Source organism: Paraburkholderia sp. Ac-20342, from assembly GCF_017104985.1.
Lineage (GTDB): Bacteria > Pseudomonadota > Gammaproteobacteria > Burkholderiales > Burkholderiaceae > Paraburkholderia.
On record NZ_JAAGPQ010000004.1, the window covers coordinates 1 to 55,777 of the forward strand.

53 protein-coding genes (1 of these 53 cut by a window edge) are annotated in these 55,777 nt (G+C 64.7%); 20 read left to right on the plus strand and 33 right to left on the minus strand.

Annotation, left to right across the window (positions count from 1 at the left end):
• A partial coding sequence (locus G3N58_RS02325) for an HAD-IC family P-type ATPase (protein WP_205998381.1) occupies positions 1-677 on the plus strand: 677 nt, incomplete at its 5' end.
• 157 nt (positions 678-834) lie between these two features.
• Here G3N58_RS02325 and G3N58_RS02330 read toward each other — a convergent pair.
• From G3N58_RS02330 to G3N58_RS02355, 6 genes are all read right to left on the minus strand, one after another.
• On the minus strand, positions 835-1,446 hold the full coding sequence (locus G3N58_RS02330; RefSeq protein ID WP_167039031.1) for a flavin reductase family protein: 612 nt from the start codon (positions 1,444-1,446) through the stop codon (positions 835-837).
• A 65-nt stretch (positions 1,447-1,511) separates the two neighbouring features.
• A complete protein-coding gene (locus tag G3N58_RS02335; protein WP_240162832.1) occupies positions 1,512-2,387 on the minus strand; it encodes a 3-hydroxyacyl-CoA dehydrogenase family protein in 876 nt (291 codons plus the stop codon).
• Between the two features lie 200 nt (positions 2,388-2,587).
• Complete coding sequence (locus G3N58_RS02340) at positions 2,588-2,893, minus strand: hypothetical protein (protein ID WP_167039027.1); 306 nt, start codon at positions 2,891-2,893, stop codon at positions 2,588-2,590.
• A 449-nt stretch (positions 2,894-3,342) separates the two neighbouring features.
• On the minus strand, positions 3,343-3,501 hold the full coding sequence (locus G3N58_RS02345) for a hypothetical protein (RefSeq protein ID WP_167284087.1): 159 nt from the start codon (positions 3,499-3,501) through the stop codon (positions 3,343-3,345).
• A gap of 383 nt (positions 3,502-3,884) precedes the next feature.
• Positions 3,885-5,312, minus strand: coding sequence for a hypothetical protein (locus tag G3N58_RS02350; RefSeq protein WP_205998382.1), 1,428 nt, complete (start codon positions 5,310-5,312; stop codon positions 3,885-3,887).
• 206 nt (positions 5,313-5,518) lie between these two features.
• Positions 5,519-6,205, minus strand: coding sequence for an MgtC/SapB family protein (locus G3N58_RS02355; RefSeq protein WP_205989010.1), 687 nt, complete (start codon positions 6,203-6,205; stop codon positions 5,519-5,521).
• 290 nt (positions 6,206-6,495) lie between these two features.
• On the opposite strand from G3N58_RS02355, the gene G3N58_RS02360 reads away from it, so the two are divergent.
• Together G3N58_RS02360 and G3N58_RS02365 are read left to right on the plus strand one after the other, a co-directional pair.
• Complete coding sequence (locus G3N58_RS02360; protein WP_205998383.1) at positions 6,496-7,635, plus strand: AGE family epimerase/isomerase; 1,140 nt, start codon at positions 6,496-6,498, stop codon at positions 7,633-7,635.
• Between the two features lie 314 nt (positions 7,636-7,949).
• Complete coding sequence (locus G3N58_RS02365; RefSeq protein ID WP_167039016.1) at positions 7,950-8,153, plus strand: cold-shock protein; 204 nt, start codon at positions 7,950-7,952, stop codon at positions 8,151-8,153.
• Between the two features lie 158 nt (positions 8,154-8,311).
• Here the strand turns inward: G3N58_RS02365 and G3N58_RS02370 are convergent, their stop codons facing one another.
• Positions 8,312-9,934 carry a methyl-accepting chemotaxis protein gene (locus G3N58_RS02370; RefSeq protein ID WP_205998384.1) on the minus strand — a complete coding sequence of 541 codons (1,623 nt, stop codon included), beginning with the start codon at positions 9,932-9,934 and terminating at the stop codon, positions 8,312-8,314.
• Between the two features lie 268 nt (positions 9,935-10,202).
• Between G3N58_RS02370 and G3N58_RS02375 the strand changes: the two genes are divergently transcribed.
• Entirely contained in the window at positions 10,203-10,637 is a 435-nt protein-coding gene (locus G3N58_RS02375) for a PaaI family thioesterase (RefSeq protein WP_167039012.1), read from the plus strand.
• Between the two features lie 151 nt (positions 10,638-10,788).
• Here the strand turns inward: G3N58_RS02375 and G3N58_RS02380 are convergent, their stop codons facing one another.
• From G3N58_RS02380 to G3N58_RS02410, 7 genes are all read right to left on the minus strand, one after another.
• Entirely contained in the window at positions 10,789-11,637 is an 849-nt protein-coding gene (locus G3N58_RS02380) for an ureidoglycolate lyase (protein ID WP_205998385.1), read from the minus strand.
• A gap of 48 nt (positions 11,638-11,685) precedes the next feature.
• Positions 11,686-12,429, minus strand: a complete 744-nt coding sequence (locus G3N58_RS02385) for an SDR family oxidoreductase (protein ID WP_167039008.1) — start codon at positions 12,427-12,429, stop codon at positions 11,686-11,688.
• 76 nt (positions 12,430-12,505) lie between these two features.
• A complete protein-coding gene (locus G3N58_RS02390) occupies positions 12,506-13,336 on the minus strand; it encodes an amidohydrolase family protein (RefSeq protein WP_205998386.1) in 831 nt (276 codons plus the stop codon).
• Between the two features lie 7 nt (positions 13,337-13,343).
• The gene (locus tag G3N58_RS02395; protein WP_167039004.1) at positions 13,344-14,384 is read right to left on the minus strand and encodes an aldo/keto reductase; all 1,041 of its coding nucleotides are present in this window, start codon (positions 14,382-14,384) and stop codon (positions 13,344-13,346) included.
• Positions 14,385-14,662: 278 nt separating this feature from the next.
• Positions 14,663-15,064, minus strand: coding sequence for a DUF1493 family protein (locus G3N58_RS34455; protein ID WP_167039002.1), 402 nt, complete (start codon positions 15,062-15,064; stop codon positions 14,663-14,665).
• Entirely contained in the window at positions 15,036-15,437 is a 402-nt protein-coding gene (locus G3N58_RS02405; RefSeq protein ID WP_205998387.1) for an STM2901 family protein, read from the minus strand. The genes G3N58_RS34455 and G3N58_RS02405 overlap by 29 nt, the downstream gene beginning before the upstream one ends.
• A gap of 104 nt (positions 15,438-15,541) precedes the next feature.
• Entirely contained in the window at positions 15,542-16,015 is a 474-nt protein-coding gene (locus G3N58_RS02410) for a type VI secretion system tube protein Hcp (protein WP_205998388.1), read from the minus strand.
• A gap of 335 nt (positions 16,016-16,350) precedes the next feature.
• On the opposite strand from G3N58_RS02410, the gene G3N58_RS02415 reads away from it, so the two are divergent.
• Positions 16,351-16,896 (plus strand): hypothetical protein, encoded by a 546-nt coding sequence (locus G3N58_RS02415; protein WP_167038999.1) that lies wholly within the window; start codon positions 16,351-16,353, stop codon positions 16,894-16,896.
• A 19-nt stretch (positions 16,897-16,915) separates the two neighbouring features.
• Here the strand turns inward: G3N58_RS02415 and G3N58_RS02420 are convergent, their stop codons facing one another.
• The 3 genes from G3N58_RS02420 to G3N58_RS02430 form a co-directional block, all read right to left on the minus strand.
• Complete coding sequence (locus G3N58_RS02420) at positions 16,916-19,495, minus strand: GNAT family N-acetyltransferase (RefSeq protein ID WP_205998389.1); 2,580 nt, start codon at positions 19,493-19,495, stop codon at positions 16,916-16,918.
• Positions 19,492-19,764, minus strand: a complete 273-nt coding sequence (locus G3N58_RS02425) for a hypothetical protein (RefSeq protein WP_205998390.1) — start codon at positions 19,762-19,764, stop codon at positions 19,492-19,494. Before G3N58_RS02425 ends, G3N58_RS02420 begins: the two co-directional genes overlap by 4 nt.
• Before the next feature lie 62 nt (positions 19,765-19,826).
• The gene (locus G3N58_RS02430; RefSeq protein WP_205998391.1) at positions 19,827-21,428 is read right to left on the minus strand and encodes a peptide chain release factor 3; all 1,602 of its coding nucleotides are present in this window, start codon (positions 21,426-21,428) and stop codon (positions 19,827-19,829) included.
• A gap of 288 nt (positions 21,429-21,716) precedes the next feature.
• On the opposite strand from G3N58_RS02430, the gene G3N58_RS02435 reads away from it, so the two are divergent.
• Positions 21,717-22,256, plus strand: a complete 540-nt coding sequence (locus G3N58_RS02435; RefSeq protein WP_205998392.1) for a hypothetical protein — start codon at positions 21,717-21,719, stop codon at positions 22,254-22,256.
• Between the two features lie 26 nt (positions 22,257-22,282).
• Here the strand turns inward: G3N58_RS02435 and G3N58_RS02440 are convergent, their stop codons facing one another.
• The 4 genes from G3N58_RS02440 to G3N58_RS02455 form a co-directional block, all read right to left on the minus strand.
• A complete protein-coding gene (locus G3N58_RS02440; RefSeq protein WP_167038991.1) occupies positions 22,283-22,579 on the minus strand; it encodes an H-NS histone family protein in 297 nt (98 codons plus the stop codon).
• 338 nt (positions 22,580-22,917) lie between these two features.
• Complete coding sequence (locus tag G3N58_RS02445) at positions 22,918-23,121, minus strand: hypothetical protein (RefSeq protein WP_167038989.1); 204 nt, start codon at positions 23,119-23,121, stop codon at positions 22,918-22,920.
• A gap of 589 nt (positions 23,122-23,710) precedes the next feature.
• On the minus strand, positions 23,711-23,971 hold the full coding sequence (locus G3N58_RS02450) for a hypothetical protein (RefSeq protein WP_167038987.1): 261 nt from the start codon (positions 23,969-23,971) through the stop codon (positions 23,711-23,713).
• Between the two features lie 97 nt (positions 23,972-24,068).
• Positions 24,069-25,550: a sigma 54-interacting transcriptional regulator gene (locus tag G3N58_RS02455; protein ID WP_205998393.1), complete on the minus strand. Its 1,482-nt coding sequence runs from the start codon at positions 25,548-25,550 to the stop codon at positions 24,069-24,071.
• 302 nt (positions 25,551-25,852) lie between these two features.
• Between G3N58_RS02455 and G3N58_RS02460 the strand changes: the two genes are divergently transcribed.
• The 4 genes from G3N58_RS02460 to G3N58_RS02475 all read left to right on the plus strand — a co-directional run bounded on the left by G3N58_RS02460 (position 25,853) and on the right by G3N58_RS02475 (position 31,309).
• Positions 25,853-27,253 (plus strand): GntP family permease, encoded by a 1,401-nt coding sequence (locus G3N58_RS02460; protein WP_205998394.1) that lies wholly within the window; start codon positions 25,853-25,855, stop codon positions 27,251-27,253.
• Between the two features lie 643 nt (positions 27,254-27,896).
• On the plus strand, positions 27,897-28,148 hold the full coding sequence (locus G3N58_RS02465) for a hypothetical protein (protein WP_008921056.1): 252 nt from the start codon (positions 27,897-27,899) through the stop codon (positions 28,146-28,148).
• 353 nt (positions 28,149-28,501) lie between these two features.
• A complete protein-coding gene (locus tag G3N58_RS02470) occupies positions 28,502-29,494 on the plus strand; it encodes a DedA family protein/thiosulfate sulfurtransferase GlpE (protein ID WP_205988999.1) in 993 nt (330 codons plus the stop codon).
• Positions 29,495-29,578: 84 nt separating this feature from the next.
• The gene (locus tag G3N58_RS02475) at positions 29,579-31,309 is read left to right on the plus strand and encodes a cyclic nucleotide-binding domain-containing thioredoxin-disulfide reductase (RefSeq protein ID WP_205998395.1); all 1,731 of its coding nucleotides are present in this window, start codon (positions 29,579-29,581) and stop codon (positions 31,307-31,309) included.
• A gap of 226 nt (positions 31,310-31,535) precedes the next feature.
• Here the strand turns inward: G3N58_RS02475 and G3N58_RS02480 are convergent, their stop codons facing one another.
• A complete protein-coding gene (locus G3N58_RS02480) occupies positions 31,536-32,687 on the minus strand; it encodes a branched-chain amino acid ABC transporter substrate-binding protein (protein ID WP_205998396.1) in 1,152 nt (383 codons plus the stop codon).
• Positions 32,688-33,037: 350 nt separating this feature from the next.
• Here G3N58_RS02480 and G3N58_RS02485 point away from each other — a divergent pair, with 350 nt between their 5' ends.
• The gene (locus G3N58_RS02485; RefSeq protein WP_205998397.1) at positions 33,038-33,697 is read left to right on the plus strand and encodes a GntR family transcriptional regulator; all 660 of its coding nucleotides are present in this window, start codon (positions 33,038-33,040) and stop codon (positions 33,695-33,697) included.
• 183 nt (positions 33,698-33,880) lie between these two features.
• Here the strand turns inward: G3N58_RS02485 and G3N58_RS02490 are convergent, their stop codons facing one another.
• Positions 33,881-34,138 (minus strand): hypothetical protein, encoded by a 258-nt coding sequence (locus tag G3N58_RS02490; protein ID WP_167038975.1) that lies wholly within the window; start codon positions 34,136-34,138, stop codon positions 33,881-33,883.
• Between the two features lie 211 nt (positions 34,139-34,349).
• Entirely contained in the window at positions 34,350-35,252 is a 903-nt protein-coding gene (locus tag G3N58_RS02495) for an EamA family transporter (protein WP_205998398.1), read from the minus strand.
• Positions 35,253-35,464: 212 nt separating this feature from the next.
• Here G3N58_RS02495 and G3N58_RS02500 point away from each other — a divergent pair, with 212 nt between their 5' ends.
• The gene (locus G3N58_RS02500; protein WP_205998441.1) at positions 35,465-36,382 is read left to right on the plus strand and encodes an AraC family transcriptional regulator; all 918 of its coding nucleotides are present in this window, start codon (positions 35,465-35,467) and stop codon (positions 36,380-36,382) included.
• A gap of 439 nt (positions 36,383-36,821) precedes the next feature.
• Here G3N58_RS02500 and G3N58_RS02505 read toward each other — a convergent pair whose 3' ends face one another.
• The 4 genes from G3N58_RS02505 to G3N58_RS02520 form a co-directional block, all read right to left on the minus strand.
• The gene (locus G3N58_RS02505; protein WP_205998399.1) at positions 36,822-38,159 is read right to left on the minus strand and encodes an MFS transporter; all 1,338 of its coding nucleotides are present in this window, start codon (positions 38,157-38,159) and stop codon (positions 36,822-36,824) included.
• An 80-nt stretch (positions 38,160-38,239) separates the two neighbouring features.
• Complete coding sequence (locus G3N58_RS02510) at positions 38,240-39,205, minus strand: hydroxymethylglutaryl-CoA lyase (protein WP_205998400.1); 966 nt, start codon at positions 39,203-39,205, stop codon at positions 38,240-38,242.
• Positions 39,202-40,395 (minus strand): CaiB/BaiF CoA-transferase family protein, encoded by a 1,194-nt coding sequence (locus G3N58_RS02515; protein ID WP_167038965.1) that lies wholly within the window; start codon positions 40,393-40,395, stop codon positions 39,202-39,204. Before G3N58_RS02515 ends, G3N58_RS02510 begins: the two co-directional genes overlap by 4 nt.
• Before the next feature lie 104 nt (positions 40,396-40,499).
• Positions 40,500-41,507: a LysR family transcriptional regulator gene (locus G3N58_RS02520; RefSeq protein WP_240158773.1), complete on the minus strand. Its 1,008-nt coding sequence runs from the start codon at positions 41,505-41,507 to the stop codon at positions 40,500-40,502.
• 269 nt (positions 41,508-41,776) lie between these two features.
• On the opposite strand from G3N58_RS02520, the gene G3N58_RS02525 reads away from it, so the two are divergent.
• The 5 genes from G3N58_RS02525 to G3N58_RS02545 all read left to right on the plus strand — a co-directional run bounded on the left by G3N58_RS02525 (position 41,777) and on the right by G3N58_RS02545 (position 47,458).
• Positions 41,777-42,739, plus strand: coding sequence for a GlxA family transcriptional regulator (locus G3N58_RS02525; RefSeq protein WP_167284112.1), 963 nt, complete (start codon positions 41,777-41,779; stop codon positions 42,737-42,739).
• A gap of 56 nt (positions 42,740-42,795) precedes the next feature.
• Positions 42,796-43,554 carry an SDR family oxidoreductase gene (locus tag G3N58_RS02530; protein ID WP_205998401.1) on the plus strand — a complete coding sequence of 253 codons (759 nt, stop codon included), beginning with the start codon at positions 42,796-42,798 and terminating at the stop codon, positions 43,552-43,554.
• 781 nt (positions 43,555-44,335) lie between these two features.
• Positions 44,336-44,740, plus strand: a complete 405-nt coding sequence (locus G3N58_RS02535) for a BON domain-containing protein (RefSeq protein WP_205988994.1) — start codon at positions 44,336-44,338, stop codon at positions 44,738-44,740.
• An 802-nt stretch (positions 44,741-45,542) separates the two neighbouring features.
• Positions 45,543-45,692 (plus strand): hypothetical protein, encoded by a 150-nt coding sequence (locus tag G3N58_RS02540; protein WP_167038955.1) that lies wholly within the window; start codon positions 45,543-45,545, stop codon positions 45,690-45,692.
• Between the two features lie 125 nt (positions 45,693-45,817).
• Positions 45,818-47,458: an NRAMP family divalent metal transporter gene (locus G3N58_RS02545; RefSeq protein ID WP_167284113.1), complete on the plus strand. Its 1,641-nt coding sequence runs from the start codon at positions 45,818-45,820 to the stop codon at positions 47,456-47,458.
• 95 nt (positions 47,459-47,553) lie between these two features.
• Here the strand turns inward: G3N58_RS02545 and G3N58_RS02550 are convergent, their stop codons facing one another.
• Complete coding sequence (locus tag G3N58_RS02550; protein ID WP_205988993.1) at positions 47,554-49,200, minus strand: acyl-CoA dehydrogenase family protein; 1,647 nt, start codon at positions 49,198-49,200, stop codon at positions 47,554-47,556.
• A gap of 138 nt (positions 49,201-49,338) precedes the next feature.
• Between G3N58_RS02550 and G3N58_RS02555 the strand changes: the two genes are divergently transcribed.
• On the plus strand, positions 49,339-49,998 hold the full coding sequence (locus tag G3N58_RS02555) for a TetR/AcrR family transcriptional regulator (RefSeq protein WP_167038949.1): 660 nt from the start codon (positions 49,339-49,341) through the stop codon (positions 49,996-49,998).
• A gap of 702 nt (positions 49,999-50,700) precedes the next feature.
• Positions 50,701-51,900, plus strand: coding sequence for a succinylglutamate desuccinylase/aspartoacylase family protein (locus tag G3N58_RS02560; protein WP_205998402.1), 1,200 nt, complete (start codon positions 50,701-50,703; stop codon positions 51,898-51,900).
• Positions 51,901-52,210: 310 nt separating this feature from the next.
• Here the strand turns inward: G3N58_RS02560 and G3N58_RS02565 are convergent, their stop codons facing one another.
• The 3 genes from G3N58_RS02565 to G3N58_RS02575 form a co-directional block, all read right to left on the minus strand.
• Positions 52,211-52,729, minus strand: a complete 519-nt coding sequence (locus tag G3N58_RS02565; protein WP_167038945.1) for a hypothetical protein — start codon at positions 52,727-52,729, stop codon at positions 52,211-52,213.
• A gap of 244 nt (positions 52,730-52,973) precedes the next feature.
• Positions 52,974-53,453, minus strand: a complete 480-nt coding sequence (locus tag G3N58_RS02570; protein WP_167038943.1) for a nuclear transport factor 2 family protein — start codon at positions 53,451-53,453, stop codon at positions 52,974-52,976.
• Positions 53,454-53,466: 13 nt separating this feature from the next.
• Positions 53,467-54,201: a TetR/AcrR family transcriptional regulator gene (locus G3N58_RS02575; protein ID WP_167038941.1), complete on the minus strand. Its 735-nt coding sequence runs from the start codon at positions 54,199-54,201 to the stop codon at positions 53,467-53,469.
• A gap of 129 nt (positions 54,202-54,330) precedes the next feature.
• Between G3N58_RS02575 and G3N58_RS02580 the strand changes: the two genes are divergently transcribed.
• On the plus strand, positions 54,331-54,981 hold the full coding sequence (locus G3N58_RS02580; RefSeq protein ID WP_205998403.1) for a YceI family protein: 651 nt from the start codon (positions 54,331-54,333) through the stop codon (positions 54,979-54,981).
• Positions 54,982-55,021: 40 nt separating this feature from the next.
• Here the strand turns inward: G3N58_RS02580 and tdh are convergent, their stop codons facing one another.
• Positions 55,022-55,777, minus strand: partial view of an L-threonine 3-dehydrogenase gene (gene tdh, locus G3N58_RS02585; protein ID WP_167038937.1) — the 3' portion only. Its footprint extends 276 nt past the window's final position; 756 of the gene's 1,032 nt are visible here — the last part of the coding sequence; its start codon lies off the right edge, out of view; the stop codon is at positions 55,022-55,024.

Consider the following 55,777-nt stretch of genomic DNA (forward strand, 5'->3'; position numbering starts at 1 on the left):
CCGCGCTTGGCGCGCGCGCCCGCCAGCTCGAAGCCGCCGGCAACACGGTCTCGTGGCTGATGGCACGCGCGCCGCAAGCGCCGCGAGCGCTCGCGCTGATCGCATTCGGCGACACCGTCAAACCGTCGGCGCGCGCGGCCGTCGAGCGGCTCGAACGCATGGGCATCCGCAGCGTGCTCGTCACCGGCGACAATCGCGGCAGCGCGGCGAGCGTCGCGCAGGCGCTCGGCATCGGCGAATTCCACGCCGAAGTCCTGCCCGACGACAAGGCCCGTGTGATCCGCGACCTGAAGATGCGCGACGCCGGCATCGTGGCGATGGCGGGCGACGGCATCAACGACGCGCCCGCGCTCGCCGCCGCCGACATCGGCATGGCGATGGCGACCGGCACCGACGTCGCGATGCACGCGGCCGGCGTCACGCTGATGCGCGGCGACCCGGCGCTCGTCGCCGATGCGATCGACATCTCGCGCAAGACCTGGCGCAAGATCCAGCAGAACCTGTTCTGGGCGTTCGTCTACAACCTGATCGGCATTCCGCTCGCCGCGCTCGGTCTGCTGAACCCGATGCTCGCGGGCGCGGCGATGGCGTTTTCGAGTGTGAGCGTCGTCACCAATGCGCTGTTGCTGCGCACGTGGCGCGGAGCGGCGAACCATCGGAGCGGGCGGGTGCGCTGAGCATCGCACCCGCCCGGGCATGCCGTTCGCCGGATGTGTGCCGCTCGGCCCGCGCTCAGCCCAATATGCCGGCGGCGAACAGGGCAACAACGTTTCAGGCGTCAACGCCGTCACGAAAGCGCGGTTGCCGCCGCACGCATGGCACAAAGCGAACCGCCTACGCGGTCGGCCGGAACATCTGGAACATCGCGCCGATCTCGGCGTAGTCCGCGCGATAACCGGCACGCATGATCGGCTGCGCGGCATGCGTGTCGAACAGGCCGTCCTTCAGATACTGCTCGTCGATATGCACGCCGACCACCTGGCCGAGCGCCAGGTAGTTCCCCACCGGTTTGCCGTCGAGGTCGTGCAGCTCCATGATCTGCAGCAGCTTGCATTCGAGCGCGGCCGGCGACTCGCCGACGTGCGGCACCGCGACGTTGCGGCCCGGCGCGGGCGTGAGCCCGGCCAGCTGAAACTCGTCGACGTGCGACGCAACCGGCGCCGACGAACGGTTCATCTGCTCGGCGAGCGGCCGCGTGGCGAGATTCCACACGAATTCGCCGGTGGCTTCGATATTGGCCATGCTGTCCTTGCGGCCTTCGCTGCAAAAACCGATGATCGCCGGCGGTGCGGCGAACAGGCCGAAGAAGCTGTATGGCGCGAGGTTGAGCGTGCCTTCGCTATCGCGCGACGAAATCCAGCCGATCAGCCGTGGCGCGACGATGGCCTTGATCGGATCGTGAGGCAAACCGTGGCCGGCGGCGGGATCGTAAAAGTAATGAGACATGACGTAGCGTTGGGTTGGTGTGTGACAAGTTGCCTGAAAAAAACTTACTTAGCGTGAATATTGCACTAGCCGCGGCCGATCACGCGCTTACGCCCTTCCCTGACGCGCGCAAGCCGCGCTTCGTCCCACTCGTGAAAGCCCGCGCCGCTGCGCACGCCGACCCGCCCAGCGTCGACCTGCGCGCGCAGCAGATCGATCACGTCCTCGTCCTTCGCGAGCTGCGGCATCAGATGCGAGGCAATGTCGACGAAAGTGTCGAGCCCGCCCATGTCCGCGCTCTCGAACGGACCGACGATCCCCCAGCGGCGTCCGAGCGAGGCCTTCATCACGCGGTCGACCACCTCGGGCGTCGCCGCCCCCGACCGGACGATGTTCAGCGCCTCGCGCAGCACCGCGAACTGCAGCCGGTTGCCGACGAAACCCGGAATCGCCTTCGCGAGCACGACCGGCTCCATGCCGATCGCGCTCATCAGTTCGGCGGTCCGCTGCGTGACTTCGGGCGCGGTCGCGCTGCCGGGCACGACCTCGACGAGCGGAATCATGTGCGGCGGGTTCCAGAAATGCGCGATCACGAAGCGTTCCTTCGCGCGCAGCGGCGTGGCGAGCCGATCGGGCGGGAAGCCGCTCGTGTTGCTCGCGAGAATCGCGTCCGCGGCAAGCAGATCGGTCAGCGTCGCATAAAGGCGATGCTTCAGTTCGAGCACCTCGGGAATCGCCTCGATCACGAATTGCGCCGACGCCATCGCATCGAGTTGCGCGTGCGTTTCGATGCGCGCGAGCGCCGCCTGTTTGTCCGCATGGACGATGCGGCCCGCATCGATCAATTCGTCGAGCACCGCTTCCGCTTTCGGCGCGACGCTCGCGAGACGCGCCGGGTCGACGTCGTGCACGATTGTCCGGTATCCATGCAATGCGCTCTGCGTCGCGATGCCGACACCCATCAGGCCCGTGCCCACCACGCCTATCGTTGCGTTCTGCGTTGCGTTGTCCACATGCGCTCCTGCTGCCGTCGATGAAAGCTCCGAAGCATAGCGCAGCATGCGCAAAACGCACGCCCAGATGCGCCGAAGCCGGCCTTCCCGCGAGGGAAAGGCCGGCTTCGTGGACTCACGCCGCGAGAGGCGGCGCCGTCATGCCTGCATTAATAGTGGCGCGGGGGCGGCGGACGATGATCGTCGCGGTGATGCGGATCGTAGTCGTGCGGATGATGGCGCATCCAGTCGTCGTGCGCCCAGTAGCGATGGCCGTCCCAATAGCGGTCGCCATGCCAGCCGATGTTGATCGACACGCCCACCGGCACCATGTGCGGCTGGCCGTAGACGACCGGCGCCGGGCCGTTCTGGATGTACATGTGATCCTGGGCGAATGCGCTGCCGGCTGCGAGCAGTGCGCCACCGGCGAGCAGCGTTGCGATAACCGAGCGCGATGCCTTGCTGAAAGTTTTCATGATGACCTCCCGTCAAAGTTTTATTCAAGCCAGCGTCCGTGCTGTTCGGCTTGCCCGTTCGGGATCGATTGGGCTCGAACCAGACGCCGTACGCTTGAGAGGCACTTTAGCGGCCCGCGGCGCATGAAGACGTGAGCACTTGTAAGCGCGCATTTCTTAGATAGGGACGGATGACTCAGGGCGATTTTCGCTTTCGAGCCCCGTTCACCAAGGCTTACAGCCCGATTCCTCAACGCGGCCCGGCGAATCGGTGTGAGCGGCCGTTACATTCATTTCGCCGGAGAAATATTTCGTAAGGACGAGAGCGCCCGCAACGTCGCCCGCACGGCATGGCGGCTCAAAAACAAAAAGCCACGATTCGCTGATGCGAACAGTGGCTTCATTGAGATGCGCACCCGAAGTGCGCGCCCCGGCACGTTATGTTTGCGCCTGAGACGGTGAGGCAGCTTTTAGTCGGTCAGCTTGATGCCGAACAGCGTAGCTTGCGTGCGGCGCACACGGTCCGCTTCGCGGCTGCGCGCTTCGTACGAGTAGTCCGCATCCAGCGGCAGATGGGGCGACGCAAAGAGGTCGCTGACCTTTTGGAACAGTGCAAAGATGAAGCTCATGGCGACTCCCGGTTAGTGACTGCGTTTCTAGGGTTTTCCCTTATGCGTAACTATAGGGTTTTCCCCAATAAAAAGCTAGTGCAACGCAGCATTTTTTCGGTGTGGCGCGATGTCACGGCCTGTTTCGGTCATGATGCGTTGCATCAGGACAACGCCCCCGATTTAACGTTTGGGCGGTTTGGGGCGTGTTTGCGGTTAAACAGGTGACCGCTGGAAGGTTGCGGGCGCGCGGCGGGCAAGGGAACGAGTCGCCGCCTGGACAAGCGGCGCCGCGGTGTGAGTTTCGGGTGGGCACTTCGCCTCGGAGCCGCCTCGGGCACGGGCGATGGGGCCATCATGAAGCGCCGGCGCGCCCGCCTTGCACGGCGCGGCGGCGAGAATCATCAGTGCGTCGGGGCGGGTGCCTTCGCCCGGTGGCCGTGCGGCGGGCGGACGCTGTGCCGGCCATGAGCCGTCTGCGTCGCGGCGACCTGCTGGGGTGCAACCGGTGCCGTGGCCGCTGGCGCTGACGGGGCGGTGGCCGCAGCCACCGCCGTATGCGCGTCGAGCAGGCTGACCATCGCCGCCTGCTGGTTCTGCATCATCTGCTCGATGCGCTGCTGCTGCGCCGTGGTTTCGCGCGTCAGGCGCATCAGCAGCAGCGTTTGCGCAACGCCGATCGCAACCGTCACGAGCAGCGCGCCGACCACGATCGACAGCATCCATTTCATACGGCGCGAATGATCGGTCGCGGCGCGGCGCTGATCGGCGATCACGCCGTAAAGCGCATCGACGGTATCGGCAAAGGCGGTCGCCCGCGCGCGATCGAGTTCCGGCTCGGCGCGATGTGCGTCGCGCCACGGTGTGGCGAAGGCGGCGGGAGTGTCGAGCGACGCGGGTGCGGGTGCGGGTGCGGGTGCGGGTGCGGGTGCGGGTGCGACAGTAGACGCGGCAGCCGAAGGCTTGTTCGGCTGCACATCGCGCTGATCCGTGAAAACGGTGGAATCGACCGCAGCAACGAATGCGTCACGCGCTTGAGCCGAAACGTCCACAGCGGATTGACTTGTGGTGTTCGCGCCCGCGTGACTGTCAGGTGCCTCGCGCGAAGCCACCGCGGCCTTCGTGGACGTCGCGGCAAAACGCTGCGACGGCTTGCCGCCGCCCACGGCCGGCGCGGTGCCCGAACCCGCCGCGGCTCCTGCTTCCGTCGCCTGACGCAGCGCGGTCACGCTGCGCGCGACGGTAGCCGCCATCGTCGAGGCAAGCGGCGCGGACTGTTCGCGCGCGGCTGCGGCGGCTGAGTCGCCGGCAGTCGCATCGGCTTCCGGCGCCGCTTCGCCTGAAGCACCCGAGGCCTTCGACTCCTCCGCAGCCCCCGCCGCATCCACCCCACCGCCCGCTACCTCACCCGCCGGCACAACCGCCACTCCCGGCTGCGGCTCGATATCGAACCCGCTCAACTGCGCATTGACCGGCTCCGCCACATCGGCCTTCGCCGCACGCGGCGCGCGGCGCGCCGCCTTGTCGGGCGATGCGTTGTCGTCGAGCGCACCGACGGCCTGCAACACCACGTCGGGCAGCTCGAAGCCATGCAGCGTGCCCTGGCGAATGTCGATATTCATCGCTTCGAGCCGCGCGCGAGTCGGATCGTCGGGGAACAGGTCGAGCGTGCTGTCGTCTCGCGCGGCGCCGCTCAGTTGCGCGAGGCGTTGTGCCGAGCGCGCCGCGCGCGCCAGCTTGTTTTCGGTTTCGGTGGAGACGGCGCCCTGCCGCTGCTTCTTCGAAGCAGCGCGCCTGGGCTTGGACTGCGGGGATACTACTGAATCTGCCATAGAGAAAAAAGCGGTCGTCGCCGGGAACGGGGCGCCGGATACCGCTCGTCATTGCCATTGGAATTTTTAGACCCCGCATTGTCGCACGGCGCTCCGCCCGTGCCGAAGCCATTCGCCGACGATTTGCGCCGCTTCCGCCCATCCCCCATCTCACGACGCCTCACGGAAAATCACGCCGAATCACAACGCCGTATTACAACACCGCGTCACGACGTCGCGTCATCCTGGCGAAACTGCCTCACACCGTGCAGTTGCCGCAAGCGTGCGCAGATCGAGTCGTATTCCACATTCGACACGCGGTGCAGCGTAATCATCACCTCGTCGCACTCGGGCGCGTCATCGCTCTGCTGCATCACGAACTGCTTGACGCGCGGGCTGGCGGCGCCGAGTTCGTCGTGCAGCGAGTGAAACGTGAGCGCGCCGCGCTCGACGATCATCGTCAGTTGGCGGCGCTGCTTGACCGTGATGAAGCGCCGCTCGAGCGGCTTGATACCGGCGAGGATGATCAGAATGATGATCGTCGCGGCAATCGACGCCGTGTACAGCCCGCCGCCGACCGCAAGCCCGATCGCCGCGACCGACCACAGGCTCGCCGCGGTGGTCAGCCCGCGCACGATCTCGCCGCGCAGCAGAATCGAGCCCGCGCCGAGAAAACCGATGCCCGACACGACCTGGGCGGCCATCCGCGACGGATCGAGCACGACGTGTTCACCCTGCAGCACTTCGGCGAAGCCATACGCGGACACGATCATGATGAGCGCCGAGCCGACGCAGACCAGCATATGCGTGCGCAGTCCCGCTGCCCACGAAAGCCGCTCGCGCTCGAAGCCGATCACGCTGCCGAGCGCCGCGGCCAACACGAGACGGGAGACCAGTTCGAGATTGCCGAGCATGGTTGTTCCTCCTTATCTGAAATGAGCGCGGGGCCGCTCGCTTCGCTCATGCTTCATCGCGCGGCTTCATGCCCCTTTCGCGGTCCACCTCGCACGCGAACTCCGCATCGCGCATGCGTCGTGCATGTCACAGACTCATGCCGACGTCCGTGCCAGCGCGAGACGTTTGCTTTATGCTAAGCCGCACATTGGCGCGCCCGAGCCGCTGCCTTGAATCGCTGTCCTGAATCACTGCCTTGCATCGCCGCCCTCAACGCCACGCCGAAACGCCGCACCCGCCCCATCCGCCTATGCCGAGCCCGACCCCGCCCTTCGCCACGACCACCACCGCCACGACAGCGACCGCGCTGCGCGGGCACTTCGCGAACGTGGTGCTGCCGATGTGGCGCGGCTCCGGCTTCAACACCACCCTGAAGCTGCCGTACGAAGCGCTCGACGCCGGCGATCATCGGCCGCTGCCCGCGCAGCGCTATCGGGCGATGGCCTGCGCGCGACAGTTGTTCACGTTTGCGCAGGCGGGCGACATGGAGCATGCGCGCGTGCTGTTCGATTCGCTGAAGCACACCTTTCAGGACACCGGCCACGGCGGATGGTTCTACAGCGTCGATGCGCTCGGTGTGCCGCTCGACACCACCAAGGACCTCTACACGCACGCGTTCGTCATCTTCGCGTGCGCCGAATACGGCCGGCGCTCCGGCAATCGCGACGCGCTCGCGCTCGTACACGGCACGACCGCGCTGATCCAGTCGAACTTCGCGGCCGACGACGGTCTGTTCAACGCCGCGCTCAGTGTCGACTTCTCGAAAGTCACCGGCACGCCGCTGCAAAATCCGCTGATGCACCTGACCGAAGCGTGGCTCGCCGCCTGCGAGGCTACCCACGACAACGCCTTCGGCGCCGCGTTGCGCCGCCTGGCCGACGCGGTCGCGCGGCATTTCGTGCATGCGCCGAGCGGCTGCATCGCCGAATTGCCGATCGGCGCAAGCGACAACCGCCTCGAGCCGGGGCATCAGTTCGAATGGTTCTGGCTGGTCAGGCAGGCGGGCAGCCTCGTCGACGGGACGGGCCTCGCCGAAGCGCTCGCGCGCGCCTTTACCTTTGCGCGGCAGCACGGCGTGGACCCGCACAGCGGCGGCGTATGCGCCGCGCTCGACGAAGCCGGCCATATCAAGGACGCGACCGAGCGGATCTGGGCGCAAACGGAATATCTGCGCGCGCTCGCCTGTCACGACGACCCGGCCGTGCGCGCCGCGTTACCGCAACAGATTGCGCTCTTCGCGCAACGGTTTTTGCATTCGCGCGGCTGGTTCGAATGCAAAACATCGGCGGGCGAAGTGGCGCGCGCGGACATGCCGTCGACCACGCCGTATCACCTCGCCACGGCGTACGCGGCACTGCCCGCCGCCGCGGAATCAGAAACGAGTCCTTAAGCGAAATTAGAAGAAAATAAACGAAGATAGCTGGCCAAACGAATCATCCGAAGACAAACGTCTTTGGCTGAAAAAACGCGCTGCCGCTCTTCACAGGAAGTGGCCGCAAGCCGGTCTCGCTGGTTTACCCTGACGACAAAACAATGCCTTTCGAAGGCTTTTCGGGCGTCAAAAAATATCAGAACCGGGGAATACCCGGATACGGGTTGATTGGCGTCCGTCATAAAGACGTGATACAACTCTCCCCTCGCGCTTTGCCTCACGTCGAGGGATAACGAACGCGAATGCAACACACAACATTTATTGGATCAAAAATGGCAACAGGTACTGTTAAGTGGTTTAACGATGCAAAGGGCTTTGGCTTCATCACCCCGGACGACGGCGGCGAAGACCTGTTTGCACACTTCTCGGAAATCCAGTCATCGGGCTTCAAGTCCCTGCAGGAAAACCAGAAAGTGACGTTCGAAGTCAAGCAAGGCCCGAAGGGCAAGCAAGCTGCGAACATCCAGTCGGCCTAAGTACTTCCGTACTGTCAGGACGACCTGGATAGCGCGCATAGGTGCCTTTTCCGGCACCTGCCGCATCTAACGCAAAATGGCTCGCTTGCGCGGGCCATTTTCTTTTTGATGCTTTTTCGATGCGCTTTTCAATACCTGCTTTTCAAAGCGCTACCGCATTAAATCGCATGCATTGCGCTTAATCCGAATTCCGCATTCGCGGCCGGCATCGCGCCCGGCTGTTGCGTGCGCAACACAGTTTCCGAAATTTCGAACACCGAGACGGCCTGCTTCAACTGCTGCGTCTGCTGATGCAGCGAAGCCGCCGCCGCCGCGGCCTCTTCGACGAGCGCCGCGTTCTGCTGGGTCATTTCGTCCATCTGCACGACCGCCTGGTTCACCTGCTCGATGCCGGTGCTCTGTTCGAGCGACGACGCGCTGATCTCCGCCATCATCTGCGTGACGCGCGAGATCGACGCCGACACGTGGCTCATCGCCTCGCCGGCGCGCTCGACGAGCGCCGAGCCGCCCTGAATCTCGGCAACCGACTCGCTGATCAGCGTCTTGATTTCCTTCGCCGACTGCGCGCTGCGCTGCGCGAGTCCGCGCACCTCGCCGGCCACGACCGCGAAGCCGCGGCCCTGCTCGCCCGCGCGCGCCGCCTCGACGGCCGCGTTCAGCGCGAGGATGTTGGTCTGGAAGGCGATGCCGTCGATCACCGAGATGATTTCGGCGATCCGGTCCGAGCTTTGCGCGATGCCGCGCATCTTGTCGACCACCTGGTTGACCACCTCGCTGCCGCGCGAGGTCGCGTCGAGCGCGGTCTCGGCAAGCGCGTTCGCTTCGCGCGCGTGATCCGCGTTCTGGCGCACGGTCGCGGTCAGTTCTTCCATGCTCGACGCGGTTTCCTCGAGCGAAGCGGCCTGGTTTTCGGTGCGCGCCGACAGATCGGCGTTGCCGGTGGCGATTTCATCGGCGCCGATATGGATCGAGTCGGCCGATTCGCGCACGCTCTGCACGGTGCGCGCGACGCTCGCCTGCATCGCCGCGAGGCCCGAGAACAGGCGGCCGATCTCGTTGGTGCCGCGCGCGGCGATCGGCTGATCGAGACGCCCTTGCGCGATGCGCTCGAAGTGGCGGCCCGCCTCTTCGAGCGGCGCGACGACACCGCGGCGCAGCGCCGCGTAGACCGCCAGCGTGCCGCTCACGAGCACGAGCAGGATCACGACGCTGACGATGCGAAACGCCGCCATGCGCGCATCGATCGAATCGAGCGACGCGCGGCTCGCGGCGTCGCCGAATTGCACGAAGTTGTGCACTTCCGTCAGGTAGGCGTCCTGGAACGACTGCGTCGGCTGATCGAGGAAGGCCTGCAGGTTGTTCGAATCGAGGTCCTGCGCCAATTCGGCGAGCGCGTCGTGCAGCTTCTTGTAGCGTTCGGCGAGTGCGGCGGCGCGCGCGGTGTTTTCGCCGCTGGTTTTCTGCGCGCCCGTGAACGCCGCGAACGACTGCTCGGCGGCGGTAAGCTGCTCGCGCGCATGCTGCACGATATCGGTCGGCTCGGTGCCGCCGCGCGCCATGCGCGTGCCGGCGCGCGACAGGTTGATGCGCACGTCCATCAGACGCTGCGTCGTCTGGTTGACCGCATTCACCTGTTTCAGCGCGATGTTCGAAAGCTCGCCGACGTCGTCGTGCGAACGCGTCAACGACCAGAAGCCGAGACCCACCGTGACGAGCTGGAATACGCAGAACGCGACCAGAACACTTAAGAGGCCGGATGCGACCTTGATCTTGCTGAACATCGTGGACACCTGAAGGGCAAAGGGTGACGAGGAATACACCAGGGTTTACGGCAGGCTGACGCGCAACTTGAGGCCAAGTTCAGCAAACAGCGCGCTATGTCCACGGTTCATCGGCGATCGTCGAAATTAGAGTCGTTTTGCGCAACAATGCAGCATGTATTTTGCGAAATCGCCTTGACGCGATGCAGCCACGCTTCCTAGAGTGGGTAGGGACCGCGCGGAGTACGCCGCCGCGGATGCCCGCACGGGCCTTCCCCAAGGAACGACGATGACCGACCTTCTCGACCGGGCGCGCGGCGCACTGCACGCCCAGCCGTTCAGCATGCTGCTCGGCGCGGAATTGATGCACGCCGACGGCAACGAACTCACGCTGAGTCTGCCGATTCGCGATGAGCTGAGGCAGCAGCATGGCTTCGTGCACGGCGGCGTCATCAGCTATCTCGCCGATAACGCGCTGACCTTCGCTGGCGCGCTGTCGCTCGGCCCGAAAGTCGTGACCGGCGAATACAAGATCAACTATCTGCGCCCGGCGGTGAACGGCATACTGATCGCGCGCGCGAGCGTGATTTATGCGGGCCGGCATCAGGCGACCTGCCAGTGCAGCGTGTTCGTGATGGACGGGAATCGCGAAAAGCTCGTCGCGGTCGCACAGGGAACGGTGAATCGGATCGGCCAGAATGGGGACGACGTGCCGGCGGGGTAGCCAGCCGTACCGCGCGTGGCGCAAAGCGCCGGCTGAAGTGGAGATGCATACGAAAAAAAGCCGTTCCCGTAAAAGGGAACGGCTTTTTTTACTGGCCGCGGCATCCGCGCGCCGAAACCGACGCGCGCGCGGCCTTCGAGCGTCGTGCGGCTTATTCCGCCGCGTAAGTCTTCTGCGTCTGCTCGCCGAGACCCTCGATACCGAGGCGCACCGTCTGCCCCGGCTTCAGGAACACCGGGTTCGGCTTCACGCCCATGCCGACGCCCGGCGGCGTGCCGGTCGAGATCACATCGCCCGGTTGCAGGCTCATGCACTGCGACACGTACGACACCAGTTGCGCGACGCCGAACACCATCGTCTTCGTGCTGCCGTTCTGGTAGCGATGGCCGTCCACTTCGAGCCACATGCTCAGGTTCTGCGGATCGGCGACTTCATCGCGCGTGACGATCCACGGGCCGATCGGGCCGAACGTGTCGAAGCCCTTGCCCTTGTCCCACGTGCCGCCGCGCTCGATCTGCCATTCGCGCTCCGACACGTCGTTGATCACGCAATAGCCGGCCACGTAGTCGAGCGCGTTCGCTTCGTCGACATACTTCGCCGCCTTGCCGATCACGACGCCGAGTTCGACTTCCCAGTCGGTCTTCTTCGAGCCGCGCGGAATTTCGATGTCGTCGTTCGGGCCGCTGATCGCGCTCGTCCACTTGTTGAAGATGACCGGCTCGGTCGGCACCGGCAGATTCGATTCCGCCGCGTGATCCGCGTAATTGAGCCCGATGCAGATGAACTTGCCGATCTTGCCGACGCACGGACCCATGCGCGGATTGCCTTCGACGACCGGCAACGTGGCCGGATCGAGCGCGCGCAGTGTCGCGAGGCTTGCGTCGCTGAGCGCTGTGCCGTCGATATCGGCGACCACCTTCGACAGGTCGCGAATCTTGCCTTGCGCGTCGAGCAGGCCCGGCTTTTCCTGGCCTTTCGGCCCATAACGAAGCAGTTTCATCGTTGCACTTCCCTTTACGTTCAGTAGTGTTGCGTCAATCAGGCAGAATCAGTTCGACCAGCCGCCGTCGATCACATGGGCCTGGCCCGTCGTGAAGGACGACTCGTCGGACGCGAGATACAGCGCCAGCGCGGCGATTTCTTCCGGCTTGCCGATGCGGCCCATCGGCTGGCGCGCGACGAAAGCGGCCTGCACCGCGTCGAGCGTCGCGCCCTGCGCCTGAGCCTGCGCGGCGATTCGCTGTTCGAGCGACGGCGAGGACACCGTGCCCGGGCAAATCGCGTTACAGCGTACACCACGCGTGACGAAGTCCGCGGCGACGGCCTTCGTGAGCCCGATCACCGCGGCCTTCGACGCGCCGTACGCGAAGCGGTTCGGCACGCCCTTCACGCTCGACGCCGCCGACGACATGTTGATGATCGAGCCGGCGCCCTTCTCCAGCATGCCCGGCAGGAACGCGCGGATCATCCGGTACATCGCCTTCGCGTTGAGGTCGAACGCGAAGTCCCAGTCTTCCTCGCTGCATTCGAGGATGTTGCCCGCATGCACGAAGCCCGCGCAGTTGAACAGCACGTCGACCGTGCCGACCTCGGCGGCGAGCGCCTTGATCGCCGCGCCGTCGAGCACGTCGAGCTTGCGCGCCTCGACCGGTTTGCCCGCGAGTCCGTCGATGCGGATGTCGGTGGCGATCACGCGCGCGCCTTCGCGCGCGAACAGTTCGGCGGTGGCGAGACCGATGCCTTGTCCCGCCGCGGTGATCAGGGCCGTTTTGCCGGCCAGTCTTTGTGTCATCTACGACTCCAGTTGGGTGGGCTGCTAACGTTGCTGAGTTTCCTGAATGGCCTGAATGGTCTGGGATGGCCAGCGCTCAGAGCCGGTAAAACGCGGCGGCGTTCCCGCCGAACACGGCGTTGCGCTCGGCGTCGCTCAACGACGCGAGCAGCGTAGCCGCCACCGAATGCCAGAGCAGATAGTCGCCGTTCAGTTCGAGCACCGGCCAGTCGCTGCCCCACATCAGACGCGCGGGGCCGAACGCCTCCAGCAGATGCTCGACGTAGGGCCGCAGCGTGTCCTCGGTCCAGCCCGGCGACGCCTCGGTCGCGAGCCCCGAGAGCTTGCAGTGCACCTGAGGCAGCGCGGCGAGACGCGTGATCGCATCGCGCCACGCCTGATAGCCCGCCTGGCCGTAACGGATCGGCGGCTTCGCGCCATGATCGACGACGATGCGCAGCGCCGGAAAACGCTGCGCGAAGGTTTCGACGTACTGGACATGGCGCGTGTAGATCAGCGCATCGAAGGCGAGATCGTGCGCGATCAGCGCGTCGACGGCAGGCGCGAGATCGGGGTTCGCGATCCAGCTGTCGTCGGGATGGTCCTGCAACATCGGCCGCACGCCCTTGAACTTCGGCTCACGCGCGAGCGCCCCGATCAGGTCGGGCGCGTTCGGCAGCAGCAGCGGCACCCAGCCGACCACGCCGGCAATCGACGGCTCGTGCCGCGCGAGGTCGAGCAGATAGCGCGTTTCGTCGAGCGTGGGCGCCGCCTGCACGACCACGGTCCGCTCGACGCCCGCCTGCTCGCGCAGCGGCCGTAGATCCGCGGGGCCGAACGGCCGGTAGAGAATTTTCAGCTCCGGCGTGAGCCACTCGTAGTCGCCACGCGCAGGGTCCCAGTAATGCTGGTGAGCGTCGATCGGCATGATCCAGTCAATCCTTGGGGGCGGGGGCGCGCGCGTCGAGCAGACCCTCATCGCGCAACGCGGACCACAAGGCCGCGGGGATCGGCTGCTCGAACGACGCGACGTTCTCGCGCAATTCGTCGGCACTGCGCGCGCCGGTCAGCACGGTGGCGACCGCCGGATGCGCATACGGAAACTGCAACGCGGCGGCGGCGAGCGGCACCTGATGCGCGCGGCAGACCGCCTCCAGACGCGCGACGCGCTCGATCACGTCGGGCGGCGCGTTGCCGTAATTGAACTTCAGATCGCCCGCGACGCCGCGCGCCAGAATGCCCGAATTGAACGCGCCGCCTAGCAGGATGCCGACGCCGCGCGCTTCGCACGCGGGCAGCAGATCGTCGAGGGTGGTCTGTTCGAGCAGCGTATAACGGCCGGCCAGCAACGCGCAATCGATATCGAACTCGGCCAGCGTGTCGAGTATGACGGCGCCTTCGTTGACGCCGAGGCCGACCGCCTTGATCGCGCCCGTCGAGCGCAGCCGGTCGAGCGCGCGAAAGCCGCCGCCTTCGGTCAATTGCCGCCAGTAGTGCGGGTGCTGAGCGCCGTGCGTGAGCCGGCCGATGTCGTGCACGAGCAGGATGTCGATGTCGACGATGCCGAGGCGCTGCTGGCTATCCTCGAACGACCGCAGAATGCCGTCGTGCGTGTAGTCGTAGATCGCTTCGAACGGCAATGGATTCTGCCAGCCCTCGCGGTCGTCGAACGGCGTGGTGCGCGGCACGAAGCGGCGCCCCACCTTGGTGGAAAGCACGTACTCGCCACGCGGATAACGGCGCAACGCGGTGCCGAGCCGATGCTCGGCCTTCGTGTTGCCGTAGTGCGGCGCGGTGTCGAAGTAACGCACGCCGGCGTCCCATGCGGCGGCGATGGTCGCATGAGCCTCCTCGTCGGACAGATCGTGGTACAGGCCGCCGAGCGGCGCCGTGCCGAGACCCAATCCGCTCACTTGCAGCGAGCCGCGGCCGATACGGCGCCGCTGCCCGATCTTCGAACCGATCGCTGCAGTCATTGAGCGCGTCTCCTTGTTGACCGGAGTGAGGGCTTTCTTGGGCTAGCGATCCGAAGTGGGTGCTTGAGCGCCTACTCGGGTCCCGTGCGAAGCTCTTTCTCCGGTTCCATGCCTGGGTGTCTGGTGTTTTACCATGCGCGAACGGGATTTGCCCACTGCGTTACCGGATTGATGCAGGGCGGGTTTTGATTGGAAGGGGAACGGGTAGACGCGTGCACTTCGCGATGGACTCAACGCCGTTGCAAAAAAAGCCCGTATGTCAGCGGGCCGTTCGGTTATTACTTTTCCGGCTCCATCAGGCGTTGGCTATCCCACATACCGAGTTCGATAGCACGTTGGAGCATCCCGGCCGTTAGTTTTGTCGATTCGTTTTTTTCGCGTATCTCTTTGCGAAATTTTTTGAAGAACAGCGCGAATAAAAGCGTGCATACGGTAGAAAAAATATTGACGCTCTCTCCATCAAAATACTTATCGTATGTAAAGTCGCCGCTCCTGATCTGGAATACCTCGAAGAAGTCGGGAAAAAAATGTACGGCATCGTGTCCATCCATTCCCAAATCCCATCGAATATCCATATCAGGCCGCAATACCTCACGCAGAGACAGATATTTCCGCTCTCTCAGGAATTTCTCGAGCTGTTGCCATGCCTCTTTAGCCGAGTGTTCCGACCGTTCGATCACTGATTCTGTCCTCTGGTTTTGCGAGCTTGTTGAAGTGCAAAGTAGTCGTGAGATCAATCATAACAACGTCATAAACCAGGATCATCGCGCCAATTTGAGGCGTCCATCGACCTACAACGGCCCCAAGATTGCACGTCATTGAAAAGCGCAAGGCCGCCATAGACTGATTGGTCAGCGTTGGAACTCTAACTGGAAGATTGAAATCAAGAAGCTCCCTGGCGATCTGCGATGCGATGGAAATTCCGGGCGTAGTGCCCGCAAATTTCTGTCTGGTTGTGAGAAACGGCTGACCGATCAAGAATGCAATAATCGCAGCAACATCCGCCGCGCCCAGTCGCTTACATATTTCCTCCGTCAGCACCGCAATGTACAACTCACAGGCCGTAAGATCATTGCGTCCCCATACGAATAGTGATTTACTGGAGACGTTGACTCGTCGTTTAGTAGCCGCTCGTATTCATTCATTGCTGCGTAATCTCAACTGACATTATTCTGCTTCACATCAATCAACGCAGTCACTGTCCCCCGACTGCCGCCAGTCGCGCTTTGCACTACATATTCCTTCTCGATGCGTGCAAACGACAGCGCGACAGGCTCCAAATCCAGGCCGTCATTGGCCGCCGGCTCAACGTGCGAAACAATCACGTCGTACAGCGTGATTTTCAGATACTCCAGAGGAGCACCGCCGGCCTTACGCATGGTGAGCACGGCCTTAGGAACATGTGTTCCCCGAAAACAGTAACTCGCCAGATTAGGACTTGCACGATCGATCCTGTGTACGAAATGCAAATCCGAAACTGTTGCCCTAGCTGCACCACGACCCGAACCGGAATGCATGCTGGACTGCTGTGTGATTTTCCAATTCCAACCAAGAACCTCGATTTCATCAGGATACGTTGTGTCCTGCGATGCACCGGTGATACCGTCGATCTTGATAAAGATATCGGCCATTTCAATTTCCGTTTATTTTCGAATTTCCTTGACGACTCCTCGCTACCGATTCTAATTGCGGATTCATCTTAAATTTCAATATTTAATTTCGGGATAGTCATTTTTAACAATCTAATTGTGTCGCCCCTGTTAGCCAAGGTAATCAGGGCATTTCCTGTCGGGCCGCACGCTATTCGTTGCTCTGCGCTCAACGCCACGAACCGCTACACCCCAACATTCATGGCGCGGCCCCAGTTTCACTCCCGGCATCGTGACCACTCCCCCACATGGTTTAGAATGGCGGCCCTTCCAAAATTACGCCGCATGAGCAGACTCGTGCGCGCATCGATTGAGCAATGGCCAAACTTCTGACCGATTCCGAATTTCAGCGCTTTTCCGAACTCCAGCAGAAGCAGTCGAGCTTCACGATCACCCCTGAAGAAGCCGACGAACTGCGCGACATCGTCGCTCACGCGCAAAAGCGCCGCGACGATCGCGCCGCCGCGATGCAAAGCATCGAGACCTTCATCCAGCAATTCGACATCACGCCCGACGAGCTGTTTTCTTCCGAACAGATCGGCGAAGCGGCGCGCACCTTCGGCCTGATTCCGGCCGCGCGCAAGGAGCGCGTGCTGCCGCCGTCGCTGACGTTCAACGGCAAGCCGTATCAATGGACGACGCGTGCGCTGCCCGACGAAATCCGCGTGCCGCTGTTCGATGCGTTCAAGGGCGGCGAGTCGGTGAAGTCGTTCATCTCGACGCTGAAGGATGCGAACCGTTGTGCGGCGACGATCGCGCGGCTCGAGCGCGAAACCGGCGCGGTGTACGCGCAGGCCTGGCTCGACGAACTCGCCGTGACGCGCGCGCAGGTCGACGAGGCCGCGGGGAAGCTGGCGGCGTAAGCCGGGCTGGCTCAACCGCTCAACGCGCGGGCTGCGGCTCCCCGAACTTCGGCCCGCTCTTCGCATCCGCCTCGATGCTTTCGTCGAGCGCCATCCGGAAGCCGACCACGCCGGGATCGTCAGTCCGCGTAATCGTGAAGCCGCTCGACCTCGCGAGCGCGATCATCGCGCCGTTCTCGCGCAACGCCTCGCCCACCAGCCAGTGAGTGCCGCGCGCCCGCGCGTACGCGATGATCCGCTGCATCAGCAACTGGCCGAGGCGCCGGCCTTTCTGGTCCGAGCGCACGGCCACCGCGAATTCGGCCGTCTCGTTGTCGGGATCGGCCACCGCGCGCACCACGCCGAGCGTCTGCGCGACGCCCGCTTCGTTGTCGATCGTCGCGATCAGCGCCATTTCGCGGTCGTAGTCGATCTGCGTCATGCGCGCGAGCTGCGAATGATCGAACGCCCCGACCGCGCCGAAGAAGCGCAAGCGCAAATCCTCGGGCGTCATCGCCTGCACGAAGTCGCGATGCGCGATTTCGTCTTCGGGACGAATCGGCCGCACGGTCACGCGCATGCCGTGCCAGTCGAGCGTCTCCTCGAAGCGGCGCGGATACGGCACGATCGCGAGGCGGCTGCGCTGCGCGCCGAGACTCAGCACGGGATCGACCACCATCACACGATCCGCGTAGACCCTGAGCCGCAACGCAATCCCGACGATCTCGCGCACCTCGCAGACCGCCTGCGAGAGCGACGTCAGCGCCGCGAGCGGCGGCTCCGGCGCGACGAGCCGCGCGTAGTGCGAACGCGTGACGATATCGCGCGCGAGCATCGGGTTGAGCGGCGGCAGGCCGTAGACGCGTATCGCCTCGAACACGCCATCGACGGGCGGCGTGGTGAAGCGGAATACGGGGCCGAAGTTGTCGTCATCGTGGAGTTCGACGGTGATGTCGACGATGGGATTTGGGGGCTGTGCCGTAGCGTTTACCGTAGCGCTTGGCGTCGTACTGGCGGTGTTGCCTGGCGCGCTGCCCGTTGCCTCATCTGTTGCTTCGTTCGTTGCGCCGCCTGTTGCGCCGCCTGTTGCGCCATCGACCACGCCGCCCGCCGCATGACTTGCCGCGCGCCGCGCCGCGTCCGCGCCCTCATGCCCCTCCACCTGCAAGCCGAAGCGCCCCAGAAACCGCGCCGCCGCGGCCCCCGCGAGCCGGCTCTCGCCCGCCGCCAGCGTCTCCCGGACCTGCGCCTGCGCCGCGTCGATCGCCTCGGGAATCCGCGCGGGCAAACCCTCCGGCGTTTGCATCAGCAGTTCGCGGCCGAGCCGGTAATCGACGAGACGCGCGAACGCGCGCGCGAGCCGCTGCGGCGTCGTATGAACCGGAATGCCCTGCGCGTGCAACGCGTCGCGCATCGTCGCATCGACGCCGCCGAAGAAGCACGCGAGCAGCCCTCGATACGCGAAACGCTGATGCTCGATCAGCGCCTGCGCGACTTCGCCAACCGGCGCGCCATGCGTCGGCGCGTGGACCACGAACGCGGTGCCCGTGTCGCGATGCTCGGCGAGCAGCTTCAGCGCGGTGCCGAAATGCTCGGGACGCGCGTTGTCGCCGAGTTGCAGCGGATTGCCGCCGACCGCGTGCGGCAGCGCTTCCCGCAGCGCCTCCGACACCTCGGCGGGCCACGGCGCGAGCATGCCGCCGGCGGCCGCGAACGCATCGCAGGCGAGCGTCGCGAGCCCCCGGTCGCTCGTAATCAGCGTCGCGGTGCCGCCCGCCGCCACGCGCCCCACGCCGAGCGTTTCGATTTCGTCGAGCAGATCGTCGAGCGCATCGACGCGCACGAGGCCCGCGCGCCGGAACGCGGCGGTGTAGAGGCCATCGGCGGGATCGGCGCGGCCCGAGCGCAGCGCCAGCACCGGCTTGTTGCGCGCCGCCGCGCGCGCGGCCGACATGAACTTGCGCGCGGCCCGCACGCTATCGAGTTCGAGCAGGATCGCGCGCGTGCCGGGATCGCTCGCGAGATAGTCGAGCACGTCGCCAGCGTCGACGTCGGCTTCCTCGCCGAGCGCCACCGCATGCGAAAAGCCGAGCCCGCGCGCTTGCGCCCAGCCGAGCACGGCGTTGGTCAGCGCATTCGACTGCGACACCCACGCGACGCCGCCCGCCTTGACCGTGCACGACGGCGCGCCGAGATGCGCGCCGAGCGCCGGCGACACCACGCCGAGGCTGCCCGGCCCGACGATGCGCAGCAAATGCGGCCGCGCCGCCGACAGCGCCTGCCGCAGCGCGAGCCGGCTTTCCTCGCCGCGCGCCTCGCCGACGATGATCGCGGCGCGCGTGCCCATGCCGCCGAGCCGATGAATCAGCGCGGGCCACGTCGCGGGCGGCGTGCAGATCACCGCGACGGTAGGCGCTTGCGGCAGATCGCCGGCATCGCGAATCACCGCGTGGCCGCCGAGCGTTTCGTACTTCGGATTGACCGGCCACAGCGGGCCCGTGAAGCCGCCTTCGAGCACGCGCGCCCAGACCATCGCGCCGGTACTGCCCGGCCGCTCGGACGCGCCGATCACGGCGACGGATTTGGGTCGGAACAGGGCGTCGAGATTGCGAACGGTCACGGGCGCTCCATGCGGTTGGAGTGGAAAAGAGCCGGCTTCGCGACGAGGCGGGCGCTTCCGTCAGCATAGGCGAAGTCGGACGCGCATTCCGGATTGCCGGTGATGGAGCGGTATGTGCAGGCGCTGGGGGCTTGGCTGCGGGATGAGGTGCCGAAAATGCGGCGATGCGTGTGGTTGACGCACTGCGCCGCAGTATCGCGGTGTCGCGATGTTCCGCGCTGCAAAGAAAAAAACCGCGTCGATATGAACCGACGCGGTTTTTTCTCCATGCAGCACTGAAAAGCTCGGAGGCGAAGCGGCGAAAAGCGGACTGATCGCCCGCCTCACGCCCTTACATCGTCTTCCTGAACGGTGCCCCCGAGTGCTCGCGCAACTCGTTGAACACGATCTTCGGCCACGCCTTCTGCGCGACTTCGATCTCCGACACGTGCGAGGCCAGATAGGTCGGCGCGTCGGACGCATCGAGCGCGATCCGCGCCGAGTACGAATCGGTGAAGCGGCGCAGCTCGGCCGCGTCGTCGCAGGTCACCCAGCGCGACAGGCGGTAACGCGCCGGCGCCATGCGCACGTCGACCTTGTACTCCGTCGACAGCCGGTGCGACACCACCTCGAACTGCAGCTGGCCGACCGCGCCGAGAATCATCAGGCCGCCCGCTTCGGGACGGAACACCTGAATCGCGCCTTCCTCGCCAAGCTGCTTCAGCGCTTCGCCAAGCTGCTTCGCGCGCATCGGATCGACCACTTCGACGGTCTGGAAAATTTCCGGCGCGAAGAACGGCAAACCGACGAATTGCAGTTGCTCGCCTTCGGTCAGCGTATCGCCGAGACTCAGCGTGCCGTGATTCGGAATCCCGATGATGTCGCCCGGATACGCCTCGCTCACGGTCTCGCGGCGCTGCGACAGGAACGTCACGACGTTGTTCGCGCGGAACGTCTTGTTCGAGCGCGTGACCTTCACCGCCATGCCGCGCTCGAAACGCCCCGAACACACGCGGATGAACGCGACGCGGTCGCGGTGCGCGAGGTCCATGTTCGCCTGCACCTTGAACACGACGCCGGTGAACTTCGGCTCTTCGGGCAGCACGGGGCGCTGCACCGTCATGCGCATCGACGGCGGCGGCGCGAGATCGACGAGCGCGTCGAGAATTTCCTTCACGCCGAAGTTGTTGATCGCCGAGCCGAACAGCACCGGCGATTGCTGGCCCGCGAGGAACTGCTCGCGATCGAACGCGGGCGTCGCGCCGCTGATCAGATCGATCTCTTCCTTCGCGCGCACCCATGCGTGGCCGAAACGGCGCTCGCCTTCCTCGTCGGAGAGCGCCTGCAGCGTTTCGACTTCGCCGCCGGCCGTGTCCTGACCCGCGCGGAACACGCGCACCTGGTCGCGCTGGACGTCATAGACGCCCTGAAAATCCTTGCCCATGCCGATCGGCCACGTGAACGGCACCGCCAACACGCCAAGGTGCTGCTCGATTTCGTCGAGCAGTTCGAGCGGCTCGCGCACTTCGCGGTCGAGCTTGTTGATGAAGGTAACGATCGGCGTCTTGCGGCTGCGGCAGACTTCGAGCAACTTCAGCGTCTGCGCTTCGACGCCGTTCGCGCCGTCGATCACCATCACGGCGGCGTCGACCGCGGTCAGCACGCGGTAGGTGTCTTCGGAGAAGTCCTCGTGGCCCGGCGTGTCGAGCAGGTTGATGACGCAATCGCCGTACTCGAACTGCATCACCGAACTCGCGACCGAAATGCCGCGCTGCTTTTCGATCTCCATCCAGTCGGACGTCGCGTAGCGGTTGCTCTTGCGGCCCTTCACGGTGCCGGCAATCTGGATCGCGCCCGAGAACAACAGCAGCTTTTCGGTCAGCGTGGTTTTACCCGCGTCCGGGTGGGAAATGACCGCGAACGTGCGGCGGCGTTTGAGTTCGGAGACTGACATCGGATCGGGCGGTCACGGAAAGGGGTTCGGGCGATTGCCGCGGCCTCGGGCGGCCGGTATGCCGCGCGTGGCGCGGCGGCGTCGAGTTGCGGGAGTCGGACGAGAGCCGGGATCGACCGGCTCGTGCCGCGTCGAAAACGACGGGCGAACGGGCCATGGCTCAGCGTTCGACAATGCGGGAATCGCCGCGCAAGGTGCGAATGATACACGTCCGGCGCGGCGGCCGGGGGAAAGGGGGTCGGTGGAAACGGCGCGATGGGCGGGGCATGGGCCGCCCGATGCTCGGGCATGGACGCCGGCGTGCGCATTCGCGCGGGAAAGGTGAGCGTTTTCGGGACTCTCGCCAATGGCAATCGAAACGCGACGAAAGGTGAGGATCGCGAAGATCATCCCTGCACCTGCTACGGCGCGCGGAACGTAAAAGCAAGCCGTGGAGAAACGGCGGCAACGCTCTGCATCGCTATCGATACGCCGCGCCGAACCGCTCGAAAACGCCTGGAAACGCCTGCCAGCAAAGGCGGGTACGGGTTTTCGGCAAGCGCTGTATGCCACCGGAACGCGGCGGCGGCGTATGCGCCCGGCGGTGCGTCGCGCAATAAAACCTGGCTCACCGAAGCGAGCACGCGAGTCTCGAACTCATCGACAAAGCTCGCGACTCGCATTCGAACCCGGCTCAAAGGTGAGCGTTTTCAGGACCTGGACAACGGCGCGGATGAAAGCGGATCACATCCGGAAAAGAAGGCGGCAGCGAATCACGGCGAGCATCGCGCGACGATGGCAATACGCTACACGCCAACGGGCATCGACGCCTTCGATAAGCGTCGGTGAGCATGGACCAACGGCGCCGGAGCGCCTCAAACGTCGATCAGAAAACGCTCGCGATTCTTGCCGGCCAGCCAGGCGGGCGAACGCCCGCGACCGCTCCACGTTTCGCCAGTTTTCGGGTTGCGGTACTTGGCAACCCCTGCCGAAGCAGCCTTGCGCTTCGGCTTCGCCGGGCTCGTGAAACCGAGTTCCTCGGCGGTGAGATCGTATTCGGCCACCTTCTGCCTGATCTCGGCAATGGCCTGCGCGATTTCGCGTTCGCGAGCCACAGCGACTTCCTTATGGAGTTTTTCGAGTTGTGCGGTCAACTGTTTGTAAGAGGCCATGCCGGTGCTCCCCACTCATTGGACGAACTGCTGTGCTGTGCGGACACTATCAGAGGAATCAAGCACAGCATAGTGAATCGCGCGACCGTGTGAATGCGGCGTATACCTGGATGGCTTGAATGACCGCGCGAGCCGTGCCGCCCGTGCGATGAGTGCGATGGGCACGAGGCACACTCAAGGCGCTCAATCGTCGACGATCGGGAGGGCGCACCGGCCAGCGCTTTTGCGGCTTCGACCAGTCAGCCGCGCGAGCGCGATAGGCGCATGCCGGGTCGAAAAAATTGCCCGGCCGAAGAATGCATGGACTTCCTTGATTGCCGGAATCAGGTTCCCGGCAATTAAACTTTCCGCCGTTTTTCGAGTGCATTAAGCGCCGCATTCAGGCGTTTGACGCGAGTGGCCTGCGACGGCACCAGAGCCGCGCAGGAAACCAGTTCGATCCGGTTGCGCCAATAGGACAACGGAATACGGTCTTCTGCGGAAATATGGGAAATTATCTGCTCCAGATGCTCAATGTCTTTTTCGAGTTGCTGATGATTCATTGCTTTTCCCCGTTTTCTATTGATTAATATCGAAGCAAAATCGAAACATGAGTGCGATAGCCAGCGCACGCTGACATGGCCCGACCGTGAGCGGAAAATACTTCCTGAGCGCCTGCTAGCATCAGAAAAACCCGGCAAAATCTGCCCGCCGGGGGTTAAATCGCTAACGGTTTAAAAAGAATACTGCTGTCGAACTTCGCGTTCCGTTACCTTCCGCACCGACGACGTTCGACGGTGAACCCGCTAACGCTTAATCCATGTTCTCGCGGAAAATAATTGTGGGGGTGCACGGCGCGCCTCCGGTAAAGCGCCGCTCGTAAAAGCCATGTTGTATGTCAACCCGATATCGGACGTGTATTACACGCACCGATTTGTGACGGCCATGCGCTCGTCGAAATAATACGAGCATGCTAAATAAAGAGATTGAGGCGGTGGAAAAACGATTAACTGGCGCAGCGTCAATGTATAGCGCCTGAAAAGCCCGCATGTTTTACTGGATCGCAATCCGCAGAAAGCGCCGGTGCCGTAGCGACTGTACGGGCGGCGCCGGCGTTGCACCGGCGCGGCGTTGGCGTGACTGGCGTGCCGGTTACTTCGCGCGGCAGGCGTAGATCAGGCTGAGCGTGCCGCCCTCGCTCGACTGACGCACGACGTCGTATGCGCCGCTGCAGCTGGCGCTCGCCTGCTGGGAACACGAGTCGGAGCCGACCGGACATTGCACGAGCGTGGTCGCGCGGCCATCCGAGAGAAACAACGGCGCACTGCTGCTGCAACCGCCGAGTGCGACGACCGCACCGGCAGCCAGCATGATGCCCGAACGGCGCGCGAAGAGAGAAAGACAGCGTTTCATTGGATGCCCCGATCACGTCTTGTTGTTCGATCACGCGATTGTGCCACGCGGCACTCGCACTGCGTCACTTGCGGCGGCATGCGCTCGAACGCGCCGCTCAGACCTCGATGCCGTGCGCCGCGATCTTCTTGTACAGCGTCGCGCGGCCCATGCCGATCTGCTTCGCGGTGTCGATCACACGGCCGCCGTTCGCGCGCAACGCATCGCTGAGGAAACGCTTCTCGTAGGCGGCCATGGCGTCGCTCCATAAGGCCGGTGCGGCGGCGATATCCGCGAGGTCCGCGGCACCGGAGGCATGGGCCGGCCCGGCTGCCTTCGGCAAGACGGCGGCAAACGCGCCGCCCTGCCCCGCGCCGAGGAACGGCGCGAGCGTGCGCGCGTCGATCCGCTCGCTGTCGGACAGCATCACCGCGCGCTCGAGCGTGTTGCGCAACTCGCGCACGTTGCCGGGCCAGTCGTATGCACAGAGCAGGCGCAAGGCGTCGTCCTGCAATTCGAAGTGAGCGCCGCCGCGCGTCTGCGCCGCGAGGTCTTCGAGCATCGCATACGCAAGCGCTTCGATATCGGACGGACGCTCGCGCAGCGCGGGCGCGTGGATCGTCAGCACGTTGAGCCGGTAGAACAGGTCCGCGCGAAAACGCCCGGCCGCGACTAGCGCGGGCAAGTCCACCGAGGTCGCCGCGATGATCCGCACGTCCGCGTGCGCGATCCGGTTCGAGCCGGGCGGCTCGAATTCCTTGTCCTGCAACACACGCAGCAGCGCGCCCTGCAACGGCAGCGGCAGATCGCCGATTTCGCCGAGAAACAGCGTGCCGCCGTTGGCAAGCTCGAACTTGCCGACGCGCCCCTTGCGGTCCGTGCCCGCATACGCGCCGGGCGCGGCGCCGAACAGTTCGGCTTCGAGCAGCGTCTCCGGAAGCGCCGCGACGTTGACGCTCACGAGCGGCCGATGCGCGCGCGCCGAGCCGCCGTGGATCGCATGCGCGAGCAGTGCCTTGCCGGTGCCGGTTTCGCCGGACAGCAGCACCGGCGCTTCGAGTTGCGCCGCGCGCCGCGCCTGGCGCTTCACTTCGAGCGACGCCGCGCTCGTGCCGACGAAGCTGCCGAACGTATGGCGCGCGCGACGCGCCTGCGCGAGCGACTGGCGCGTCGCGATCAGTTCCTGCTGCAGCCGCGAATACTGCGAAAAGAGCGGCGTGAGCGCCTTCAGTTCGTCGAACAGGGCGAAGCCGACCGCGCCGATCGTCGCGCCGGTGTCGTCCTTGAGCGGCAGGCGCGTAACGACGAGCGGTTCGCGATCCGTCTCCATGATGTCGAGCAGGATCGGCTTGCCGGTGTTCACGACCTCGCGCATCAGGCTGTTCGGGATCACCGCTTCGCAATCGCGGCCGATCGCCTGCTGCGGGTCCGGGAAGCCGAAGCGCGCCGCGTAGCGCTTGTTGATCCAGACGACGCGCGCTTGCGCGTCGACGATGAAGGTGCCTTCGCTGAAATTCTCGAACGTGCGAAAGAGCGAATCCATCGCCCGGCGCAATACGTCGCCGTAGGTGGCGGGCAAGCCCGCCCAGTCGGTCATCATGCTGTCGCTGTCTCCACGTATCGTAGTGCTTGTTTTTGTCTCTTTTCGTGGACACGATTATCTCCATTTAGAGACACGCGGCAAAGCCTGTTTTATTGAGGTTTATCCTAGGTTTTGGCTATCTTCAGCACAATGACGTCCCGAATCGGAGACGTTTCTGTACAATCGGCCGCGTTGCCTCGCGATGCCGTCACAAGCGTCCGGCTCACGCCATCGGGCACGGCACGAGCCGCGCTTTCGCCGCCGCCCCGCCGTGTCGTCAGCGCGGCCTACATGCAGAACAACCAAGCTTTGGAGACTCAATGTCCTTTGTCATCGTCCTCGCCGCGCTGGCGTTCCTGATGTTCGCCGCGTATCGCGGCTACAGCGTCATCCTGTTTGCGCCGATCGCCGCGCTCGCCGCCGTTCTCGCCACCGAACCCGCCGCCGTCGCGCCCGTCTTCACGAGCATCTTCATGGACAAGATGGTCGGCTTCGTGAAGCTCTACTTCCCGGTGTTCCTGCTCGGCGCCGTGTTCGGCAAGGTCATCGAACTGTCGGGTTTCTCGGAAGCGATCGTCGCAGCCGCGATCCGCTATATCGGCCGCTCGCGCGCGAATGCGGTGATCGTCGCGGTGTGCGCACTGCTCACCTACGGCGGCGTATCGCTGTTCGTGGTCGTGTTCGCGGTCTACCCGTTCGCGGCCGAACTGTATCGCCAGAGCAATATTCCGAAGCGCCTGATGCCCGGCGCGATCGCGCTCGGTGCGTTCTCGTTCACGATGGACTCGCTGCCCGGCACGCCGCAGATCCAGAACATCATCCCGACGACGTTCTTCAAGACGACCTCGTGGGCCGCGCCGACGCTCGGCGTGATCGGCTCGCTGTTCATCATCGCGGTCGGCCTGACGTATCTCGAATGGCGCCGCCGCGCCGCGATGGCGACCGGCGAAGGCTACGGCACGGAGCTCATCAACGAACCGGAGCGCGTCGAGTCGAAGCAGCTGCCGCATCCGCTGCTCGCGGTTGCGCCGCTCGTCGTGGTCGGCGTCGCGAACTTCCTGCTGACGCGCTGGATTCCGACCTGGTACGGCCCGACCTACACGATCACGCCGGACATCCTGCCCGGCCTGCATGCGCCGGTCGAAACGACGGTCAAGGCCGTGGTCGCGATCTGGGCCGTGCAGGGCGCGCTGCTGCTCGGCATCGTGATGGTCGTCGTGACCGCGTTCGGCCGCGTGAGCCAGCGCTTCGCGGTCGGCACCAAGGCGGCGGTCGCGGGCGCGCTGCTCGCGTCGCTGAACACGGCGTCGGAATACGGCTTCGGCGGCGTGATCGCGGCGCTGCCGGGCTTCCTCGTGGTCGGCGATGCGCTGAAGAGCATCCCCAATCCGCTCGTCAATGCGGCCGTGTCGGTCAGCACGCTCGCGGGCATCACGGGCTCGGCGTCGGGCGGCATGAGCATCGCGCTCGCGGCGATGTCGGACGTGTTCATCAAGGGCGCCGAAGCCGCGCATATTCCGCTCGAAGTGCTGCATCGCGTGGTCGCGATGGCGAGCGGCGGCATGGACACGCTGCCGCACAACGGCGCGGTCATCACGCTGCTCGCGGTGACGGGGCTCACGCATCGCCAGTCGTATCGCGACATCTTCGCGGTCACGGTCATCAAGACGTTGGCCGTGTTCTTCGTCATCACCGTGTATTACGCAACGGGCCTGGTTTAACCCCGCTCCAACTGCGGTTCAACCGCATCGGTTCGCACGGGGCGCGGGCGTTTTTACCGGCCCCGCCGCATTGATCTGATAGATCGGCATTACTCCCACCTCGACAAGCCGCCACTGAAGCAAGAGGATGGGAGTGTCAGCGCCCAATCGTTGCAAGGGCAGCCTGACCCGAGTAACAACGGCGTTTAACGGCCTGTCCGCTTATCCGGACGGGCCATTTTTTCATGGTCTTGCTGATCGTGGCGCAGGTGGACGAAATACGAGGCGTTGCGAGCCGCAGGACGAACAGCCAACGGTGAGTCAATACGGGAGCCGCCGCTACGCTGTCCTGACGATCCGTAAGCTCTCCTGCGCGCTGCACCCGTACCGCAATGCATTGCCTCATCTACCTTGCCCGCACGTCACCCGCATGACAACCGCGCACACATCGCGAGCCGCCGAGGAGCATGAAAAATGCAGTCGTCATAGCGGGGAGTCGCGTTAAACTGATTGAAACGCACCGGGGTCACCATACAGGCGGCGCCACACTCAAGCACAACCCGGGCGTGACAGAGAAGGACATGCACGGCGGGCAGGCGCGGCAGACGGTACGCGCGCCTGCCCGTACAATGATTCGATCAACAACGGAAGAAGGACAACTTCGATGCGCATCACCGGGTCCTCCGGGTCAATGGCCCTGCTCACCGAATACGACGACGCAACGGCGCGCGAACTCCGCTCGCTGCGCCTCGAATCGACCGAAGACGGCAAAGGCATCCTGCTGATCGAAGTCGATGAGCGCAAACCGGGCATACATCGCGAAGTGCGCTACGAAATCACGCCCGCCGAACTGATTGCCGCGATCCGCGCGCACGGCGCCGAGTTGCCGGGCGAGCAACACAATCATCGTCAGTAAAACCGGCATGCGGCACACGAGCGCCGCATGCGTTGCCCGCATCGCGCGCCCGCGGCCGATGCGGGTAGGCGGCATTGTTCGCGCCTGCCCTGTCCGCGAGCGCCAAACCGCGCATCGTTGTTCCGCCGCGGCGGCTAATAGAAGACGCTTTTCCGCATGCCTGCGCGCGCGTTTTTACGATCGTTTCCGCACGCGAGCGCCAAGCCCCCGGCGCGCCATGACCGCGTTTCGACCTGTGCATGACGGGCACGCGTCCGGGTCGTTTGCACGCCTCGAAAATGCGTCCATAATCCTTGCATTCCCCTTTGCTCTCCTCACCGTGACGCGCCCGCAAGGGCCACGGACGTAAACCGATGCTACATGACCTCGTCGAGCAATACGGCCCCGCGCTCGTATTCGTCAACGTGCTGGCCGCCGCACTCGGGCTGCCGGTGCCGGCCATGCCGTCACTCGTGCTGTTCGGCGCGATGGCGGCGATGCACCCCGGCTCCGTCGGCACGCAACTGATGCCCGTTCTCGTGCTGTCGATCTTCGCCACCCTGATCGGCGACAGCGCGTGGTATCTCGCCGGCCGCATCTACGGCGGCAATACGCTGAAAACGATCTGCCGGCTGTCGCTTTCGCGGGACACCTGCGTGAAGAAAACCGAGCGCTTCTTCGGCCGCTGGGGCGTGCGCGTGCTGGCCATCGCGAAGTTCGTCCCGGGCCTGTCGATCGTGTCGATTCCGATGGCGGGCGCCATGGGCACGCGCTACCGCACCTTCCTCAGCTACGACGGCATCGGCGCGGCGCTGTGGTCGGGCACCGGGCTCATCATCGGTGCGCTGTTCTCGCGGCAGATCGACATGCTGTTCGCGGTCGCCGGCCGGCTCGGCCGCACCGCGGCGCTCATCGTCGTGGCGCTGCTGCTGTTGTACGCGGCATACCGGTGGATCCGGCGCCGCCAGTTGCTCGCGACGCTCGAGTCGGGACGCATCGAGGTCAACGAACTCGGCAAGCTGTTCGCGGCCGGCAACGCGCCGGTCGTGTTCGACATCCGTTCGGACGAGAAACGCAAGCTCGATCCGTTCGTGATTCCCGGCGCGCAATTCGCCGACGAGCGGCATCTCGAGAACATCGTCGCCAATTATCCGCACGACCAGAAGCTGGTGATCTACTGTTCCTGCCCGAACGAGATTTCCGCGGCGTGGATGGCGAAGCAACTGAGCGCGGCCGGTTTCTCCGACGTGCTGCCGCTGCGCGGCGGCATGGAAGCGTGGCGCGACTCGGGCGAGCCGGTGGATGCGTTGCCCGACGCGCCGAAGGCGGAAGTCGCGGTCGAGGACATCGCGCCCAAAGCCGTCTAGCACGGCGCGCGCGGCTCTCGCGCGTGCCCGCGCGCCGCTTCGCCTTCCGTTCAATCGTTCAATGAACACCGAAGGAGCGGTTCAATGCTTTCGACTCAGGACGTTTCGACTCAAGAGATGGACGGACAGCAGGGAGTCGTCGCCGACGCGCCGTTTTCGTCGCTGTCGACGCGCATGCACCAGATGTTCCCCGCGCTCACCTGCGCGGAAATCGACCGGCTGCGCCGCTTCGGCGAGACCGGTCACTGGCAGGCCGGCGAACTGCTGTTCGAGACCGGTCAGCCCGGCCCCGGCATGTTCGTGCTGCTCGAAGGGAGCGTGAAGCTGTATCAGCGCGACGGCATCGGCCGCGAGGTCGTGATCGGCGAGCATGGCGTGGGACATTTTCTGGCCGAAGTCGGACAACTGTCGGGCAAGCCGGCGCTCGTCAACGGCATGGCGCTCGGTTCGGTGCAGGCGCTGCTGATCCCGCCCGAGCGTCTGCGCGCGCTGCTCGTCGCCGAGGCGGAACTCGGCGAGCGCATCATGCGTGCGCTGATCCTGCGGCGAGTCTCGCTGATCGAAAAAGGCGCGGGCGGGCCGATCCTGATCGGCAACAGCAACGACGCGCGGCTCGTGATGCTGCAAGGCTTCCTGTCGCGCAACGGCCATCCACATTCGGTAATCGACGAGCGCGACGAAGACGCGTTGCGTCTGATCGGGCAATTCGCCGCGCAGCGCGAGGACCTGCCGCTCGTGATCTGCCCGGACGGCTCGGTGCTGCGTCATCCGAGCATGCCGGAACTCGCGACCTGCCTCGGTCTCCTGCCCGATCTCGACGACTCGCACGTGTACGACGTGGCAATCGTCGGCGCCGGGCCGGCGGGCCTCGCCGCCGCGGTGTACGCGGCTTCCGAAGGGCTTTCGGTGATCGTGCTCGACAGCCGCGCGCCGGGCGGCCAGGCGGGCGCCAGCTCACGGATCGAAAACTACCTCGGCTTTCCGACCGGCATCTCGGGCCAGGCGCTCGCGGGCCGCGCCTTCGTGCAGGCGCAGAAGTTCGGCGCGCACGTCGCGATTCCGGTCAACGTGAAGGCACTCCAGTGCGGCCAGTCGCCGTACCGGCTCGAACTGAAGTGCGGCGGCCATATCAGCGCGCGGGCGATCGTGATCGCGAGCGGCGCGGTGTACCGGCGGCCCGCGCTCGAAGGGCTCGAACGCTTCGACGGACGCGGCGTTTATTACTGGGCCTCGCCGGTCGAGGCGAAGCTCTGCAAGCGCCAGGAAGTCGTGCTCGTGGGCGGCGGCAATTCGGCCGGCCAGGCGATCGTCTATCTGGCGACGCACGCGGCCAAGGTCCACGTGCTGATTCGCCGCAGCGGTTTCGAGGCGACGATGTCGCGCTACCTGATCGACCGTATCCGCGCGCTGCCGAACGTGTTCGTGCATCCGAATTCGGAAATCGGCCGGCTCGACGGCGATGAGGACGGACTCGTCTCGGTCGCGCTGAAAAAGCCGCTACCCGATGGCGTGAGCCGCCTCGACACGCGGCATCTGTTCCTCTTCACGGGCGCGGACCCGAACACCGAATGGCTGCGCACCTGCGGCGTGCAGCTCGACGAAAAGGGCTTCGTGCTGACCGGCGTCGGCACGGATGGCTCGGCCGCGGCCTGCGATCTCGCCACCACGGTCAAGGGCGTGTACGCGATCGGCGACGCGCGCGCGGGGTCGACGAAACGGGTGGCGGCGGCGGTGGGGGAAGGCGCGGCGGTGGTCGCGCAGATTCATCAACTGCTGGCGGCGGTCGGCGAGGAAGCGGTGGCGTTGGGCGCGTGAGATTCATCGCCCGCGATTCGCGCGCTGGGGTCTGGAGTCAACGCCGCGCCGCACGCGGGGCCATGCGGCACGGGTCGCGAACCGGTGGACGATCCTCAGGAAACCTTAAGCTTCCTTGCGCCGCGATTTTCACCGCCCAAGTCTCACCGCCGGATTCGACCGCCTCGTTACCGCCAACGCCGCGATACAGCGCCAGCGGCACGATTAACGGATCGTTCCGCAGCGGTTATTTCGTGCCGACCGTTTGCAGCGCTGCCCATGCGCCGTTGTTCACCTTGTAGACGGTCACGCCGCCGTACTTCAGATCGCCGTGATCGTCATAGGCGAGTTCGTTGGTCGTCACGCCCTTCATCTGCGTTGCTTTCAGCACCGGCAGATACTTGTGCGGATCGACCGAGTCGGCCTTCTTCATCGCGTTGAGCACGGCCATCGTGCCGTCGTACGCGTACGGCGAATACAGCTGGACCTCGGTGCCGAAGCGTTTCTTGTAGCGGTCGACGTACGACTTGCCGCCCGGCATCTGGTCCAGCGGACTGCCGCCCGACGACGCCAGCACGCCTTCAGCCGCAGGACCGGCAATCTTGAGCAGTTCATCGGAGTGAATCATGTCTGGGCCGATCAGCGCGCTCCTGATCGCCAGCGAACGCATCTGCTTGAGGAGCGGCGCGGCTTGCGTGTCAGCGCCGCCGTAGAAAATCGCGTCGGCGTCCGATTGCTTGATGTGGGTCAGGATGGCACGAAAATCGACGGCTTTGTCGTTGGTAAACTCCTGCGCGACGATGGTGCCGCCCGCCGCCTTGACCGCCTTGGCGAATTCTTCCGCCACGCCCTGGCCGTACGCGGTACGATCGTCGACGATCGCGAAACGCTTGAACTTCAGGTCTTCCACCGCGTATTTGCCGAGCACGCCGCCTTGCTGCGCATCGGACGTGACGAGGCGGAAGGTGGTCGGCAGCCCTTGCGCGGTGTAAGCCGGCGCGGTGGCGGTCGCGAGTTCCGGAATGCCGGCCTTCGCGTAGATCGGCGCCGCCGGAATGCTGGTGCCGGAATTGAAGTGGCCGATCACAGCGGCAACGCCATCGTCCACGAGCTTTTGCGCGACGGTCGTGCCGGTGCGCGGGTCGGCCTGGTCGTCGGCCGCATCGAGCACGAAGTGCACCGGCTTGCCGCCGATCACCGGCTTGGTGGCATTGAAGTCTTCGAGCGCCAGCGTCACGCCGCTGCGGAAATCCTCGCCGTAGTGCGCCTGCCCGCCGGTCAACGGCGCGGCGAAACCGATCTTCACGTCCTGCGCCTGCTGCGCAAACGCGCTCGCTCCGGTCAAACAGAGCACGCTGGCGGCCACGCCGGATGCGATGTGTTTCATGCTAATGCTCATCTGATGCTCCTCTTCGTCTTCGTTATGTCTTCGTTATGAAATGGCACGAGAAGGCTCACCGCGCGTAATCCGCGCGGCGCCCGTCAGCCGTTGGGCACTGCTTTTTGCTCATCTGAAATCGGCGCACACGCGGACCGGGCCCGCGCTCCGACGAGCCGGGTCATACGCTAAGATGGGTTGCTTGTCTCCGGGTGCATCGGGCATGGTTTTCCAGGCTTTGGTGCGACGACATATTGGATTCACATCTTGGTGATATTTATCCATAGATGCATTGATTGGATACAATCATAGCAACCCACAATTTTGACGACAACTTTTTTCGTCGGTCGGCGCACGACCGGCTTTTACCCATGACGACAGTGCAGGCCAAGGCAGAGCAACGATCGCTGCCGCAGTCCATCCGGGATCAACTGCGCGATGAAATCCTGCGGGGACAGTTGCCGCCCGGTACGCAGCTGCGCCAGGAAAATCTGGCGGAGCGCTTCGGCGCGAGCCGGATTCCCGTCCGGGAAGCGTTGCGGCAACTCGAAGCGGAAGGGTTGGTCAGTTATCAGCTGAATCGCGGTGCGGTGGTGATCGCGATGTCGACGAGCGAGATTTGCGAGCTGCTCGACATTCGCGCCGCGCTCGAAAGTTATGCGGCGAAGCTCGCGGTGCCCAACATGGTGTCCGCCGACATCGAGCTGATGAAGCGCATCCTCGCCTCGTACGACATCGCCACGACCCCGCCCGAATGGGCGGAGTGCAACCGGCAATTCCATCTGGCGCTGTGCGCGCCGTCGAATAACGAGCGGCTCAAGAAGATGATCGAGGAGTATTGCCTGAGCACGACGAATCGCTATCCGCATCTGCGGATGTCGCTGGATACGCAAAAGGACGACGTGCAGCACGACCACTACCGCATTCTCGACGCGTGCAAGCGGCGCGCCGTCGACGAGGTCGTGACGCTGCTCGAACAGCACATTCTCGAAACCAAGCGCGAAGTGCTGGCGGCCGCCCGCCTCGGGTAACGGGTCAGGCTACCCGGCGGTCAGGCCGCTGAGCAGACATGAAAAAAAGCGCACGGTGAATGACACCGTGCGCTTTTTTATCGTGGACAGCGCTCGTGAGGCGCCAAGGCAGATGGACGCTTCAACGATCCGCTTCAAAGGCCCGCTTCAAGGCCTCATCAACGGCCCATCCGGTAATCCGCCTTAGTGCTCGAGCTTCGCGCGCAACTCGCGCGCGGCTTCCAGCAGTCCTTCGTAACCCGAGCGAGCATGCTCCGGCAGATCGGGATCGCCGACCAGCGCGCCGAGCGTTTCGATCAGGCTATACACAATGCCCTTCGCCGCACCCGACGCGATGTTGCCCGACGATACCTGTTGATCGACATGGCTGAGCGCCGCGTCGAGCTGCTCCATCCCGGGGCGATCATCGGAAGGCGGCTTGGGAGAAACGTCTTGCGTCATGATGAAACATCGCTCCTGTTGATGCATCGGTGAACGAACCTGTCACGTTGTTATATACCGATCGTGCGCCGCCGTCCATTCGTGTCCCCGGCATTCGTCGGTTATCGGAGCCGGTAAAACCGGCTCCCGGAAACACTCACCCGATGTCGATGCAGAGGCTTTTTCCGCTCCCGAACATCCTCACCTTAAGCGGTGGCGGTGAAGCCCCCGCTCACGACCCCGTCACCGTACGCCGCACGAAAATGCGCCGCGTCAGATCGAATGCGACGAGGTTGCCGGCCACCACGAGCAGCAGTCCAACCACCGCGAGCGCGGACCAGCGATAGCCCTCGAAAATCGTCGACGCCGCCAGCGCGACGATCGGAAACAGCACCGTGCAGTACGCGGCGCGCTCCGGTCCCATGCGTCCGACCAGCATCAGGTAGGCCGTGAAGCCGATCACCGAGCCGAATACCGCGAGGTAGGCGAGCGCGCCGAGATAGCGCGGCGATAGATCGGGCGCGAACGAGTAGCCGGCGAACAGGCTGCCGATCGTCAGGATGCCGGCGCCGATCAGCATCGCCCAGCTATTGGTCGCGAACGGATGCAGGCCCATCGATTGCATGCGGCTCGACAACAGGTTGCCGGCCGAGAAGCACAGCGTGCCGAGCAAGGCGACGCCGAGCCCGAGCCACGCGGTGTGATCGCCGAGGTGCCCGGCCATCTGCTGCACGAACAGACAGACGATGCCGACGAGCCCGAGCAGCGCGCCCGCGATCGCCGTCGGCTGCAGCGGACGGCCCATGAACAGCCGGCCGTTGATCGAGTTCAGCAGCGGCGCGGTGGAAAACACGACTGCGACAAGACCGCTCGGCACGATCTGCTCGGCGTAGTAGAAGCACAGGAAATTGAGGCAGAACAGCGCGAGGCCCTGCGCGACGAGATAGCGCCACGCGGCGCGCGGCGGCCAGATCGGCCGGCGCATGACGCGCAGCAGCGCGAACAGCAGCGCCGCCGCGATCCAGAAGCGCCACGCAATCGACACGGGCGGCGGCACCTCGCCGAGTTGCCATTTGATCGCGATCCAGGTGGTGCCCCAGATCAGCACGGTCGAAACATAGAGCAGCAGATTCATGATGGAGCCCGGGTCGGCAATCCGTGGTCGGCCATGGCACGCGGCAAGCCACGGTAAGCCGCGATGACGAAAACCCGACTATGCCGCCGCGCCGCCGTCCGGACTTGTCCAGGATTGCGCACATTTTCGCGGCGCTGGGCGGCCTCGCGAGGCTCGCCGTATACTGGCCGCTCAGCCATCCACTACTCGCCGCCCATCGTCCGCTCGCCGCCGTGAACGCCAGCCCGTCTATCCCCGAGATCTCCGCTGCCGGCACGCCGTTCGGTCTGCAGTCGGTCTGTCATACGCTCGCCAGCGCCAACGCGAATCTGGACCGCTTCGCATGGCTCGGCGACGGACTCGCGATCGCGCTCTGGACACGCAACACAAAAGAGGCCGAAACCGTCTACGAGCGGCCGGGCCATCACACGCTGTCGTGCTATCTCGACGGCGGCTACCGCACCGAGCGCCAGAAAATGCCGGGCCACTACGGCGCGCCGTCGCGGCTGTGCGCGCTGCCCGGCGATCACGAATCGCGCTGGTGGGTGCGCGGCCACATGCATTTCATGCACCTGTACTTCCTGCCCGAGCACTTCACGCGGCGCGCGGTGCAGGAACTCGACCGCGAGCCGCGCGAACTGACGCTCGCCGATCGCACCTATTTCGAGGACCCGCATCTCTCGACGCTGTGCCAGTCGCTCGTCAACGAGGACTGGTCAAGCCCCGACGGCCTGCTGCGCACCAACGAAGCCGCGCATGAGGCGCTGAGCCTGCTGTTGCGCGGACAAGGCGTGCGGCGCACCGGCGTCTCGCCGAAGGGCGGGCTGTCGGTCGCGACGCGCCGGCGGCTGCGCGACTATATCGACAGCCATCTGGCGCAGCCGCTTACGCTCGGCGAGCTATCGGAAGTCGCGGCGCTCTCGGAGTTCCACCTGGCGCGCATGTTCCGCGAGTCGTTCGGTCTGCCGCCCGCCGCGTGGATCGCGCAGCAGCGGCTCGAACGCGCGCGCACGCTATTGCGCACGACCGCGCTGCCGCTCGCGCGAATCGCCGAGCAGTGCGGCTATGCGAACGCGAGCCACTTCAGCCATCGCTTCCGCGAGAGCGCGGGGGTGACGCCGAGCGTGTATCGGCAGGTGATGGGCGGGTGATTGAAGGATGAGCCCGGGTGGCGGCGGGAATTGAGGTAGGAAACGCGAAGCCCATACCCGGTATTGAGGATCGCTGAGCTCAAGCCGATGTGGAAACTTGTCCACGTAAAATGTTGGCAAGGCTGTGGACAACCTTCTCATAGGCCATCCAAGTCATTGACGCAGCGGCATTATCGGCTTGCGGTTCAGGCGTAGGCAGCCTGCGCCGCCGCCCGACAAACCGCACGGCCCGACCGCTTTGCCAGGGACACCATACAACACCCATCGTCCTCGACATGGAGTTGTCCACATATTTTGGGAACAAGCTTGTGGACAACCTGCGCATAGTCCTGCCAAGTGATTGACGCAGCAGGCGTATCTCTCTCAGGTTCGGCAGCAGGCAACGGGGCGGCGGGCCGGGGCGCCTCGTCCGACGCAGCCCGCCGTCCCGCCCGCGCCATCATCTTTGCGTGGTTTCGGTTTCCCGGCGCCGCAGCGACTCCGGCAGGCCATACTGCACGATCAGCGCGCACACGACGCTCAGCACACCGATCACGTACAAGGCCGGCGTCGTGCTGCCGGTCAGATCCTTCACGCGGCCGACCATCACCGGGCTCACGATCCCGCCCAACTGGCCGAGCGTGTTGATCAGCGCGATCCCGCCGGCGGCGCCGGCTCCCGCGAGCAGCTTCGGCGGCAGCGCCCAGAACGCCGGGATCGACGCCACCACGCCCGCGCCCATCACCGCGAGCGCGACGACCAGCAACGCGGTCTGCTTGTCGAAGTAGCCCGCCGCAAAGAAGCCGATTGCCGACATCAGCAGCAGCCCGAACACGAACTTGCGCCGCTCGCCGCTCGCATCGGACAGACGCCCCACCACGACCATGCAGATCGCACCGCACACATACGGCACCGCCGTCAGCAGACCGACCACGGTCGGGTTCTTCGTGCCCGCCACGTGAATCAGGTGCGGCGCCCAGAAATTCAGTCCGTACGAGGCGATCTGGATCAGGAAGTACACGAGCCCGAGCGTCAGAAAGCCCGGCGTTTTGAGCGCGCCCATCAGCGAATGGCCGCTTGCGGGATGACGGCTCTGCTGCGCGATCTGCGCGGAGAGCACGGTCTTTTCCGTGGCCGACAGCCAGCCCGCGTCCTCGATGCGATCCTTCAGCAGCAGCAGCACCAGCACGCCGAGCACGATGCACGGCATGCCGCCGAGCAGGAACAGCCAGTGCCAGCCCGGCATGCCGAGCGCGCCGTCCAGATGGCCGATCACGAGCCCCGCGAGCGGCGCGCCGACGAGCCCCGAAAACGCCGAAGCGAGAAACAGCATCGACGTGATGCGGCCGCGATAGGCGGTCGGAAACCACAGCGTCAGGTAGTACAGCACGCCGGGCGCGAAGCCCGCTTCCATCGCGCCGATCACGAAGCGCAATCCGTAGAACTGCCATTCGTTGTTGACGAACACCATCGCGGCGGTCGCGAGACCCCACGAAATCATGATCCGCGCGATCCAGCGCCGCGCGCCGACCTTGTAGAGGAACAGGTTGCTCGGGACTTCGAACAACACATAGCCGATCACGAACAGACTCGCGCCGAGGCCGTATGCGGTGTCGGACAGACCGAGATCGCTCTGCAACTGGAACTTCGCGAAGCTGATGTTGATGCGGTCGAAGAACGCGAACAGGTAGCAGATCATGATGAGCGGCATCAGCCGCCACGCGACTTTACGGATGATGGCCGCGAGATCGTCGCTGCCTGTGCGGCTACTGTCCGCCGCTACGCCCAGGTCACTCATGCTTGTCTCCAATGCCGGATTCGGCGCCGCCGTCCGGTCGCTTGATGGTTGATGGTCGATGATGGTTGCCGTGTGGCCGGTCAGATCTGCCGCACGTATTCGGGCACCGGATGCAGGTCGCAATTGCGGCCCGCCTTGGCGAGTTGCCCCGGCACGTCGTGGCCGAGCAGCGCCGGCAAGCCGCGCGACAGCACCAGCAGCTTCTCCAGATCGATCCCGGTCGGAATCCCCACTTCGTCGCACAGGTTGACGAGGTCTTCCGTGCAGATGTTGCCGGACGCGCCCGGCGCGAACGGACAGCCGCCGAGGCCGCCGAGCGCGGCGTCGAAACGGCGCGCGCCGGCTTCGTAGGCGGCCAGCACGTTGGTGAGGCCCAAGCCGCGCGTGTTGTGAAAATGCAGCGTGAGCGCCGAGGCCGGCACGCGTTCGAGCACGCGCGCGACGAGCCGCGCGACCTGGCGCGGATTCGCCATGCCGGTCGTGTCGGCGAGCGTGATGCCTTCGATGCCCATCTCGCGATACGTATCGACGATGCCGACCACGCGGTCTTCGTCGATGCGGCCTTCGAACGGACAGCCGAACGCGGTCGCCACCGTCGCGTTGAGCAGCACGCCCGAGCCCTTGACGTGGCGCACGATGTCGCCGAACGCGGCGAGCGACGACTCGCAGCTCATGCGCATGTTCGCGCGGTTGTGGGTCTGACTCGCCGACATGACGAGGTTCAGCTCGTCGGCGCGCGCGGACAGCGCGCGCTCGGCGCCCTTCAGGTTCGGAATCAGCGCGACGTAGATCACGCCGGGCTGTCGCTCGATCTGCTGGAATACGGCCTCGCCGTCGCGCAGCGCCGGAATCGCTTTCGGCGAGACGAACGAGCCTCCCTCGATGCGCGTGAAGCCGCATGTGGAGAGCGCGTTGATCAGCGCGATCTTGTCCGGCGTGTCGACCCAGGTGGGCTCGATCTGCAGACCGTCGCGCGGCGCGACTTCCTGCACGATCAGTTTGTCGAGCGAGGCAGTGTCGGCGGTGGAGTAGATGGCGGCGCTCATTGCACGGCTCCTTCGCGGCGCAGCCGCTCGATGTCGTCGTTTTCAAAGCCGAGGTCGCTCAGCACGCTGCCGGTATGCTCGCCGAGCGCGGGACCTTGCCAGCGCACTTCGCCCGGAGTGTCCGAGAGCTTCGGCACGATGCCCGGCATCTTTACCGACGCGCCGCCCGGCAATTGCGCCTGCAGCAGCATCTCGCGCGCCTGGTAGTGCGGATCGGCCACGATGTCGGCCACCGAATAGATGCGCCCCGACGGCACTTCGGCGCGTTCGAGCGCGGCCAGCACGTCTTCGGTCGTGTGCTGCGAGGTCCATGCGGTAATCGCCTGATCGAGCATCGCGGCCTGCTTCGCGCGGCCGTCGTTGTAGGCGAGCGCGGGATCGTCGGCGAGATCGGCGCGGCCGATCAGATGCATGAGGCGCTTGAAGATCGGATCGCTGTTGCCCGCGATCACGACATAGCCGTCGTCTTGCGTGCGATACGTATTCGACGGCGCGATGCCCGGCAGCGCGCCGCCGCTGCGCTCGCGCACGTGGCCGAGCAGGTCGTATTCGGGCACGAGGCTTTCCATCAGATTGAACACGCTCTCGACGAGCGACACGTCGACCACCTGGCCTTCGCCCTGTCCCGTCTTCACGCGCAGCAGCGACATCAGCGCGCCGATCACGCCGTGCAGCGACGCGAGCGAGTCGCCGAGACTCACGCCGACGCGCGCCGGCGCGCCGTCCACTTCGCCGGTCGTGTAGCGGATGCCGCCCATCGCCTCGCCGATCGCGCCGAAGCCCGGCCGGTCGCGATACGGGCCGGACTGGCCGTAGCCGGAGATGCGCACCATCGTCAGTTTCGGATTGAGCGCGTGCAGCACGTCCCAGCCGAGGCCGAGCTTTTCGAGTGCGCCGGGGCGCAGGTTTTCGATTACGACGTCGGCATCGGCGGCGAGGCGCTTGACGACCTCGATGCCATCGGCCGATTTCAGATTCACGCAGACGGATTTCTTGTTGCGCGACTGCAGATACCACCAGAGCGAGGTGCCTTCATGGAGCTTGCGCCATTTGCGAAGGGGATCGCCGGTTTGGGGCGCTTCGATCTTGATGACTTCGGCGCCGAACTCGGCCATGAGGCGCGCGGCAAACGGCGCGGCAATGAGCGTTCCGATCTCGACGACGCGAATACCCTGAAGGGGTCCAGCCATGGTGCAGTCTCCGGAGTTGGTTTGGTGTTGGGAGACAGCTTAGAAGCGGTGCGGCGGTGGGTCCAACCGCAATTCGCCAAGGACCGTTCGCGAACGACGAACGCTCAGCGGCGGCGTTTGGCGGGCGGGGTGGTGACGGTGGCGGCAGGCGTCGCGGATGCGCCCGATGCGCCGGCGGTCGCGGAATCGCCCGCCTCTTCCAACGCTTCGACTGTGCGCAGATGATCGAACAGCAGCCGGCCCACCGGCGAAAGCGCCTCGAGGTCGCGCGCCACGATCACGAGGCTGCGCTCGGCCCAGTCGTCTTCAAGCGGCACGCCGACGAGGCCGAGCGGCCGGCCCATCAGCTGACACACCTTGCGCGGCAGCACGCCGACGCCCATGCCGGCCTGCACCATCCGGCACACCGCGTCGAAACCCGGCACGTGGATGCGTAGCCGCAGCGGCTTGCCGGCCTGGTGCGCGGCGAGGTGCGTGCGCGCGTTGATCGAACTCGCGGAATGCAGACCGACGTGATCGCCGTCGAGCGTTTCGGCGAAGCCGATGCTCGCGCGCGAGGCGAGCGAATGATCGTCGCGCATCACGATCACGAGCGAATCGCGCCGGTAGTGCTCGACGTGCAGCTCGCGCGTGTCGGCGTCGCCGGAACAGATGCCGAGATCGGCGAGGCTGTCGTCGACGGCCTTGACGACGCCGCCGCTCGGCCGCTCCTCGAGATCGAGCTTGACGCGCTCGTGCTGCAACTGGAACGCGCGCAGGTCCTCGGGCAGAAATTCGACGATCGCCGACAGGTTCGCCATCATCCGCACGTAGCCGCGCACGCCGCTCGCATGACCGGCCAGTTCGATGCCGATGTTCTCGATGTCGCGCATCACGCGGCGCGCGTGATGCAGCAGCGTTTCGCCGGCCGGCGTCAACGTCATGCCGCGCGCGTTGCGCTGAAACAGCGTCGCGCCGACCGCCTGTTCGAGTTCGAGCAGACGCTTGCTCGCGGCCGACACGGCAATCGCCTCGCGCTCGGCGGCTCGCGTGAGCGTGCCTTCCTCGAAGACGGCAAGGAACAGCTGAAGCGTGGTGAGATCGAGCTTGCGGAGAAGGTTTTTGATGACCATGGCGCGGCGCGGGGAATGCGATTCGTCCCGCTCGAAGATGACGCCGTACAGTCTATCGAACTTTATCGCACTGCCGCGTTTGCGCCGTCCGCTTCGAAGCGCTCGTGCTCGCGACCACAGGGCAAGACGAGCTCCATGTCGTGCAACCTCGCGCCGACGTACGGCAGGAAGGGGAATCAACGCGGCGCGCGGTGCAGCGTCAAGGCGCGTTTGCTATGCTGGCCTGCCGCCGCGCGCGGATTCCGTTCATCCACCCAGGAAGTCTTTCGATGCCCACCGTCGCGATCGCGATCTTCCCCGGCGTGCAGGCGCTCGACGTCGCCGGCCCCGTCGACGTGTTTTCCGAAGCGAACCGCTTCATCGCGCCACGCGAGCATTACGAAGTGAAGCTGCTGGCCGCCGATGCCGCGCCGCTGCGCGCGTCGAACGGCATGACGCTGAGCGCCGATGCGACGTTCGATGAGGCGCGCGAGCCGTTCGATCTCGCGCTGGTCGCGGGCGGTCCCGCGCTGCCCGACAACGACGTGGCCGATGCGCGGCTGCTCGACTGGCTCGCGAACGTCGCGACACGCTGCGGGCACTACGGCTCGATCTGCACCGGTGCCTTCGCGCTCGGTCACGCAGGGCTGCTCGACGCGCGCAACGTCACGACGCACTGGCAGCATGCGGCGCAACTGGCCGCGCGGTTTCCGCGCGCGCATGTCGACTTCGATCGCATCTATCTGCGCGACGGACCGCTCGTGACGTCGGCGGGCGTGACGGCCGGCATCGACCTGTCGCTCGCGCTGGTGGCCGAGGATCACGGTCCGCATACGGCGCTCGCGGTCGCCAAGCGGCTTGTCGTGTTCGCGCAGCGCCAGGGCGGCCAGTCGCAATTCAGCCCCTACCTGACCGCGCCCGCCGACGACACCTCGCCCGCCGCCAAAGTCCAGGCGCACGTGATGGCGCGCATCCGCGAGAGCTTCACGGTCAGACAGCTCGCCGACGTCGCCGGCATGAGCGCGCGCAACTTCGCGCGCGTGTTCGTGCAGGAAACCGGCGTGACGCCGCATGAATTCGTCGAACGCGCGCGCGTCGATGCCGCGCGCAAACTGCTCGAAAGCAGCGGCGCGGCACTCAAGGCGATCGCCTACGATTGCGGCTTCGGCACCGCCGACCGCATGCGCATCGTGTTTGCGAAGCGGCTTGGCGTAACGCCGATGCAGTATCGCGAGCGTTTCCGTTCGTCGTGAAGGCGACGTGAGAAAATCGGCGACTCTGCTGCAAGCCAACGATCACAAGGAACGACATGACTTCCTCTTCTCCGATTCGCGCGATCGTCACCGGCCATACGCGCGGCCTCGGCGCGGCGCTCGCCGAACAACTGCTCGCGCGCGGCGTCGCGGTGCTGGGTCTGTCGCGCTCGCGGCACGCCGCGCTGAAAGCGCGATTCGCCGCGCAGCTCGAAGAGATCGAACTGCCGCTGGCCGACCCCGCGCGCGTCGCGCAATGGCTCGCCACCGACGCATTGCGCCGCTTCGCGAGCGGCGCGCAAACGGTGCTGCTCATCAATAACGCGGGCATGGTGCAGCCGATCGGTCCGATCGAAGGACAGGACCCGGCCAACATCGCGGACGCGGTGAACCTCAACATCGCCACGCCGCTGATGCTCGCGAGCGCGCTCGCCGCCGCGGCCGTCGAGGCGAGCGACCGGCGCATCGTGCATATTTCGAGCGGTGCGGCGCGCAATGCGTATCCGGGCTGGAGCGTCTACTGCGCGACGAAGGCCGCGCTCGATCATCACGCGCGCGCCGTTGCACTCGACGCGAACCGCGCGCTGCGCATCTGCAGTCTCGCGCCGGGCGTGATCGATACGGACATGCAGGCGCAGATTCGCGGCAGCGGCGAAGAACAGTTCCCGATGCGCGCGCGTTTCGAAGACCTCAAACGCAACGGCCAACTGTCGACGCCCGAGCAATGCGCGACGCAGTTGATCGACTACGCGCTCAGCGATGCATTCGGTCAAACGCCGGTCGCGGATATTCGCGAGATCGTGAAGCAGGCGTAGTCGGTGCAGCGGTTGCCATGGCCGCACTCGGCAGTAACGGGCAGCAATCGGCAGCATCGACGCTCCCGAAAATTCTCACCTTTAGCACGGAGCAGCAGCGGATCGACGCAAATAGTCCCCGCCGTTGCTCCCGAAAACGCTCACCTTGAGGGCCGTAGCGGGATAAATGCAGGCTCACGGCCAGTGCGCCACGCACGGCATACGCCATTCCCGAAAACCCTCACCTTTGATAAAGGCCGAGGCAATATCGCCTGGACATTCAACGGGTTACGTGACGCACGCGCCTTAGCACAGGCTGTTTTTCCCGAGCGGATTACGCATTTGCAAGGAATGCATAGCCGCTTCGTATCACTCGGCTCCTGAATATCCTCACCTTTGAGCGTGACAGCCGCGATACGTGTGCTGCCGGAATCATCTTGCCGTGCGGTTTATTCGTGTATTCGGCGGGTTCGAGCGCTGGCTGGGAACCATGCGCGGACGTTCCCCGAAAACCCTCACCTCCAGATTTGCAGTGCGCGTACAGGTGCGCCGATTCTCACCGCGCCAGCTCCCGAATCTTCTCACCTGTCGGTCATGCAGCGCGGATCGCGCCGCGAGCAGGGCAACCGGCACGGCCGCATAACCCCCCCGTCGATGCCTTATTCGCACAGTCGTCGCGGCATATAATCGGACGAGACGGTCGAACACTCGTCTCGAGGCGGCAGCGCGTGGCGCCGCCTCTTCCCCATTGACAGCATGCGGCTCGAACAGCAGTTCCTGACAAACCGGCAAAGGAGGAAGAATGAAAACAAACGGCGCGAGCAGAATACTCGGCGCGATGTTCGCGATGACCTTCGCGACTTGCGTGACCTATGCGAACGCGCAAACGCCCGGCGGCACACCGGGCGACATGTCGGCGCAAAACATGCCGATGCAAAGCCGGCCGGGGGTGGCGGCTCCAGCTCCACGTCGAAACAGATCGGATACCCAGTTGGTCCGCGACGTTCGCCGCGCCTTCACGCGCACACCGGGATTAAATTCGGCGAGCATTCACGTCGAGTCGCGTCATGCCTTCGTGACATTGACCGGCTCGGTGCCGCAACGCTCGCAGATCGAACGGGCCGGTAGCGCCGCAAGATCGGTTCAAGGCGTGAGAGCGGTGTCGAACCGACTGACCGTGCGAACGAGGCGCGGCTCGGGTCATTGAGTCGAACGAGACGGCATCGGTCGGATGAAACCGATGCCGCCTTCGTGAGCGCCGAATGTCTCCGCTTTACTTCCTCTGCTTTGTCCCTTCCGCGTCAATCGCGCAGCCGCCTTCCTTCGCATCGGTCAACGCTGGCACGATCCGCCTCGCTGAAATCCTCCGGTTCTCATCCGGTCTTTCAATCCGAAAGCACTGCGTTGCTCGCAGCACACTTTTTTCTGCTCTGCTTAAGAAACCGATTGACCTTGTCCAAATACGCCCCCTAGAATTCAGGAATATTCACTAGTGAGGCTCGTGCCTTGGACACCTGCAGTAGTCGACTTTCGAACAGATTCGCTGCCTGAACGGCAGGACGTCCGCGCTTCCTTTCCTAGCCGCCGTCTTGCCAGCAGGCAGACGGTGCGCGTCGCAGCAACTCCCCGTGCACCCTGGTTAATGTTATATCCGCGCCATACGGATCGACGCGTCTGATCGCGTCCATACGCTGACGCGGCTTTGTATCGCGAGCATCAGGCTCGCATGCGTGTTCGCACGCGTTTCGTCAGTTCGACGGAACGCGCACGGACGCGAGAATAAACACGCCTGTCGCGGGCGCGCGTCCCGAATGCGCGCCGCGATGGCAGAGAGAAACCAGCCAGCAAGGAGCCGCCATGACAGACAGTGACAGTTATCCCTTATGCCGCTTACCGCTTCTTTTAACTGAGGAAAGCGAGTAGACCGCCACCGCCGCGTCGATACGCGCGGCCTCCGTGTCTGCTGGCTTTCTGCCCAGCGCGTTGCATGCAACGCACGGAGAAATATCATGCAATTCGGCCTCCTTCTCTCGCGGCTCCCGCACGTACAGGAGTCGCGCGTCCATTACGACAGCCTGCTCATGCTGCACGTCCGCGAAACACATGCTTTCGTGCCGTTCTGGCGCCGTCTGAAAGCACGCGTTCTTCATCTTTCGTAGCGTTTCGCGATTCTTCCGTCATACGCAAGCGGCTCAGCCAGCACTCGACTCGCACGCTGCCCATGTCCTTGCGTATGCCGGAGCACGCATGTCGCCGTCTATAAACACAACCAGGGAAGAACGTCATGTCCACGCCCACCAACCTTTCCTCCGCCCGCAGCGCCGTGCTCGATTCGGCGCACGTCGGCGACATCAAGGGCGCGCTCGGCACGATCGCGCATCATGACGTCGCGCCACGCACCAACTGGTGGGCGCGCGTGCGCACGCTGCTCGCGATCCTCGGTCCGGGGCTCATCGTGATGGTCGGCGACAACGATGCCGGCGCCTTCGGCACCTATACCCAGGCAGGTCAGAACTACGGCACGACGCTGCTGTGGACCATGCTGCTGCTCGTACCCGTGCTCTACGTCAATCAGGAGATGGTGCTACGCCTCGGCGCGGTCACCGGCGTCGGCCATGCGCGCCTCATCTTCGAGCGCTTCGGCAAGTTCTGGGGGGCGTTCAGCGTCGTCGATCTGTTCATTCTCAACGCGCTGACCATCGTGACCGAGTTTATCGGCATCACGTTCGTGCTCGACTTCTTCGGCGTCTCGAAGATCGCGGGCGTGTGCATCGCCGCGGCCCTCACGATGGCCGCCGTCAGCACGGGCGACTTCCGCCGCTTCGAACGCTTCGCGGTCGTGCTGTGCGTGTTGAGCCTGCTGCTCGTGCCGGTGCTCGTGTCGATTCATCCGCCCGTCAGCCAGATGGCGCGTGACTTCTTCATTCCGAACTGGCCCGCCCACTCGAAGCTCTCCGACGTGATGCTGCTCGTGATCGGCATCGTCGGCACGACGGTCGCGCCGTGGCAATTGTTCTTCCAGCAGAGTTACGTGATCGACAAACGCATCACGCCGCGCTTCATGAACTACGAAAAGGCCGACCTGTGGATCGGTATCGTGTTCGTGCTGATCGGCGCGGTGGCGATGATTTCGTTCAGCGCGGCGCTGTTCGACGGCCGGCCCGAATTCGGCAACTTCACCGACGCGGGCGGCGTCATCGCGGGACTCGAAAAATACGCGGGACGCACCTCGGCGGTGCTGTTTGCGATCGCGTTGTTCGACGCATGCGTGATCGGCGCGGCGGCCGTGTCGCTATCCACCGCCTATGCGATCGGCGACGTGTTCAAGATCCGTCACTCGCTGCACCGCAGCGTCTCGGACGCGAAGGGCTTCTATCTCGTGTACTTCGTTATCGTCGCGGCGGCCGCGGCGCTCGTGCTGATTCCGGGCAGCCCGCTCGGTCTTCTGACTGAAGCGGTGCAAACGCTGGCCGGCGTGCTGCTGCCGAGCGCGACCGTGTTCCTGCTGCTGCTTTGCAACGACCGCGCGGTGCTCGGTCCGTGGGCCAATTCGAAAAAGCTGAATCTGTTTACGGGCGCTGTCGTCTGGGTACTCGTGATGCTGTCGATCATCCTGACCGCGTCGGTGATCTATCCGGACATGGCCGGCAAAACGATTATCGAAATGCTCGTGGGCGGCACGCTGCTCGCCGTGACCGGTTATGGCGCGGCGCTCGGCATCCGCAAGCTGCGCGGCGAGCCCGTGGCCGAACCGTCGCCGGTCTATTCGAAAGAGGCGCGCAACGCCTGGCGCATGCCCGCGCTCGACGAATTGCCGCCGCCGAATCTGACGCTGGCGAAGCGCATGTGGATGGGCGTGCTGCGCGCTTATCTGCTGCTCGCGATCGGCCTCGTCATCGTGAAGGTCGTGCAGATGGCATTGTGAAGCCGCGCGAATGGTGAGTAGTTCCAGGAGATGCGCTAACGGTGAGGATTTACGGGAGCCGCGTTGCGCATCATCGCCAGCCTGTGGAAACGCAATCACACAGGCCATGCCCGCTCGACGATCCGCGCCTGTTGCCCATGTTCCGGCAACGTGCCGAACACGCGGCCCCACTGCGCGTCGAAGCGGCTTGCGATGAACGCGTCCGCGACGTAGGTCGGCGCGTGCTCGCGCAGCAGGCACGCCTGCACGAGCAGAATCAGGCGCTGCGCTTCGCGGCGCGCGGCCGCTTCGTGCATCGCGGTCCCCGCACCGGCTGCGCCGGCCAGCGCCTCGATATGCGGGCGCAGGCGCGCCTCGCCGTGGCAGATCGGCCGGATATCGTCGATCAACGCGGCTAGCGCGGCGGGATCGCGGCTGATCGCGCGCAGCATGTCGAGCGCCATCACGCTGCCCGATCCTTCCCAGATCGAGATCACGGGCGCCTCGCGATAAAGCCGACCCATCGGGCTTTCGTCCATGTAGCCGTTGCCGCCGAACACTTCCATCGCTTCGGCCGATAGTTCGATGCTGCGTTTGGCCACCCAGAATTTCGCGGCGGGCGTCACGATCCGTTTATAGGCGTGCTGCAGCGGATCATGGTCCGCGAGCGCAAACGCCTGCGTGAGGCGCATCATCAGCTGCGTCGCGGCTTCGCTTTCGAGCGCCATGTCGGCCAGCACGTTGCGCATCAGCGGCTGTTCCGCGAGGCGCTTGCCGAACGCGTGACGCTCGCGCGCATGGTGAATCGCCTGCACCACGGCCTGGCGGATCGTACCCGCGCTGCCCATCACGCAGTTCAACCGCGTATAGGACGCCATTTCGATAATGGTCGGAATACCGCGCCCTTCCTCGCCGATCATGCGCCCCCACGCGCCGAGGAATTCCACTTCGCTGCTCGAATTGGAGCGGTTGCCGACCTTGTCCTTCAGACGCTGGATCTGCACGGCGTTCTTGCTGCCGTCCGGCCGGTAGCGCGGCACGAAGAAGCACGACAGGCCGTTTTCGGTGCGCGCGGTCACGAGATGCGCATCGCACATCGGCGCGGACATGAACCATTTATGACCGACGATCTCGTATTCGCCGCCTCGCCCCTCGCCACGCACCGGCACGGCGTGCGTAGTATTCGCGCGCACGTCGGAGCCACCCTGCTTCTCGGTCATGCCCATGCCGACCAGCATCGACGTCTTCTGTTCGAGTGGCAGATCGCGCGCGTCGTAGCTGCGCGAATAGAGTTTCGGCATCAACTGCTCGAACAACCCGGGCTCCTGGCGCAACACGGGGATGCTCGCGAAGGTCATCGAGGTCGGGCACTGCGAGCCGGCCTCGATCTGTCCGTGCATCGAAAAACCGGCCGCGTACGCAGCCCATGCGCCGGGCCGCGTATCGGAGAACGGTTGCGAGACGAGATTCTGTTCGCGCAGCATCTTCATCAGGCCATGCCACGCGGGATGAAACTCGACGCGATCGATGCGGTGTCCCTGGCGATCGAAGGTGTGAAGTTCGGGTTTGAAGTGATTCGCGTCCTCGGCCATGCGCAGCGTTTGCGCGCTGCCGAGCCGCTCGCCGTAGTCGCTCAGTTCGGATTCGTGCGCCTGCGCACCCGCGCGTTGCACCGCTTCGCGCAGCGCGAGGTCCGTGGTGTAGAGGTTATAATCGGCCAACTCCGGCACGACATTCGTCACCTCATGGGTGTTCCAGTTCATGAGCGGCTCCTTTTCAAGGTGCCCCGATCGGTCCAAGGTCGATCCGTCATCGACGAACCTGTACGCTTGCCGCGCGGGCTTTTTTCTGGTTACCCAGTATAGGGACGCGCTTCGGCGCGAGTGTTCGGATTCGCCGACATGAAGGAACCGCTCCCCGTCAAAACCACGCGCCGCAAGCCCGCGCAATCACGCGCGCTCGCCACGGCCGAGGCGATTCAGCAGGCCTTTGTTCAGCTTCTGGTCGAGCACGGCTACGACAAGGTATCGATCCGCCAGGTGACGACGGCGGCCGGCGTCGGTATCGGCAGCTTCTATGAATATTTCGCCAGCAAGGAAGCACTCGCGGCGGTGTGCATTCATCTGCGCATCAAGCGGATCGCCATCGAAATGAGCGAATGCATTCCGGCCACGCGCGACGAAGCATTGCCCGCGCGAGCCGATGCCCTGCTAAACGCGCAGATTCGCGCGCCGCTCGCGGAACCCGAACAGTGGTCGACGCTCTTTCAGCTCGAACGCCGGGTTTCCGGCATCGATGCCTACCGCAAGCTTTACGCGGAGTTCGTGCGGCTATGGGCCGGCCTGCTTGCCTCGGCACCCGACTGGCCCGCCGATGCGCCGACGGAAGATGCCGCGTTCGCGGTACACGCGACGATCTACGGTCTCGTCTCGCAGGCGCTGATGACGCGCCCGGCTCCTCACGACGTGGCAGCGCTGCGTCGTTTGCTGCGCACCGCCGTGCATGGGTATCTTTCGCTGATCGCGCCGCGCGCCTATCGGCTTTATCGCTTCGAGTTCTGACGGCTCCGCCCTGGCGTGCGCATCAATGCATCAGCGCCTGTCGCGTTCGTGCGCGAACTGCCGCACCCGTCTTCGAAACAGGATAGAACGCGCTGCGCCGCCGACGTCAAAGGACGATCGCCGTGCACCACCGTCGATACGGTCGTGTCGGGAAACGACTCCACGAGGCGCAATGTCGCAATCTTGTGACGCGCCATGTCGAGCCGGAAGGTCGGATCGACTTTCACTGGACTCCTGATCAATCGCGTACAAAACCACAAGACACTCGTGTACGTGACGTCGATCGACACCTGCGTGCTGCTGCCGCTGGCATTTCACACAATTCACAAATTTCCGTCGACCTAACTGATCACCAGTATCGTCGCATTGCTGGTCGGATTAATGACGCTCTCCAGTCCCGCCGCATTTGTTCCTATTTTGAGGGCCTTCAGCCCCGACGTACGTGCAACATCGCTCGGGGTCATCTATGCTATGGACGTGACGCTCTTCGGTGGTTTCGCACAACTCATCGTGCTCGGTCTATGGCGCTGATCGGGCAGCTTCTATGCGCCCGCATGGTACGTGATGGGCTGCAGCGCGATCAGTGTCGCCGGCGTCATGATCTTCCGCGAACACGAGGAAAAGAACGGCCAGCATCAGCGCGGTTGAATTCGTTGCGATCAGAACAGGCCACGCCTGCACACAACATAAGGATCCTTCGCCATGCAGAACGAATCAAAAGACGGTGTCGATCGACGCAACTTCATGAAGACGGCCATTGCGCTGGTCGGCGCATCGTCCGCGCTCGTCGCGCAGGCCGGCACCGCGTACGCGCAGAACGCGAATGCGCCGGCCGCCGGGACGGGCGCGCACCGGGGCACGGTCTACACCGGCGACGTGATAGACGGCAAGAAGGTCATCAGTTCGCTCGACGTCAACGACCTGCCGAGCGGCGCGAAGCATATGTTCTATTTTCAGGGCGTGCAGATGCCGACGGGCCAGCACTGGTACGTGTCGGTAATCGTCGTGCGCGGCGCGAAACCGGGCAAGCGCGTGGCGCTCGTGAGCGGCGTGCATGGCGATGAGATCAGCCCCGTGCATACGATACAAAGCGTCGTGAGCCAGCTCGATCCGGCCCAGATGTCGGGCACGGTGCTCGCGGTGCTGGACGTGTCGCGCCCCGCGCTCGAAGCGATGGAACGCAGATGGCCGAACTCGGGGCGCGGTCTCGACCTCATCGACATCAACCGCGAATGGCCGGGCAACGAGAATGGCGCGAGTGCGCCGAGCCGGCACGCGGGACTGCTATTCAACCGCCTGCTGCGGCCGAACGCCGACTACGCGATCGACTTTCACACCGGCACGACCGGTATGGACCTGACCTCGTTCAATCTCGCGCGGATGGAGTTGCCGGAAGCGCGCGCGATGGCCGAGCTGTTTCCGATCACGCAGATCTTCGACAACCCCGCGTATCCCACGCTGCTTGCGAACGCGCTGATCGACGTGGGCATTCCCGCGATCACGCCGGAGATCGGCGCCGCGCGCATCATCGACCTCAACATGATTCCGCAGTTTGTCGAAGGCACGATGAACGTGCTCAAGCGCTATGGCGTCGTGCCAGGCCCGATCGGGAAGACCGGCCGCGACGTCGGCATCTTCGTCGGCAATAGCGCGCACACGGTCCTCACGACGCACGGCGGCTTCGTCGAACTGCTGGTCAAGCTGAACGAGAAGGTCACGGCCGGGCAGAAGGTGGCGATCCAGCGCAACACGTTCGGCGAAGTGGTCGCGGAGTATACGAGCGGGGTCGCCGGCGAAGTGACGGGGTATCGTACGGATGCGACGGCGGAACCCGGCATTCCTCTCGTGATGGTGCTCTATCAGAGTGCGGGGCGGGAGAATCCCGAGGATTATTCCGAGTAACGCGAGTCGAAGTGGACCGGCGCGCCTGAGTCGCGAATGGTGAGGATTTCCAGGGGATGGGTGAACTCGCCGCTCAAGGTGAGTTCTTCCAGGATGGTGAGGAATTCCAGGAGATGGCGATACCGAACCGAGCGCATTTTTCAGAATGGTGAGGATTTCCAGGAGTTGCATCCACACCGGAAAGCAGGTTGTCGGGCCATTGACCCCTTGGCTCGCCGTCCAGCTTACGTCACGCTCCCGAAAAACCTCACCTTTGCCAATGGCTGGCTGCGCCCGCGGATAACCGGAACACGTTCCGGTTATCTCCCGCTCAAAACTTGAACTTCACCTGAAATCCAATCGTAAACGGTAGATGGTCCGAAGGGATCGGCGGCACCACGATGAAGTTCGCGCCGACGCGCTTGTATTCGACCATCACGATCGGCGCGACCACCGGCCCGATCGTGTGATTGCGGCCGAGCCCCCAGTTGCCGTAGTTGTAGCCCGAGATGATCCCGCCGATCGCCGCGAGCCGCACGATGCCCCAGTGCGCGAACTCGGGCGCCCAGACGCCGCCGCCATAGTAGGACGGCCGGCGCAGCGAGTTGCGAAAGCCGCCTATCGTCAGCGCCCACTGGTTGTTCAGCCAGCATTCGACGCCGAGGCCGGGGTTGAACTGTTCGAAATCGGTGCCGGGATCGGGATCGATGTGATACGAGCCGAGCATCGCGTCGGCCCATATGCCCCCCTCACACCAGCTGCTCGCATGCGCGGCGGTGGCCGCCGCCAGGCTCGTCACGAGTGCCACGGCGATACGCCGGATATTTTTGTTCATCTGCCGAAAGTGCATGTCTTCTCCGCCACCGGTCGAGCGCCGGGGTCATCGATGTTCCGACGGTCTGTTTGCCGCCCGTCGCGCACTGTACCTCAACCCGCGCGGGCGATGTTGAGGACCTGTTTGAGGACCTGCTCGACTGCCGGGCACAGCACGCGCCCGCAGCCAAAACCGCAACGATAACGGAGAACCGATGGCAAAGCGGTGAATCCGCGGCGCGTGGCGAACGCGCCGTCGGCGATGAACGCTGGCGAGATGCTTACAGACCGAGGTCCGACAGGCCCGGATGATCGTCGGGACGGCGCCCGAGCGGCCAGCGATACAGGCGATCGGCCTCGCGAATCGGCAGATCGTTGATGCTCGCATGGCGACGCGCCATCAGGCCATGCTCGTTGAACGCCCAGTTCTCGTTGCCATACGAGCGAAACCAGTTGTTCGAATCGTCGTGCCATTCATACGCGAAGCGCACCGCAATGCGATTGTCGGTGAACGCCCACAGCTCCTTGATCAGGCGATAGTCGAGTTCGCGCTCCCACTTGCGGCGCAGAAAGCCGACGATCTCCGCGCGCCCGTGAACGAACTCGGCGCGGTTGCGCCAGATGCTATCCGTCGTATAGGCCAGCGAGACGCGTTCGGGCTCGCGGGTGTTCCAGGCATCTTCCGCGGCGCGCACTTTCTGGATCGCGGTGTCGCGCGTGAACGGCGGCAGCGGCGGGCGGGTTTCGGTCGTATCGGCCATGAGGGTTCCTCATTCAGGTAGCGGTGCGCCGGGATGGCGGTCGTTGGGTTGGGGGAGCGTGTGCTGATTTCGCGGCCGGCTTTGCTGGCGGCTTTGCTTCCGATTTCACTGCTGTGTTCGCCGCCGGCTTCGCGGCAAAACCCGCTTGCGCATCGAGCAAGGTTTTCGCGGCCGTCTGCGCATCGAGCGCGGCGTCTGCCTCGCCGCTCACGAGCGCGACCGCGATCGCGCCGTCGAGCAGAACGAGCCACTGCCTCGCGAGACGCGCAACGCGGCGCGTATCCATAGCCGATTCCGCCGAGAACGCCGCGCACTCGGTCCGCACGAAATCGAGCAGACGCTCCTTGTGTTGGCGCGCGACGATCCGGATCGGGTCGTCGGCGGAAGCGATCTCGCCGGCCGCGTTCAGAAACGCGCAGCCATGAAAATCTGCCGAAGCAAACCATTCGCGCAGCACGTCGAACATGCCGAGCAGGCGTTTGCGCGCAGTCTTGCCGCGCCGCTGCGTGCCGGCGATAAACCAGTTCATCCAGCGTTCGTCGCGCCGTTCGAGCGCAGCCGCCACGAGCGCATCTTTCGATTCGAAATGCGTGTAGAAGCTTTTGCGCGCGGTGCCGGATTGCCGCACGATCGCGTCGACGCCGGTTGCGTGGATGCCGCCGGCGTAAATCAGCGCTTCGGCCGCATCGAGCAGACGCTCGCGCGCCTGGCCGGTCGGTGTCGGGTCGCTAAGGGTTTCGCGTGTCATGGACGAAAGGTAGAACGATCATTCTACTTCGTCAAGTTTTTCCGACCCTGTGCGATCGTTATGGAGTTTCCGCGCGCAGGCTGCGCTTGCTGCTATCGTGACGAAGATCGCTCAACCGGAACGGCTTCGATGAACTCCTCTTCTGTTCGCACCGCATGGATGCGGGCGCTGCTCGGCGTCACGCTGCTCACTGCGATGGCCTGCACGCCGGTGCAGGTGCTCACGCATTCGGTCAGCCGGAACGAAGCGCGCGTGCCGGTCGGCCGCTACGACATCGACGCGGATCACACGAGCATCACGTTCGACGTCGATCACTTCAAGTACTCGCGCTTTACGATGCGCTTCGATCGCAAGCAGGGGCAACTCGACTGGAACGAGGGCGGCCTCGAACGCAGCACGGCATCGGTCACGATCGACGCCGCGAGCATCGACACGAACGTGCCGCTGCTCGACAGGATGGTGAAGAGCGACAGCATGCTCGACGTATCGCGCTATCCGGAGATTCGCTTCGCGAGCACGCGTTTCGAGCGCACAGGGGACGCGCGCGGCACGCTGAGCGGCAATCTGACGATACGCGGCGTCACGCAGCCGGTAACGCTCGACGTCACGTTCAACGGCTTCGCACCCGATCCGCTGACGAAGAAAGACACGCTCGGCTTTTCCGCCGACGGCCATTTCAGCCGCGCGAAGTTCGGTTTGGCGACGTGGTATCCGGCCGTCGGCGACGACATTCACGTGCGCATTCAGGCCGAATTCGTGAAAACGCCCGCAGGCGCGTAAGCGCCGCGGGCGTCGGTCAATCGAACTGCGCCGTGCTCGCTCAGGCGGCGGTCCAGTCGAGAATCACCTTGCCGCTCTCGCCGGAGAGCATCGTCGCGAAGGCCTGCTGATAATCGTCGACCTTGAAATGGTGCGTGAGGATCGGCGACAGATCGAGGCCGCTTTGCAGCATCGCGACCATCTTGTACCAGGTCTCGAACATCTCGCGCCCATAAATGCCCTTGATTTCGAGGCCCTTGAAGATCACCTGGGTCCAGTCGATCGCAGTTTGCGCGGGCGGAATGCCGAGCAACGCGATCTTGCCGCCGTGGTTCATCGCTTCGAGCATGCCCGTGAAGGCGCTCGGCACGCCCGACATTTCGAGGCCGACGTCGAAGCCTTCTGTCATATGCAGATCGTGCATCACGTCGCGCAGCGATTCGCGCGACACGTTCACCGCGCGCGTCGCGCCCATCTTGCGCGCGAGTTCGAGGCGATAGTCGTTGACGTCGGTAATCACGACGTTGCGCGCGCCGACGTGCCTCGCAATCGCGACCGCCATGATGCCGATCGGCCCCGCGCCGGTAATCAGCACGTCTTCGCCGACGAGATTGAACGACAGCGCCGTGTGCGTCGCATTGCCGAACGGATCGAAGATCGCGGCGAGATCGTCGGAAATTTCCGGCGGAATCTTGAATGCGTTGAAGGCCGGAATCACCAGATACTCGGCGAACGCGCCCTCGCGATTCACGCCGACGCCGACCGTATTGCGGCACAAGTGACGGCGCCCCGCGCGACAGTTGCGGCAGAAGCCGCA

Excerpts from the sequence above, each read along its gene's own strand:
- G3N58_RS02330 (WP_167039031.1), bottom strand. The coding sequence starts at position 1,446 with ATGTCTCATTACTTTTACGATCCCGCCGCCGGCCACGGTTTGCCTCAC.
- G3N58_RS02335 (WP_240162832.1), bottom strand. The coding sequence starts at position 2,387 with ATGGGTGTCGGCATCGCGACGCAGAGCGCATTGCATGGATACCGGACA.
- G3N58_RS02340 (WP_167039027.1), bottom strand. The coding sequence starts at position 2,893 with ATGAAAACTTTCAGCAAGGCATCGCGCTCGGTTATCGCAACGCTGCTC.
- G3N58_RS02345 (WP_167284087.1), bottom strand. The coding sequence starts at position 3,501 with ATGAGCTTCATCTTTGCACTGTTCCAAAAGGTCAGCGACCTCTTTGCG.
- G3N58_RS02350 (WP_205998382.1), bottom strand. The coding sequence starts at position 5,312 with ATGGCAGATTCAGTAGTATCCCCGCAGTCCAAGCCCAGGCGCGCTGCT.
- G3N58_RS02355 (WP_205989010.1), bottom strand. The coding sequence starts at position 6,205 with ATGCTCGGCAATCTCGAACTGGTCTCCCGTCTCGTGTTGGCCGCGGCG.
- G3N58_RS02360 (WP_205998383.1), top strand. The coding sequence starts at position 6,496 with ATGCCGAGCCCGACCCCGCCCTTCGCCACGACCACCACCGCCACGACA.
- G3N58_RS02365 (WP_167039016.1), top strand. The coding sequence starts at position 7,950 with ATGGCAACAGGTACTGTTAAGTGGTTTAACGATGCAAAGGGCTTTGGC.
- G3N58_RS02370 (WP_205998384.1), bottom strand. The coding sequence starts at position 9,934 with ATGTTCAGCAAGATCAAGGTCGCATCCGGCCTCTTAAGTGTTCTGGTC.
- G3N58_RS02375 (WP_167039012.1), top strand. The coding sequence starts at position 10,203 with ATGACCGACCTTCTCGACCGGGCGCGCGGCGCACTGCACGCCCAGCCG.
- G3N58_RS02380 (WP_205998385.1), bottom strand. The coding sequence starts at position 11,637 with ATGAAACTGCTTCGTTATGGGCCGAAAGGCCAGGAAAAGCCGGGCCTG.
- G3N58_RS02385 (WP_167039008.1), bottom strand. The coding sequence starts at position 12,429 with ATGACACAAAGACTGGCCGGCAAAACGGCCCTGATCACCGCGGCGGGA.
- G3N58_RS02390 (WP_205998386.1), bottom strand. The coding sequence starts at position 13,336 with ATGCCGATCGACGCTCACCAGCATTACTGGGACCCTGCGCGTGGCGAC.
- G3N58_RS02395 (WP_167039004.1), bottom strand. The coding sequence starts at position 14,384 with ATGACTGCAGCGATCGGTTCGAAGATCGGGCAGCGGCGCCGTATCGGC.
- G3N58_RS02410 (WP_205998388.1), bottom strand. The coding sequence starts at position 16,015 with ATGGCCGATATCTTTATCAAGATCGACGGTATCACCGGTGCATCGCAG.
- G3N58_RS02415 (WP_167038999.1), top strand. The coding sequence starts at position 16,351 with ATGGCCAAACTTCTGACCGATTCCGAATTTCAGCGCTTTTCCGAACTC.
- G3N58_RS02425 (WP_205998390.1), bottom strand. The coding sequence starts at position 19,764 with ATGGAGAAAAAACCGCGTCGGTTCATATCGACGCGGTTTTTTTCTTTG.
- G3N58_RS02430 (WP_205998391.1), bottom strand. The coding sequence starts at position 21,428 with ATGTCAGTCTCCGAACTCAAACGCCGCCGCACGTTCGCGGTCATTTCC.
- G3N58_RS02435 (WP_205998392.1), top strand. The coding sequence starts at position 21,717 with ATGGACGCCGGCGTGCGCATTCGCGCGGGAAAGGTGAGCGTTTTCGGG.
- G3N58_RS02440 (WP_167038991.1), bottom strand. The coding sequence starts at position 22,579 with ATGGCCTCTTACAAACAGTTGACCGCACAACTCGAAAAACTCCATAAG.
- G3N58_RS02445 (WP_167038989.1), bottom strand. The coding sequence starts at position 23,121 with ATGAATCATCAGCAACTCGAAAAAGACATTGAGCATCTGGAGCAGATA.
- G3N58_RS02450 (WP_167038987.1), bottom strand. The coding sequence starts at position 23,971 with ATGAAACGCTGTCTTTCTCTCTTCGCGCGCCGTTCGGGCATCATGCTG.
- G3N58_RS02455 (WP_205998393.1), bottom strand. The coding sequence starts at position 25,550 with ATGATGACCGACTGGGCGGGCTTGCCCGCCACCTACGGCGACGTATTG.
- G3N58_RS02460 (WP_205998394.1), top strand. The coding sequence starts at position 25,853 with ATGTCCTTTGTCATCGTCCTCGCCGCGCTGGCGTTCCTGATGTTCGCC.
- G3N58_RS02465 (WP_008921056.1), top strand. The coding sequence starts at position 27,897 with ATGCGCATCACCGGGTCCTCCGGGTCAATGGCCCTGCTCACCGAATAC.
- G3N58_RS02470 (WP_205988999.1), top strand. The coding sequence starts at position 28,502 with ATGCTACATGACCTCGTCGAGCAATACGGCCCCGCGCTCGTATTCGTC.
- G3N58_RS02475 (WP_205998395.1), top strand. The coding sequence starts at position 29,579 with ATGCTTTCGACTCAGGACGTTTCGACTCAAGAGATGGACGGACAGCAG.
- G3N58_RS02480 (WP_205998396.1), bottom strand. The coding sequence starts at position 32,687 with ATGAGCATTAGCATGAAACACATCGCATCCGGCGTGGCCGCCAGCGTG.
- G3N58_RS02485 (WP_205998397.1), top strand. The coding sequence starts at position 33,038 with ATGACGACAGTGCAGGCCAAGGCAGAGCAACGATCGCTGCCGCAGTCC.
- G3N58_RS02490 (WP_167038975.1), bottom strand. The coding sequence starts at position 34,138 with ATGACGCAAGACGTTTCTCCCAAGCCGCCTTCCGATGATCGCCCCGGG.
- G3N58_RS02495 (WP_205998398.1), bottom strand. The coding sequence starts at position 35,252 with ATGAATCTGCTGCTCTATGTTTCGACCGTGCTGATCTGGGGCACCACC.
- G3N58_RS02505 (WP_205998399.1), bottom strand. The coding sequence starts at position 38,159 with ATGAGTGACCTGGGCGTAGCGGCGGACAGTAGCCGCACAGGCAGCGAC.
- G3N58_RS02510 (WP_205998400.1), bottom strand. The coding sequence starts at position 39,205 with ATGAGCGCCGCCATCTACTCCACCGCCGACACTGCCTCGCTCGACAAA.
- G3N58_RS02515 (WP_167038965.1), bottom strand. The coding sequence starts at position 40,395 with ATGGCTGGACCCCTTCAGGGTATTCGCGTCGTCGAGATCGGAACGCTC.
- G3N58_RS02520 (WP_240158773.1), bottom strand. The coding sequence starts at position 41,507 with ATGGTCATCAAAAACCTTCTCCGCAAGCTCGATCTCACCACGCTTCAG.
- G3N58_RS02525 (WP_167284112.1), top strand. The coding sequence starts at position 41,777 with ATGCCCACCGTCGCGATCGCGATCTTCCCCGGCGTGCAGGCGCTCGAC.
- G3N58_RS02530 (WP_205998401.1), top strand. The coding sequence starts at position 42,796 with ATGACTTCCTCTTCTCCGATTCGCGCGATCGTCACCGGCCATACGCGC.
- G3N58_RS02535 (WP_205988994.1), top strand. The coding sequence starts at position 44,336 with ATGAAAACAAACGGCGCGAGCAGAATACTCGGCGCGATGTTCGCGATG.
- G3N58_RS02540 (WP_167038955.1), top strand. The coding sequence starts at position 45,543 with ATGCAATTCGGCCTCCTTCTCTCGCGGCTCCCGCACGTACAGGAGTCG.
- G3N58_RS02545 (WP_167284113.1), top strand. The coding sequence starts at position 45,818 with ATGTCCACGCCCACCAACCTTTCCTCCGCCCGCAGCGCCGTGCTCGAT.
- G3N58_RS02550 (WP_205988993.1), bottom strand. The coding sequence starts at position 49,200 with ATGAACTGGAACACCCATGAGGTGACGAATGTCGTGCCGGAGTTGGCC.
- G3N58_RS02555 (WP_167038949.1), top strand. The coding sequence starts at position 49,339 with ATGAAGGAACCGCTCCCCGTCAAAACCACGCGCCGCAAGCCCGCGCAA.
- G3N58_RS02560 (WP_205998402.1), top strand. The coding sequence starts at position 50,701 with ATGCAGAACGAATCAAAAGACGGTGTCGATCGACGCAACTTCATGAAG.
- G3N58_RS02565 (WP_167038945.1), bottom strand. The coding sequence starts at position 52,729 with ATGCACTTTCGGCAGATGAACAAAAATATCCGGCGTATCGCCGTGGCA.
- G3N58_RS02570 (WP_167038943.1), bottom strand. The coding sequence starts at position 53,453 with ATGGCCGATACGACCGAAACCCGCCCGCCGCTGCCGCCGTTCACGCGC.
- G3N58_RS02575 (WP_167038941.1), bottom strand. The coding sequence starts at position 54,201 with ATGACACGCGAAACCCTTAGCGACCCGACACCGACCGGCCAGGCGCGC.
- G3N58_RS02580 (WP_205998403.1), top strand. The coding sequence starts at position 54,331 with ATGAACTCCTCTTCTGTTCGCACCGCATGGATGCGGGCGCTGCTCGGC.